Consider the following 56403-nt stretch of genomic DNA (forward strand, 5'->3'; position numbering starts at 1 on the left):
GATGACGACGGCTTCCTGGCCGATATAAAGGTGGCAGAAGCCGCCGATCAGGCCCATGCCGTACATCTGGCCGGCCTTCTCCTCGAAACGCCGGATCAGCAGCATCTCGCGATAGGCGTGGAGGTCTTCGTCCTTGGTGAAGGTCGGGGCGTTGCTGAGGGCCCCCGCAGCCTTGGCGGCGCCGTCCTTGCCGGCTCTGGCCTTCGCCGGCTTCGCGGCGGCTTTGGGTTGAGCGGGAGCTTTCGACTTACGCGCAGCAACAGCCATAGGCGGTCCTCCAAGGTCATTTGCCCAAGTTGTAGAGGATCAAAAAAACCTTGGCGAGCACGCTATCTCGCAATGCAGCATCGCTCAACTCTTTGAAAAGAAAGAGTCTTGTTGAATTAACCTGATTCAGGTTGATCGATACGTCCGGAACTAAGAATGGCGGCTTCCGGAACGTCCGGGCCGAAAGGTGGAACGCTTACTTTGCCGAAGATCCGCGCGAGCTTGCTGAGCCGAATGGTCGCCCGGAGCCGCTCAGCGGCCCATGATGACGACGTCGTTCTTGTGCGCCCGGCCGAGGATCGCGCGGGCGTTCTCTTCAAGAAGGTCGCGATCGACGGCCTCGCTGCGCACCAGCGCGAGCTTCTGCTCCCAGGACTTGCGTTCGGTCGTCAGCGCGGCGAGCTCGCTCTCCATGTCGCGCAGCGACTCCCGGATCGCGCCGCGTGCCTCGAGGCCACGCGCGCCGTGCTGCGCATGGAACATGAAATAGGCCACCGCCGCTCCCGACACGAGGTAGAGAGCCAATGTCACGAAAATGGACCGGAGGCCGCGGCGGATAACCATGGCGCAAAAGCTAGGGCGGTTTGGTTTCCGCCGGGTTAACGAAGCTTAAGAAGATCGGCCGGTTTCCAGCCTTCAGCGATCGAAGGCAATGCCGAGATAGGTCCGGTCATCGGTCCAGCTGTCGGCGCCCGAGCCCTTCACGCTGGCATAGGGGCCGATCTTGTCGGGGTCGATCCGCTCGACTTCGGCGAAACTGGCTTCCCAGGCCGCGACCCCGAAGGCGCCCGGCTCGGCGAAATAACCATCGCTGAACAGTTCGAGGCGCGCGACCTCGGCTGCAGGATAGTCAGCAGCAAAGACGTGCCGCTCGGCAATGGCGAAGCCGTCGAGCACGCCATAGCCGAGATCGCTCGTGGGATGGTTGGAGAAGGCGCGCTGGCCGCTGATGCCGCTATCGACGAGCCGTTCGATCTCGGCGCGATCAATCCGCGGCATCTCCTCCTCGCAGAGCCGCAGCACATGCGCCCGGATCGTGGCGCAGGCCTCCGCCCCCAGCCCGGCCGGCGGCTCGCGCAGGCCGTTCCAGACGGCGTCGTCGGAGATCGCGCGTTGAGGCAGCGGATCGGCGCGCACCCTGCCGAGATGCGCCCAGCATTCGCGCCGGATCAGCGCCGTCACGCGATCGAGCGGCTTCTCCTCGACATGACGGATCGTGCCCAGCGCTTTCCCGCTGAGCCGAATGCCGGAATCGCCGATCGAGACCAGTTGCAGCGCCGGGCCGTCATGATAGCCCAGCGCCAGCGTGCAGCCGATCCGGGCAGCGGGATCGGCCGAGGCCTTGTCCAGCAGGCCGTGCGCCGCGTAGCCCCCGCGCAGCGCCTCGCCCAAGGCCTGAACCAGCCTGTGCACGCGCTCCGGTCCGCCACTGACGCTGAGATCCTCGTCGAGCAGGAAACGCGAGACCGCCGCTGCCACAAGGCCGGAGGCGAAGCGCCCTGCCCGCATGGCGCCGAAGCGGCGGCCGCTGCGGTCGGTCACCCCGTCGATCACGGCATAGCCGCGGCCGGGCAGGATGACGACGCTGTCCTCGTTCTCCTCGGGATTGGCGAAGCGCTTGCCGAGGCTGAAGCATTCGATCTGCATGGTCGTCGTCGTATCCGGCGGTCAGCGTCGTCCGTCGCCTGTATCAGTTGCCGGTCACCTGCCGCCACTTCTCGATCAGCGCCTTGGTGCCACCGAGTTCCTCGACGGACTTGAGCTTGACCAGCGTCAGTTCGGAAAGCGGCTTCACGTCGCCCGGCGCGGCGACGTCCTTGCGCACGGAGCGGCGGCCGGCTTCCTTGACCAGTGCCTCCTGCGTCTTCTTCGACAGGGCCCAGTCGATGAAGCGCTTTGCGGGCTCCGGATTGGGCGCGCCCTTGAGCATCGCGACGCCATCTGGCGAGGTCGTGGTGCCGTCCTCGATATAGGCGATCTTCACCGGCGCTCCACCGGCGACATATTCGAGCGCGTTGTCCTCGAGCGTCAGGCCGAGCGGCGCCTCGCCATCGGCGACGAAGCGGGGCACGGCGCCGGAGCTGTCCGAGAAGACGAAGTTCTTGGCGAGCTTGCCGTAATTCTCCCAGCCCTTGTCGCCGCCCGAGGTAAGCACCGTCGTCATCTGCTGGAAGGCCGAGCCGGAATTGTCGACGCGGGCCGAGGCGACCTTGCCCTTCCATTTCGGGTCGGAGAGCGCGGCCCAGGTCTTCGGGATATCGCCGTCCTTGACCATGCGGTTATTGACCATCAGCACGTAGATGACGGTCGTGTAGGGCGTCCAAGCCGGGCTGCTGACGAAGCGCTCGTCGATGGCGCCCTGGTCTTTCGGCGCATAGGGGGAGAGCAGATCGGCATTCTCGCCCAGAAGCGAGCCGGTGACGCTCCAGATCACGTCGGCCTTCGGCGCGGCGGCCTCGGCGCGGGCGCGCCGGAAGACATCGCCGGAACCGAGCTGCACCACCTCGGCCTTGATGCCCGTCTCCGCCTCGAAAAGTGGGATCATCTTCTGCACGATCGAGGACTTATGGGCGGTGTAGAGCACGACCTTGTTGTCGGCGGCGTGGGCCGCTCCCGCAACGCCCAGAAGCCCCGCCGCCAGCAGGACGCCCCCAACCCAATTGCTGTTCGACGTCATGATCCGCTCCCCAATCTCTTCAAAAGCGCCGATCTGTGCCGGCGATGATCAGCCATCTTGCCGTCCAATCGTGGCCGTGCGCAACTAGGCGCAAGCGGAGATTCTTTGCCGGCATGGCATATTTGACTGTCGATGGCGCGATCAAGCGCTACGGGGCCACGACGGCGCTGAATGGCGTCTCCTTCACCGTCGCGCAGGGGGAGTTCTTCACGCTGCTCGGCCCGTCCGGCTGCGGCAAGACGACCTTGTTGCGCTCGATTGCGGGCTTCTCGCAATTGTCGGAGGGCAAGGTCACGCTCGACGGGGCAGATCTGCTCGCGGTGCCGCCGCACAAGCGCGATATCGGCATGGTCTTCCAGGACTATGCGATCTTCCCGCACCTGACGGTCGCCGAGAACGTTGCCTTCGGCCTCAAGGCGCGCAAGGTCGCCGCCTCTGTGATCCGGGACCGCGTCGCCGAGGCGCTAGCGACCGTCCGCCTCTCGGCTCTCGCCGAGCGCCTGCCGGCAGCGCTTTCCGGCGGGCAGCAGCAGCGCATCGGCATCGCCCGAGCCATGGTGGTGAAACCGCGCCTGCTCCTGATGGACGAGCCGCTCTCCAATCTCGACGCCAAGCTCCGGCTCGACCTGCGCGACGAGATCCGCGACATCCAGCGGACGATCGGCATCGCGGCGATCTATGTCACTCACGATCAGGAGGAGGCGCTCGCCATTTCCGATCGGATCTGCGTGATGGATGGCGGTTCGATCGAGCAGATCGGCACGCCGCAGCAGATTTATGGCCGGCCGGCGACGCGCTTCGTCGCCTCCTTCGTCGGGACCATGAACCTGCTCCAGCCCTCCGCCTTCGGCCTGCCCGAGGTGCCGGGCGTGGCGCAATGGGCCTTGCGGCCGGAGCGCCTGCGCCTTGCCGATACCGGAGCGACCGAGCACGGAGGTACCGCTATCACCGGCGTGGTCGAGCATTTCACCTATCTCGGCCGCGAGGCGCATCTCACCGTCCGGGCCCAGGGAAATCGCCTCGTCGCGCAGATCGCCGCCCCTCCTCCTGACCTCGTCATAGAGGCCGGCCGCGAGATCCGCCTGAGCTTCGACCGGGCCGACCTGCACGCCTTCGATGCGGCCGGACAGCGTGTTCCGACGGAGCTTGCGGCGTGAGCGCGGTCGCCGCCCCGGCAAGGCGCAACGGCTGGCGCCCGGATTTCTGGACGCTCGTCGCGGTGGCGGCCTGGGCGATCCTGATCGTGCTGCTGCTGATCCCGCTCGGCCTCGTCCTGGTCTCCAGCTTTCGCGACGAGAGCGGTCAGCTGACGCTTGCCAACTGGCAGAGGCTGTTCACCAGCACGCGCTATCTCAACGCGCTGATCAACACGCTGATCGTCGGCTTCGGCGGGCTGGCGGGTGCGCTCCTGCTCGGCTCGGTCATGGCGTTCTGCATGGCCCGCCTGCGCATCGCGGGCGGCCGCTTCGTCTCGATGATGGCGATCCTGGCGCTGGTCTCGCCGCCCTTCATCGGCGCCTATTCCTGGATCGTGCTGTTCGGCTCGGGCGGCATCATCCGGCAGACGCTGATGGGCTGGGGCATCTTCATGCCGCCGATCTACGGCGTCTGGGGCATCCTCATCGTCTTCGCCTTCAAGTTCTACCCTTACGTCTACCTGCTGACCTCGGGCGCGCTCGCCAATATCAATCGCTCGCTGGAAGAGGCGGCGGAGAATCTTGGCCTGACGCCGTTCCAGCGCGTGCTGAAGATCTCGTTCCCGCTGGTCCTGCCGGCGCTCTCGGCCGGCGGCCTGCTCGCGCTGATCCATGCGATCGCAGATTTCGGCACGCCGCGCCTTCTGGGACGCGGCTTCAACGTGCTCGCGACCGAGGCCTACACCGCCTATTCCGCCGAGATCGGCTCCAATCTCGGCATGGCGACCACGCTGAGCCTCGTGCTGATCCTGATGTCGATGATCTTCGTCTTCATCCAGCGCTACATGTCGCGGCGCAACGTCTATCACAGCAACCTGATCAACCGGCCGGAGAAGATTCAGCTAAGGGGCTTCGCCAATGTCGCGGCCCATGCGGCGGTCTATTTCATCGCGTTGGGCGGCGCGATGCCGGCGATCATCGCGGCGATCTACTCGATCCGGAAGACGAACGGGCCGGTCTTCCAGCCCGGGTTCGGACTGGAAAGCTACAGCCGCATCATCGCCACGCTCGGCGACGTCGTGCGCAACTCGCTCGTCTTCTCCGGCGTCTCCGTGCTGCTGATCGTGGTGATCGGCACGCTGATCGGCTGCCTCGTGGCCCGGCGCAACACCGCGCAGAGTTCGCTGCTCGATGCGACCCTGATGGTGCCCTATGTGATGCCGGGCATCGTGGTCGGCGTCGCCTTCATCGCGGCCTTCAACACCCCGCCCCTGGCGATGACCGGCACCGCCGCGATCATCATTCTCTCCGTCTTCATCCGCCGCCTGCCCTATGCCGTGCGCTCCTCGGCGGCGGCGCTGCGGCAGGTCGGCCCGAGCATGGAGGAAGCGGCGATCTCGCTCGGCTACAGCCCTGTACAGGCTTTCCTGAAGGTCACGATCCCGCTGATCCTGCCCGGAATCGTCGCCGGCGCGATGCTGTCCTTCGTGACCGCGGTCAACGAGCTTTCCTCGTCGCTGGTGCTCTATGTCGGCGGAACGATCACGATGCCGGTCAAGATCTACATCGCGATCAATGACGGCGACTACGGTACGGCCGCCTCGCTCTCGACGATCCTGCTCGTGCTCAGCGGCACCGCGATCTATCTCGCCTTCCGCCTGCTGGGACGCGACGAGCGCGCCCTGCTCTAGGCGCGGCAGACGCTGCCGGCCTCAGCGGGATGATGGCCGCCCGAGATTCGGCGAGAACGCCGATCAGGCTGCCGGCCGGAACGCCGGGCTAGAAAGCCGTCTCTAACGTTTTGATCTTGTTGGTGAGCGGGGTGGGGATCGAACCCACGACCACATGATTAAAAGTCACGTGCTCTACCACTGAGCTACCCGCCCTCACCGGGCCGCTGACATACGGAGCCGAACGGCGCCGGTCAACTCGTTACATGTCGTTTGGCGGCGATCGTCCTGCTTCCTCACATCTTTCAGCCGAGCCGACGGGTCACGCCGCCGCCCTTGTTGTAGCCTCGCCCATGCCGGGCGGAAGGCGCGGGCATGAGATATGCGCCGCCGCCAGCGCCAAGCGTAGGCCAGCCCGGATCGGCATAGGCGTTCAGCTCCCAGCAACGCAGGCGCTGGCGTTCCGCATCCGTCGTGGCGTCCGAGCAGGCCGAAACCTGCGAACGCTGCCAGAACGCGGATGCCGGCCCGCTCGCCGCGGCCAGCATTGCCGCCGTCAGGCAGGCCGGTATCAGAAAACCTCGCATTGCCTGCCCTTTTCGGCGCCTTGCATCGAGTTGGAGAGCAGTCATCATGCCGGTCTCGCCTTGCCGAAGGCTTAAGTTGCGCAGGAGAAATCTAAGGCGGGAGGCGTTGTGAAAGCGCCGCCGGCTCCCGATATGCGTGAAACGGGCCTGTGCTGAAGGGAACCTGCCGCGCCTGGGCTGCGTTCGGTTCGGCGCCCGGGCCGCTCGATCGTGGCAAGCCGGCGCCACAGCGCACCGACGTCTCGCTTCGTTGTCAGGAGATCAGCACCGTGAAGCTGCCCATCGTGATCCATACCGAGGAAGACTACGACCGCGCGCAGCAGCGGGTGGAAGAACTGAATGCGATGCCTGATGGTGCCGACAAGGAGCGCGAGCTCCATGCCCTTGCCGAGGCCATGCTCGCTTTCGAACTGCGCCGCGACGACGCCGACGACTGACGGGCAGTCTTCGTCCGATCTCAGGAATCGTTGGTGGCGTTGAGTTCGTCGGGGCGCAGCCCTTCGTCAGGCTCCGCGGCATGCTCCGGGCTTGCGGCCCAGGCTACCAGGATTTCCGCGATGATGTCGGCGCGCGAGTGTCCCTGCCGATGAAGCTCGATATGCCGGTCGAGCGCGGCGAGCGTGCGTTCATCCAGAGATAGCGCGATCGGGGTTGTCGGCATCGGCTCACCTCTCGGCCCGGGGCCTGGAACAGTGTCGCATCCGCGACGTTCCTCAGAATGCGGCATTCGATCACAGGTTCGGACGCCAAGCAAATGCGCCGCTCATTCAGGTCGTTGCGCAAGCCTGTCAGGTTGTTTGATAGTCATGACCTCGCCCAAGGCGCATCTCTTCAAATCGCGAAAATCATTCATCGTCGATCCGAACCAAATTGCCTCTCGTTTGTTGTCGATATAACCCGCTTCACCGCGGAAACACTCTGGAGGACGACATGATCAAGAATCATCGTTTCATGCTCTCGACCGTCGGCGTCGCGATGCTTGCCACCGCGGCGATGGCCCAGACCAGCGCGCCGACGCCGCCCTCTTCGGCTCCGGCGGCCCCTGCGGCGACGCAGTCGAGCGTCAGCGCGCCGGCTGAAACCAATCTCGCCGGCCAGGGCAAGTGGCGCACCAGCAAGCTGATCGGCGTCGATGTCTACGGCCCGGACGACAAGAAGGTCGGCGACGTCACCGAGGTGATCGTCGACAAGGCCGGCAAGGTCGAGATGGTGACGATCGGCGTCGGCGGCTTCCTCGGCATCGGCTCGAAGGATGTCGCGATCCCCTTCGACCAGGTGACCTGGAGCGATCAGCCGATCGCCCCGCCGGCTCCTGCCCCGGCGCCGGCCTCGTCCGGTAGCGCTGGTGGTGCCGGTAGCGCGGGTGGCGGCATGGCCTCTCCGCCGGCTGCTGCGGCGGCTCCCAAGGCCCCGGCCATGTATCCGGATCACGGCAAGATCACGCTGACCAAGGATCAGCTGAAGTCCGCGCCGAGCGTGACCTATTCCGGCACCTGACCCGACATATGAATGAAAAGGCCCGCCTCGTGAAAACGGGGCGGGCCTTTTCATGAGCCGGCTTAGCCGGCAACAAGGTCCTGCAGCAGCGGTGGTATCGCCTCAGGGAGATCGTCCGCGATCAGGCCGAGGCCTAGCCTCTCGCCGGCGAGGCCATGCAGCCAGACGGCCGCGCAGCTCGCCTCGAACGCCGGCATGCCTTGCGCCAGGAGGCCGGCGATCAGCCCGCCCAGAACGTCGCCTGAACCTGCCGTCGCCAGAGCCGCAGAGCCTGTGACATTGATCGCGGCCTGCCCATCCGGCGCCGCGATGACCGTGTCGGCGCCCTTGTAGACGATGACGGCGCCGCAAGCCGCGGCCGCCTTCCGCGCGCGTTCCAGTTTCGAAGGCTCTCCGGTGACGAGGGCGTCCTTGCCGAACAGACGCTGGAACTCGCCCTCATGTGGCGTCAGCACTGTCTCGCGGGCGTCTTTGCGGCCCCGGAGATTGCGCGCGCCGCCATCGGAGAGGCCGGCGAGCAAGGTCAATGCGTCGGCGTCGAAGACAGCCGGACGGTCCCAATCGATCGAAGCCCGGATCAGATCCTCCGCGCGCCGGCCGAGACCGAGCGCGGGGCCGGCCAGAACCGCCGCGATCCGGCGGTCGTCGAGAAACGCCTCCAATGCGAGGCGATCCGCGACGGCGCGCTGCATCAGGGCATCGGGGCCTCGCGCGGCGTGGGCGGCCAAGGCTTCCGGCTCGCAGAGGATCGTCGCAAGCCCGGCGCCCACCCGAAGCGCCGCACGCGCACCGAGCCGCGGCGCGCCGACACCCGCCACACCGCCAGCGAGGGCAGCGACCGCGCCACGCCGGAACTTGTGGGTATCGGCGCCATGGCGCGGCAAGGCCTGCCGCCACAACGCGAGATCGTTGCGGAAAGCCGCAGGCCCGATCGCGGCGAGGGCCGCATCGGCGGGAATGCCGATGTCGGCGAGCCTCAGCCGGCCGCAAAGCGCCCTGCCCGGCTGGAGCAGATGCCCCGGTTTCAGCCGGAAGAAGGTGACGGTCTCATCCGCCCTGACCGCGACACCTTCGGCAAGGCCGGTATCGCCTGACACGCCGCTGGGGATATCGACCGCGATGACGGGGCAAGCGGCCTCGTTGATGAGCTTCGTCGCCTCGGCGAAGGCGCCGGCGAGCGGGCGCTTCAGGCCGGCGCCAAACATCGCATCGACGAGGACGTCGCCCAGCCCGTCACGAAGCGTATTCATCGGCTCGATCGGACCCGCCCAGCGCCCCAGCGCAATGGCTGCATCGCCGGCGAAGCCATCCGCGCCGCCCGGCAGCACCACGCGAACCGTCAGGCCCTGCTCGCGCAGGAGGCGCGCCGCGACGAAGCCGTCGCCGCCATTGTTTCCGGGCCCGCACACGAGCGTCACGACGCGACCGGCTCCGGCCCGGTCGAGCACGGCGTCGGCTACCACGCGGCCCGCGCGCTCCATCAATGCGATGCCCGGCGTGCCCTGCGCAATCGCGATGCGATCGGCCGTCGCCATCTGCTGCGTGGTCAGCAGGGCTAGCTCCGCCTTGCCCCTGATATTGTCGCCGGTATCGTCCATGCCGCATCTTCCGGTGGGGCTGGCCATCCCGCAAGTTGCGGCGGAATGCCGCTTATGATCAACGGATATGCAGATGCTCATTTTTTGTGCTGTTTATTGCCTTTCCACGAGGCGCGTTCGCGTGCGGTGCCGCATGGCGGGGCGTCGGCGCCAATGCTATGAGCAGAAGCAAGGTTGCATTCGTTCGACAGCGTGGGGGCCATCCCCGCCCCTGAGGACGCTGCCAGCCACGTTCCGGCCCAAGCCGGAGCCCGAGATGCAAAGGAGGCCGGTCGGCGCATGAAGAAGATCGAAGCGATCATCAAGCCCTTCAAGCTGGACGAGGTGAAGGAGGCGCTCCAGGAGGTTGGGCTGCAGGGCATCACGGTGCTGGAAGCCAAGGGCTTCGGCCGCCAGAAGGGCCATACCGAGCTTTATCGCGGCGCCGAATATGTCGTCGACTTCCTGCCGAAGGTGAAGATCGAGATCGTGCTCGCCGACGAGATGCTGGACCGCGCCATCGAGGCCATCATGAAGGCCGCCCAGACCGGCCGGATCGGAGATGGCAAGATTTTTGTATCGACCATCGAGGGGGTGATCCGCATCCGTACCGGCGAGACCGGCGCGGACGCGATCTGAGGACTTCCCCCCGATCATTGGATAACGAGCCGCTGGCCGGATTGGAGCCGGTCGCGGCAGCGTGAAATTGAATAACTGCTGGCAAGAGGAATGCTGAAATGAAAAGCGCCAAGGATGTCCTGAAGGCGATCAAGGACAACGACGTCAAGTATGTCGACTTCCGCTTCACCGACCCGCGCGGCAAGTGGCAGCACGTGACTTTCGACGTCGGCATGATCGACGAGGACATCTTCGCCGAGGGCACGATGTTCGACGGCTCCTCGATCGCCGGCTGGAAGGCCATCAACGAGTCCGACATGCTGCTGATGCCGGATCCGACGACCGCCACGATGGACCCGTTCTTCTCGGCTCCGACCATGGTCATCAACTGCGACGTGCTCGAGCCCGGCACCGGCGAGCCCTATGGCCGCGACCCGCGTGGCATCGCCAAGAAGGCCGAGGCCTATCTGAAGTCGACCGGCATCGGCGACACCGTCTATGTCGGACCCGAGGCCGAGTTCTTCGTCTTCGACGACGTCAAGATCGCCGCCGACCCGTACCACACCGCCTTCAAGCTCGATAACGTCGAGCTGCCGACCAACGGCTATTCCGACTACGAGGGCGGCAATCTCGGCCACCGCATCGCCACCAAGGGCGGCTACTTCCCCGTTCCGCCGCAGGATTCGGCGCAGGACATGCGCGGCGAGATGCTGGCCGCGATGCAGTCCATGGGCGTGGTTGTCGAGAAGCACCACCACGAGGTCGCCTCGGCCCAGCACGAGCTCGGCATGAAGTTCGACACGCTCGTGCACACCGCCGACCTGATGCAGATCTACAAGTACGCGATCCACAACGTGGCCCAGAGCTACGGCAAGACCGCGACCTTCATGCCGAAGCCGATCTATGGCGATAACGGCTCGGGCATGCATGTCCATCAGTCGATCTGGAAGAACGGCAAGCCGGTCTTCGCGGGCAACAAGTATGCCGACCTGTCGCAGGAGTGCCTCTGGTACATCGGCGGCATCATCAAGCACGCCAAGTCGCTGAACGCCTTCACCAACCCGTCGACCAACTCCTACAAGCGCCTCGTCCCGGGCTATGAGGCCCCGGTGCTGCTCGCCTATTCGGCGCGCAACCGCTCGGCTTCCTGCCGTATTCCGTGGACGACCTCGCCGAAGGCCAAGCGCGTCGAGGTCCGCTTCCCCGATCCGATGGCGAACCCCTATCTCGCCTTCGCGGCCATGCTGATGGCCGGCCTCGACGGCATCGTGAACAAGATCGATCCGGGCCCGGCCATGGACAAGGATCTCTACGACCTGCCGCCGCGCGAGCTGAAGAAGATCCCGACGGTCTGCGGCTCACTGCGCGAGGCGCTGGAAGCGCTCAAGAAGGACAACGCCTATCTCAAGGCCGGCGGCGTCTTCAACGACGACTTCATCGACAGCTATATCGAGCTCAAGATGCAGGACGTGGCACGCTTCGAGATGACGCCGCACCCGGTCGAGTTTGCGATGTACTACTCGTACTGAGCAGGGTTCCGCCCGGACAGGATTTCCTCCTGACTGCGGCGCCTATCAGTCCAATTTCCAGCCGGGGCGGAAACGCCCCGGTTTTTTGTTGGGCTGCGCCCTACATCCAATCCCTGCCAAGGTATGCTCACGCAAGCTTAGGAAAGCTGTGCGATAGACGGCGCCTCGTCCTCCGCACGGCCCGCAGGCTTATGCACTCTTCCTCTCCCGCCCCCTCCGTCGTCATCTTCGGCTCGGCCCGGCCCGTCACCTGCGCGGTGATGGACTACGCCTATCGGCTCGCAGGCGCCGTCAATGCGCTGCGTCCGGGTCTCATCGCGGTCCGAACGATCGAGCCGGAACGGCCAGCGGCCTTCGTCGGCGCCATCGCTGAGGAATTGCGCCGCGACCGTATCGTGCATTTCCAGATGCCGATCGAGGGCTGGGGCAACAGCGTCGTGCCGGGCTCGGCGCTGATGGCGGCGCGATTGCTGACGCGCAAGGGGCGTATCGCCATCACCCTGCACGAATGGGCCTCGCTCAACCGTCTGCGCTATCTCTCGATGGTGCCGGACATCCTGGCCTGCGACGGCTTCGTCTTCGTCTCGCCGCAGCAGCGCGAGAGCTTCCTGAAGACGCCATTGGTTGGTGCTACGAAGAAGCAGGCGGCGCCGGTCATCCCGATCGGCCCCAACATCATGCCGGCGCGCATCGATCCAGACCGGGTCGCGGCAGAACGGGCGAAGCTGCGTGGCAGCGGCGCCAGCGAAGCCGATGTCGTGATCGGCTATTTCGGCGTGCTCTATGCCAGCAAGCGGCCCGACGTCCTGCTGCGCACGACGCGGGCGCTGCATGAGCGCGGCGTCAAGGCGCGTCTGCTGATCTGCGGCGATTTCCTCTGGGACAAACCCGGGGATCGCGAGGCCTTCCTGGCGCTGGCCGGCGAGCTCGGGGTGGCCGACTGGCTCGATTTCCGCGGCCGGATCGACGACGAAGGCGAGCTGATGGCGACGCTCTCGGCCGCCGACGTCTTCCTGCTGCCCTTCACCGACGGGATCAGCACGCGGCGCGGCAGCTTCCAGGCCGTCAGCCAGCTGGCGATCCCGCTGGTCTCGACGGAAGCCGAGCGGCAGGACGAGTTCGCGCTCGCTCCGGCGCTCAAGGCGAAGATCGAGAATCCGGCAACGGTGCTCTGCCCGGTCGATGCCACGCCCGAACGTTTCGCCGATGCCGTGCTCGCCGCGCAGGCGCGCAAGACCGAGGCGATCGGCGTCGATCTCGCGCGGCTATGGGACGAGGCTGCCCTTGCCCATGTCAGCTTCTACGAGCGGCTGCAGAAGACCTGACCCGACGCAGCCGGGTTCAGGCGCTCAATCGAGCGACAGGATGCGCTGCGGGTCGAGGCGTCCGCGCGCCAGATCCCACAGCGCGAGCAGATTGCCCTTCAACCGGCCCCGCCGATCGATCAGGCTTTGCGGCAGCAGGCTGCAGACCACGTTGGCGATGACGGGCGGAGCTGACAGGCGCCAGGCACGGGCCGGGCGCATCGTTCCCTTGCGCGCCAGATACACGGTATTCGCGACCTGCGAGTAGCCGAAGCGCACCCCTGAGGTGCGGCCGCGTTTGACGGCGCGGTGCACGCCGCGCAACGCCGTGGCATGTACGATCCTGCCGCTGGCCGCGAGCAGGGCGCAGAAGTCGACATCTTCCTGCCAGCCGTAGAGCGGCAGCTTCTCGTCGAAGCGCGCCCCGACCTGCCGGATGGTCGCCATGCGGAACGCCATGTTGCAGCCATAGGTGTTCTCGACGGGCCAGATACGCGTCTCCCGCGGAGGCCGGTCGCCGGCCAGGACCGCCAAGGCCTCGTCCAGCTCGATGCCCGGACCATGGACGCTGTCGGCGAGGACGTGGCCGGTCGCGGCGATGATGTCCGGGTTCTGCCGGAACAGCCGTTCCGTCTCGGCGAGGAAGCTATCGGCCGGTAGATAGTCGTCGTCGAAGAACACGATCAGGTCCGGATCGCCCGCCGCGTCGAGGATGGCGTTGCGTTGCGCTGTCAGCCCCCTCGGTCCGTCGATACGCTCTGCCGCGATAGTCAGGCTTGCGGCGTGCTCCCAATCGACGTCGTCGTCTGCGGAGGGGCAGATCAGGATGCGCTGCGGGCGCAATTCCTGCCGATCGAGCTGGATCAGCGTCTCCCGCAAGGCTTCGCGGCGGCCGGAGGTGGCGATGCCGACGACGATGTTTGATGGCGTGGCGGTCATGAAACCTCAGCGTGCTATCCAGCGGACGAGGGTGAATAGGGGAGCTGCACCGAGGGCGAGCGCGCAGGCGAGCGCCACGCTGGTCGACAGCAGCAGGTCGCCCGCGAACCAGCTTGCGCTGAGCCAGGACAGCGCGAGGGCCGCCCCCGACAGCAGCACCGGCTGCCAGGGCATGACGAAGGGTTGCCGACGCAGCATGAACGCGCCGAAGCCTGCCGCCATCGCCGCACCACCGGCAGCGCCGGCGGCGATGGCCGCACCGCTGCCCGGGAAGACCGCCGCCGCCAGCAGCGCCCCGGCGCAGGTCAGGATGCAGTCGAGCACGGCCAGCCCGACGATGGCGGGCAACCGGCGCTGCAGATGCGCCGGCGTCGACAGCAGCGTATGCGTGAGGGCGCGCAGGAGGGCCACCAGCATGATCGCCGGTGCCGTCTCCAGGAAGGAATGCTGCAAGGCGAGCGGGACGACAGCCCGGGTCGCGCCATCGAGCAGAGCGATCATCCCTGCGGCGCCGATCAGGGCGAAGCCGGTCAGCAGGGCATAATATCGGCCGAGCTCCATCCGGATGGCTCCGGAATCACCCTCCTGGTCGAACCGCGCCACCAGCTCGGGATAACGCACCGCCTGCAGCGACGTAATGATCATGCCGAACGGCCGCTGCAGCAGGTCGAGCGCCAGCAGTGGCCCGGCCGCGGTCGCCGGACCGAGCACGCTCACGAAGATGCTCTTGAGGCCGAGCGGCGCGAGCACGCCGGCGACCGACGCACCGGCCGAGACGCCGCCATAGACCAGATTGCGCCTGGCGGCCGTGCCGTCCCAGGCGCGAGACCAGGGCAGGATGTGGCGGGACAGGACGCAGGCCGAAATGAAGTAGATCAGGTTGCCCGCCAGGACTCCCGCCACCGTATGCGTGAGATCGCCGCCGATCGCGGCGCCGGCGAGCGTCGCAGCCGCCAGGATCGAGGCGCGGGCGCCCTGGAGCCAGGAGAACAGGCTGAACTGCTGCCGGAAGCGGAGCATGGTCAGGTGCAGTTCTCCGCTACCTTGCAGGATCGCCGTGGCAGCACCCGCCAGCGCGAGCCAGAGCGGCACATCGAAGAGCGTCGCGGCCACCACGCCCAGGACGCACAGGACAGCACTGCCGATGAACTGGGTGACGATGAGGCCGCGCTCCCGCTCTTCGCTCTCGCCGTCCGGGCCGGGATAGAAGCGGCTGCAGGCAGCACGTATCCATTGGAAGCAGGCGATATCGGCGAACTGGGCGATCGAGACGAACAGCGAATAGGCGACATAGTCCGGCGCCGGAAGCAGATTGGAGACGGCAATGAGCAGGCCGAGGGCCAGCAGCGCCTGATAGACATAGGCGCCCAAGGCGGCGATCTTGGCCATCAGACCACCGTCTCGCCGGAAGCGAAACCGCGAGCCCTGCGTTCAAGGGCGCGAAAACCGATGCCGGGATGCATGAACCTTTCCCCTTCGGCCACAGGCCTTAAGGCAAAAAGGTTGATACTTCCCCGCTATGCGAGGGCGGCTTTCAGGAGAAGTGCAGAACCGCGAGGCCGACCGATGCCGCGGCCGCAGCGAGCCACCAGAGCCAGCGCGAAGCATGCGGATCGGAGGCAGAAAGAGGCCTGCCGATGACATCCTCGTGACCGAAGGATTCGCCGGCGAGGCGTGCAGTACGCTGCAAACCCGCGATACCCGCAACCGGCACAGACTGACGCGACGCCACGGCCTTCTCCCCTTTAGGCCGATCATAGCGCATTGCGGAAATCCGCATAGGCCTGACCGTATTCATCATCCTCGGCGCCGATGGTTAACGTGGGCTGAACAGGTCTGTTCCACCTCGCTCTTGCCCATGCCGACGACAGGGTTGTGACGGGAGCGCGAGCTGCGGCGGCGTAGCGGTTTCGATCTGCGGATGAGGTGTCTATAAGCGGTTCCTGACAGGGCGTTGCGCAGCGTGATGCGCTAGAGTTCACAGTCACGAATCAGGAACAATCGGTTGGCAATGGCGGATAACGGCGATCTTTTCGGCTCGGAGCCGGAGCGGCCCGACGCGGCAAGCCCGCGGCCGGAAGCGCGCCCGCCCGCCGCAAGCCCCAAGGCCGCGCCGGCGCCCGTCGCCCCGGCCCGCAACGGCACGCTGTCCGAGGCCGGCTACGATGCCTCCGCCATCGAGGTTCTCGAAGGGCTGGAACCAGTCCGTCGCCGGCCGGGCATGTATATCGGCGGCACCGATGAGCGCGCCCTGCACCATCTCTTCGCCGAGGTGATCGACAACGCCATGGACGAGGCGGTGGCGGGCCACGCCACCTTCATCGATGTCGAACTATTCGAGGACGGCTCGCTTGCCGTGACGGATAACGGCCGCGGCATCCCGGTCGATCCGCACCCGAAATTCCCGGGCAAGTCGGCGCTCGAAGTCATCATGACGACGCTGCATGCCGGCGGAAAATTCGACTCGAAGGCCTATGAGACCTCGGGCGGCCTGCACGGCGTCGGCGTCTCCGTGGTCAACGCGCTGTCGGACCGGCTTGAGGTCGAGGTCGCGCGCGGCAAGACGCTCTACCGCCAGATCTTCTCGCGCGGCCTGCCGCAGGGGCCGCTGGAGACGGTCGGCGCCGTCGCCAACCGACGCGGCACCAGGGTGCGCTTCCATCCGGATGCGCAGATCTTCGGCGAGGGCGCGCATTTCTCCCCGGCCCGCCTGTTCAGGATGGCGCGCTCCAAGGCCTATCTCTTCGGCGGCGTCGAGATCCGCTGGACCTGCGCGCCATCGCTGCTGAAGCCCGAGGGCGATGTCGCGGCCGAGGCCGTGTTCCGCTTCCCCGGCGGCTTGCGCGACTATCTCGGCCGCGAGATCGAGGGCAAGGACCTCGTCGCCGAGCCGATCTTCTCCGGCAAGATCACCAAGGACGGCAGCCACGGCTCGCTCGAATGGGCGGTGGCCTGGCTCGCGACCGGCGAGGACGGCTTCTCGTCCTCGTACTGCAACACGATTCCGACGCCCGAGGGCGGCACGCATGAGCAGGGCCTGCGCATCGCGCTGCTGCGTGGCCTGCGCGACCATGCCGAGCGCATCGGCCAATCGAAGCGCATGGCGCAGGTCACTTCCGACGATGTCATGGCCACTTGCGCCGCCATGCTCTCGGTCTTCATCCGCGAGCCGGAATTCCAGGGCCAGACCAAGGACAAGCTCGCGACGCAGGAGGCGCATCGCATCGTCGAGAGCGCGGTGCGCGACGCTTTCGATCATTGGCTCGCGGCGGCCCCGCAGCAGGCCTTGCGCCTGCTCGACTGGTCGGTGGACCGGGCCGAGGAGCGCCTGCGCCGGCGCCTCGAAAAGGAAGTCTCGCGCAAGACCGCGACCCGGAAGCTGCGCCTGCCCGGCAAGCTCGCCGATTGCTCGAATGCTGGCGCGGCCGGCTCCGAGCTCTTCATCGTCGAGGGCGACTCGGCCGGCGGTTCGGCCAAGCAGGCGCGCAACCGCGCGAACCAGGCGATCCTGCCTTTGCGCGGCAAGATCCTCAACGTCGCCAATGCGACGCGCGAGAAGCTGAACCAGAACCAGCAGCTCGCCGATCTCATCCTGGCCCTGGGTTGCGGCATCGGCACGCAGTTCCGGGAGGACGACCTGCGCTACGAGAAGGTCATCGTGATGACCGACGCCGATGTCGACGGCGCCCATATCGCCTCGCTGCTGGTCACCTTCTTCTGGCGCCAGATGCCGCGTCTGATCGAGAAGGGGCATCTCTATCTCGCCGTGCCGCCGCTCTTCCGGCTCCAGCACGGCGGCAAGAGTGTCTATGCCCGCAACGATGCCCATAAGGACGAGCTGATCGAGACCGTCTTCAAGGGCAAGAAGCCAGAGATTTCGCGCTTCAAGGGCCTTGGCGAAATGATGCCAGCGCAGCTCAAGGAAACCACGATGGACCCGAGCAAGCGCATCCTGCTCAAGGTTATGGTGGACCACGAGGCCAAGGAGGAAACCTCCGACACGGTCGAGCGGCTGATGGGCAACAAGCCGGAAGCGCGCTTCGTCTTCATCCAGGAACGCGCCGCCTTTGCCGGCGAACTGATCGACCTGTGAGAGCTGAGCCCTGCATGTTTGCAGGGCTGGGGTCCAAGCCCGGCGGGCTGCCCGGCGCAATGTTTCCCGGCAGGGTTCGCGCATGTCGAACCCTCCCCACGCTCCGGACCGCCATGACCGCCGACACCACTCCAACTGGGACTGGCCACTGACGGCATGGGCGAGCCTGCTTCCCCTCCATCTGGACGCGACGGTGAACTGGCATCGCCAGCCGGACAGGCGTCCTGGGACGACATCCGGATCTTCAACGCCATCGCCGTCGGCGGGTCGATGGCCGTGGCGGCGGCGCAGCTAGGCCTGAGCGAGGCCACCGTCGCGCGCCGGCTCAAGGGCTTCGAAACCGAGCTTGGCCTGCAGCTCTTCACCCGCGAGGCCAACCGGCTGGTGCCGACCGTGATCGGCAGGGAGCTGGCCAGCGAGGCCGCCCTGGTCGAGGCCGCCGCCAAGCGTTTCGCGATCCGCGCCGATGCCGCCCGCCCGCGCGCCGACGCACCGGTCCGGATCACCGCCACCACCTCGATCAGCCTGCTGCTGACCATGAACGCGACCGCGATCTCGCAGGCGGCCGGCGGGGTCGAGATCGTGATCATCAGCACGCGCGACCGGCTCGACCTGGCGCGCGGCGAGGCCGATATCGCATTGCGGATGACGCGGGTTCCGGGCGAGCCCGGTCATTACGCCCAGAAGGTCGGGCGCCTGATGCAGACGCTCTATGTGCGCCGCGACGTCGACCCCGCGACGGCTCCGATCATCTCGGTCAATCGCGAGACCTCCTCGCGGATCGACGATCACATCATGGCCTATGCGGCAGGCCGCCCGATCGCGGCCCGCGTCGGCGATTCCGCGGCGCGCTACGAGAGCATCCGTTCGGCCGGGGCGCTGTCGATGGCGCCCTGTTTCATGGGCGATTCCGACCCGACGCTGCGCCGCCTCCAGTCGCCGCCCGAGGAAACCGGCGACGACATCTTTCTGGTCTCGCACGAGGTCTCGCGCCGCAGGCCTGGCGTCGCAGCCGTGCTGGCGGCCCTGCGCAAGCTCTTTAGGGATCATCAAGCTCGGCTTGCCGGCAGGGAGGTCCGCTCGGAGGGCGATTCCTAAAGGTCTCCGCAATCGGGCAAGACTTGGCTAACCATCCTTTTACTGCTCCGGGCGCATGGTGACGCAACGCTCGTGCTGTCACGGGCCACGGAGAGTGCGCCATGCGCCTGATCGAGATGTTCTGGAAGGACAACCGCGGCACGCTTGCCGCCGATATCGCCAAGGCCGGCGCGGCCATCGCCTTCCTGTCGGTCATCGCCGCCAATTTCCTGTCGAGCCAGACCGCTTCCCTCGACAAGGACCGGATGGCCGCCGTCAGCCTTGCCGCTTCGAAGCGCCAGCCCACCGACCCGATGATCACCGGCTCGATCGGCCAGACCGCCAACGCGACGAAGCTCGACCCCTGCGCCCTGCCCCGCTGACGGCGCTTAGCCGAGCCAGCGCAGCAGGTCCGCCGTCACGGCCTCCGGCGCCTCCAGTGTCGAGAGGTGACCGCAGCCCGGCACGACCGCGAGCCGTGCCGCCCCGCCGGCAAGGCCGGCCATTTCCTGCGCCTCGGCGACGGGCGTGATCTCATCCTCCTGCCCGACCAGAACCAGCGTCGGAATTGAGAGGTTCGCCAGCAAAGGCCGCGAATCCGGCCGCTTCATGATCGCTTTTTGCTGGCGCAAGAAACCTTCGGCCCCGATCTCGTCGGCCATCCGGCGCACCAGCAGGCGCAAGGGCTCGTCGGTCAGGCGCCCCGGCGCCACCAGCCTCTGCCAGAGCAGCGTCGTCACGTTGTCGAAGGCGCCCTTCTCGGCGAGCGCGATCATCTGCTGGCGCGGCTCGTTCGTCTCGGGCGTCGCCGGCTTGGCGCTGGTATCGAGCAAGGCAAGCCGCGTCACGCGCTCGGGCGCCTGCCGCAGGACCTCGAACGCGACATAGCCGCCCATCGACAGGCCACAGAGCGCGAAACGCGGCGGCGCGGCCGCAAGCAGGCGTTGCGCGATGGCGGGCAGCGTGTCGTCGCGGGCGTGATCGGCAACCAGGATCGGGCGTCCATCGGCGAGCGCGGGCCATTGCGGAGCATAGAGCGCGGCGTTGCAACTCAGGCCGGGAACGAGAACGAGCGGCTCCTTCATGAGGTTCAAGCAGTCCTTTCGAGGCTAGATGATTGACTTTGCCGCGTTTTCTTTGCATTCCACACGGGTCCGAAGGCGCGCAGGAACTGTCGTCGCGCCAACGTGGTGGTTGAGCAGGTCATCCCGCCGCGTTTCACCGACCCAGAAGAAGCACGATACGCGATGTCATTTGCCGAACTCGGCTTGAGCGAAAAGGTTCTGACGGCCGTCACGGCCGCAGGCTATAACACGCCGACCCCCATCCAGGCCCAGGCCATTCCGCATGTTCTTGCCCGCAAGGACGTTCTGGGCATCGCCCAGACCGGCACCGGCAAGACCGCGGCCTTCACGCTGCCGATGCTCACCATCCTGGAGACCGGCCGCGCCCGGGCCCGGATGCCGCGCACCCTGATCCTGGAGCCGACGCGCGAGCTTGCGGCACAGGTCGAGGAAAACTTCACCCGCTACGGCGTCAACCAGAAGCTCTCGGTCGCGCTCCTGATCGGCGGCGTCTCCTTCGGCGACCAGGACGCCAAGATCACCCGCGGCGTCGACGTGCTGATCGCGACGCCCGGCCGCCTGCTCGATCATGTCGAGCGCGGCAAGCTCCTGCTGACCGGCGTCGAGCTGCTCGTCATCGACGAGGCCGACCGGATGCTCGACATGGGCTTCATCCCGGACATCGAGCGGATCTGCAAGCTCGTGCCCTTCACGCGCCAGACGCTGTTCTTCACCGCGACCATGCCGCCGGAGATCACCCGCATCTCTGAGCAGTTCCTGCACAATCCGGTGCGTGTCGAGGTTTCCCGTCCTGCGACCGCCGCCGCGACGATCACCCAGCGCCTCATCGCCTCGAACGCGCAGGATTTCGAGAAGCGCGAGACGCTGCGCAAGCTGATCAAGGGTGCGGTCGACCTCCAGAACGCGATCGTCTTCTGCAACCGCAAGCGCGATGTCGCGACGCTGCACAAGTCGCTGCAGCGCCATGGCTTCCCGGCCGTCGCGCTCCATGGCGACATGGACCAGTATGCCCGTATGGCGGCGCTGGAATCCTTCCGCACCGGCGAGAACCCGATTCTCGTCGCTTCGGACGTCGCGGCACGCGGCCTCGATATCCCGGCCGTCAGCCATGTCTTCAATTTCGACGTGCCGACCCATGCCGAGGATTATGTCCACCGCATCGGCCGCACCGGCCGCGCCGGCCGCTTGGGCTCTGCCTTCACGATCGTCACGCGCCATGACGACAAGCTCGTCTCCGCCGTCGAGAAGCTGACCGGCCAGACCATCGCCTTCGAAGGCCCCGGCCTCGACGCCCTGCCTCCGGGCCAGCCGCGCGAGGAACGCCGTGGCGGGCGCCGGGACGACAAGCGCTCATCGTCGCGCGATGGCCGCGGGCGGCCGGAGCGTGGCGCGCGCGCAGAGTCCAGGCCTGCGCGGCTGGACGAACCCGAGAGCGAGGCCGATGCGCCGCGCAAGCCTCGCCGCGTGCCGATCCGGCCCGATTCCGAAACGGCAGCCCCACCGCCGGCTGCGCGCACTCATGACGAGCACCGTCGCGGGCGCGGCTCGCGTGGCCGCGACGACGATGACGGCCCGCAGGTGAAGGGGCTGGGCGATCACGTCCCGGCGTTCCTGCTGCGCCCGACACGTGTCGGATAACGTTACGGCATCAACCCGTTTTTAACGACATCGCCCTAGATTGCGTTTCGTCGCGGCGGGATGACCTTCGCGACGGACGGGCGCATGCCGCCGTATATGCGGACAGGATGTCCCGCTTCGATTGTTTGATCGAAGCTGACGTGGCCGAAGGCCGCGACCCGGCTTCATACCGGATGGCGAAGGCATGGACGACCTGGTTTCGGTTCCCGCCCGCACTGATGATCTCGCCGAGCGCGTCGTCGCGGCGATGCGAGAGCATGGCTCGCCGAGTTATCCGCGCGCCTTCGAGGTCTGGTACGCTCATCTGAGCGGCGAGATTCCGGCTGTCAGCATCGCGATGAACGCGATCATCACCGGCAGCGACGGCAAGGTCTCCGCCGCCGATATCGACAGCCTCTATGAGCGCTTCATCAGCACCGAGCGTTTCTCGCGCCAGGCGGAGCGCACGAGCCTGCAGGTACTCAGCGAGATCGACTCGATGATGGGCCTCGTCGACAAGGCGCTTGGCTCCAGCGAGCTCTATCACGGCCGTCTCTGCGCCATGTCCGAGGATGTGCCGCCGGCGACCGATCGCCACAAGCTGCGCGAATGGGTCGAGGCGCTGGTGATGTCGACCCGCGAGGAAGTCACGCGCAAAGCCCAGCTCGAGGCGGAACTGCGCAACAGCTCGAACGAGATCCGCAATCTGCGCGAGGCGCTGGAATCGACGCGCGCCGAAGCCCTCACCGACCCGCTGACCGGGCTCGCCAACCGCCGCCATTTCGAGGAGATGCTGCAGAAGTCGATCGATCAGGCGACGCTGCGCCGCGAGCCCTTCGCGCTGGTCATGGCCGATATCGACTTCTTCAAGCGCTTCAACGATGCCCATGGCCACCTCACGGGCGACCAGGTGCTGCGCCTCGTCGCGCGCACGATGAAGGACAAGTTCAAGGACAAGGCGATCATCACCCGCTTCGGCGGCGAGGAATTCGCCATCATCCTGCCGGAGGCCGACCTGATCGCCGGCAAGTTCGGCGCCGAGACGGTGCGCCAGGCGCTGCTGACGCGCGAGCTGATCAAGCGCTCGACCAACGTGAATCTCGGCCGCATCACCATCTCGCTCGGCGTCGCCAGCTATCGCCGCGGCGACACGGCCGGCTCCTTGGTGGACCGGGCCGACCAGTCGCTGATGCAGGCCAAGCGCGACGGCCGCAACCGCACCGTGACCGAGGACGCGCTGGAAACGACGCCCCGCGTCGCCTGAGCCGGTTCAGGGCGCCGTCAGGGCGCTCTCGCTGCGCGGCTTGATCTCGACGGATTCGCCGCAGCCGCAGGCCGAGACCTGATTGGGGTTGTTGAAGACGAAGGTCGAGGAGAATCGATCCGTCTTGAAGTCGAGCTCGGTGCCGAGCAGGAACAGCACGGCCTTGGCATCGACGACCACCGTCGCGTCCTTGTCGCTCACGAGCTCGTCGCCCTTGTTGACCGCGCGTGCGATCTCGAAGGTGTACTCCATGCCGGCGCAGCCGCCCTTCTTGACGCCGACCTTGAGGCCGAGCGCCGGAGCATCCCCACCGGAGGATTGCGCCATGATCTCGCGGATGCGGGCCGCCGCGGCGTCGGTCAGCGAAATGACCTTCAGGCCCGGTATCGAAAACATCTGTTTCCCTCCTCGACCGGGTTCAAGGCCCGGTGAAGCAAGATTGTTCCCGACAACATAGGGATCGGCAGGGCTTTCGTCGAGATGCGGATGGCGCGCCATGCGCCCGCGATCCAGCCCCTGCCCGCCTCACGCATTGCGGAACCGCCCGGCTCATGCACTCTGGCGCCTGAGAACCCCCGAGGCTCCAAGACCTCTTCCGACAAGATCTCTTCCAAACGGCAGGAACACCATGGCGCATCGTCTGCATCGCCCCGAATCGCTGCATGCCCTCGTCCGCGACATGGTCGTAAAGGCCGGCTGGACCGAGGCCGAGGCGCAGGAGACGGCCGATCATCTGGTTCTCGCCAATCTCAGCGGCCATGACAGCCACGGCGTCGGCATGCTGCCGCTCTATTTCCAGTCGCTGGCGGACGGCAATCTCAGCCCGGCTTCGCAACCGCAGACGCGCGTCGACGCGGCGCCCTTCCTGATCATCGACGGCAAGATCGCGCTCGGCCAGCCGAACGCGCGCAATGCCGTCGACCGGGCCATCACGATGGCGCAAGCGGGCGGCGTCGCCATCGTCAACCTGCTCGATTCCCATCACATCGGCCGCATCGGCCATTATGCCGAGGTCGCCGCCGAAGCCGGGCTGATCTCGTTCTTCTGGGTCAATGTCGCCGGCCGGCCGCCGATCGTCGCGCCCTATGCCGCCAAGGAGGCCCGCTTCGGCACCAATCCCCATGCGATCGGCGTCCCGGTGCCCGGCGGCGATCCGCTGATCCTCGACTTCGCCACCAGCCGCATGGCCCATGGCAAGGCCCGCGTCGCTCTCAACAAGGGCGAGCAGGTGGCGCCCGGCTACATCATCGACGGCGAGGGCCGCCCGACGACGGACCCGGCCCATGTCTTCGCCAGCCCCGACCACCCGCTCGGAGCGCTCCTGCCCTTCGGCGACCACAAGGGCGCCGGCCTCTCGCTGATCGCGGAACTGCTCTCGGCCGGATTGATGGGTGCGGCGCGCATCGACCAGAAGCCGCAGAAGACCTGGGTGATCAACTCGCTCTTCGGCGTCATCATCGATCCAGCCCGGCTGGAGCCCAATGCGGAGCTGCGCCGCAGCCGCACCGAGAGCTATCTCGCCTTCGTTCGGGCGGCGAAGCCGATGGATCCGGCCAATCCGGTGCTGGCGCCCGGCGATAAGGAGCGCAAGGTCAGGACCGAGCGGCAGGTCGCGGGAATCCCCCTCGACGACGAGACCTGGTCGCAGATCGTGGCCGCCGCGAAGCAGCACGGCATCGATGCCGAGAGCTACTGAGCATGTCGCCCGAAGCCTATAACGCCTTCTGCGCCTCGCTGCCCGCCACCAGCCATGTCGTGCAATGGGGCGGTGCCGATGTCTGGAAGGTCGGCGGCAAGGTCTTCGCCATCGGCCGGCAGCAGGAGGATGGCGAGATGGCCGTCTCCTTCAAATGCTCGCCGATGGCCTTCGATATCCTCGGCGAGCAGCCGGGCCTCAGGCCCGCGCCTTATCTCGCCTCGCGCGGCATGAAATGGATCCAGTGGCTTACCGACGAGAGCATGCCGGACGATGCCCTGCGCGACTATCTTGCCGAGAGTTACCGCCTCGCCGCCGCCGGGCTGACGAAGCGGGTGCGAGCCGAGCTCGGGCTGGGTTAGGCAGCAGGGGCCGTTGCAGGTCTAGAACGCCCCTTGTCATTCCGGGGCTTCGCAGAGCGAAGAACCCGGAACCCACGACCGGGCGAGCCCTTGCGATCTGCTTGTCGAAGCGTTGCACCCCGTCGTGGGTTCCGGGTTCGCGCCTGCTGCGCGCCCCGGAATGACAAAGGTAGCGCCTATAGCAGCGCTTCGCCGCGGAACATCGGCACGCAACCACCGCCGACCCGCGAGCGGAACCCGTCCGCCGCGCGGCGCGACGTGACGTTCAGCCGGCTCGGGCGGCCCATCTCGACGCCCTGCGTGATGGTGTAGGCAGCCTCGTCGACGCCATCGAGCGACAGGAGCAGCGCGCCCAGCGTGGCGCTGGCGCTGCCGGTGGCGGGGTCCTCCCAGGTACCGGCCAGCGGCGCGAACATCCGGGCGCGGATGGCATTGCCGTCACGAGCATAGAGGAACAACGACAGCCGGCCCTGCAATTCCGGATTCTGCCCTTCGAGCTTGCGGAAAGCGGGAATGTCGGGCGTCGCGCCTGCAAGCGCGGCCGGCGCGATTTGCGCCAGCACGAATTTCACGCCGAGCGAGGCCTGGACCGGCTTATGGCCGCTGGTGACGATGTCGGATGCCGCAACGCCAGCGCAAGCAGCGATCCCATCGACGGGCAATTCGATGCCGAGCGACAAAGCCTGTGGCGCGGCTATGACCGCACCCGTCACAGATCCGGCCGCATCGCGCTCGACGGCGATCTCGACCGGCCCGGCCATCTGCTCGAAGCGCAGCACGCCGTTGCGATCACGGCCATGGCGCGCCAGCACGCAGGCCGTGCCGACATTGGGATGGCCGGCGAAGGGCATCTCGGCTGTGCGATGGAAGATGCGCACACGCGCATCATTGGCCGGATCGTCCGGCGGCAGGACGAAGGTCGTCTCGCTATAGTTCATCTCCGCCGCGAGCGACTGCATCTGAGCATCCGAGAGCCCGTTTGCATCGGTGAAGACGGCAAGCTGGTTGCCGCCGAAGGGGCGGTCGGTGAAGACGTCGACGGTCTCGTAGGGAAAGCTCGGCATGGCAGGCTCCGATGGCGACAGGCGCGCGTCCGGTCTTGATGCCATTCTTCGCCAGCCGGGAATAATGAAGGTCGATCATGCGATCGATCACGCAGACGCGCGATCGGCGCTCGCCGTCACAGCAGGAAATGGAAGCCGAAGCCGAATATGACGAAACCGGCTGCGACGACCTGCGCGATGAAGAGCGGTTTCAGCCGGAACGACTGCGCGGCCTGAAATTCCGCGCGCTCGGCGCGTGACATCCGCTCGCGGGCCTTGAACTGCTCGGCCAAGGCGGACGGATCGCTGCTCGCCCCGTCGCGCTCGAGGTCCATTCGCACGGCGATGAAACCGATGATGAGGCCGAGCACGCCGAGGCCGAAGAAACCGACCAGCCGCAACGAGGCGTAGAAAACCCCGATCAGCAAAGCTGCCAGGAAGGGAAAGACCAGATAGTCCCACTTCGTCGCGCGCATGCTGCATCATGCGCGACAGCCACGCAGCGGTCCAGAGTATCGGGCTGAATAGCGCATTCAGCCCGATACTCTTGTTCTTTCATTTTGAATCGGCTTGCCCGAAAACCGCATTCCACTTTTCGGGCCGATGCCGAGGCCTCACCACATGTCGAGCGCGACGCGAGCCTCATCCGACATGCGCGACTGATCCCAGGGCGGATCGAAGGTCATGTTGACGGTGACGCCGGCAACGCCCGGAACGGCGCCGACCGCGTTCTCGACCCAGCCGGGCATTTCGCCGGCCACCGGACAGCCCGGCGCGGTCAGCGTCATGTCGATCGTGATCTGCCGGTCGTCGGCGATGTCGACGCGGTAGATCAGGCCAAGCTCGTAGATGTCCGAGGGAATCTCGGGGTCGTAGACCGTCTTCAGCGCGGCCACGATATCGTCGGTCAGCCGGTCGATCTCCTCGGGCGGCAACGCGGTGCCCTTGCCCATGGCGGGGGCGTTCGGCTTCAGGTCTTCAGCGACGCTGTCGGTCATCTCTTCAAATCCCGGTCAGGCGAACAGGCTCTCGGCCTTCCGCAGGGCATCGACCAGCTTGTCCACCTCTTCGAGCGTGTTGTAGAGCCCGAAGGAGGCACGGCAGGTCGATGTCACCCCATATCGTGCCAAAAGCGGCATGGCGCAATGGGTGCCGGCACGCACTGCGACACCGGCACGGTCGATCACGGTCGCGACGTCATGGGCATGGGCGCCCTTCATCTCGAAGGCGACGATCGCACCCTTCTCCCGCGCCTTGCCGAAGATGCGGATCGAGTTCATCTCGCCGAGCCGCTCCATCGCATAGGCGCCGAGCTTGGCCTCGTGAGCGGCGATGTTCTCGCGGCCGAGCGCCATCATGTAGTCGAGCGCGGCGCCGAGGCCGACCGCCTCGACGATCGCCGGCGTACCGGACTCGAAGCGATGCGGCGGGTCGTTATAGGTGACGCTGTCTTCACTGACGGTGACGATCATCTCGCCGCCCCCCTCGTAAGGCGGCAGCTTGTCGAGCCATTCCTTCTTACCCCACAGGATGCCGGAGCCGGTCGGGCCATAGGTCTTGTGGCCGGTGAAGGCGTAGAAATCACAGCCCAGCGCCTGCACGTCGACCGGCAGGTGCACTGCGCCCTGGCTGCCGTCGACCACCAGCGGAATGCCGTAGGACCGGCAGATCGCGGCGACCTCGGCGATCGGGATGATCGTGCCGATCGCATTCGACATCTGGGTCAGCGATACCACCTTGGTGCGCGGCGAGATCAGCTTCTCGAATTCCTCGATGAGGAAATTGCCGTCCTCGTCGATGGGCGCCCATTTGATCACGGCGCCATGGCGCTCGCGCCAGTAGTGCCAGGGCACGATGTTGGAATGGTGCTCCAGGATCGAGAGAATGATCTCGTCGCCTTCCTGGATCTGCAGGTGACGCCCGAGCGACGACGCCACCGTGTTCAGCGCGCCGGTGGAGGAGCGCGTGAACACGATCTCCTCCAGATGCGCCGCGTTCAGGAAACGGCGCGCGCTTTCGCGCGCCGCCTCATAGGCTTCCGTCGACGCGTTGGCGAGATAGTGCAGGCCGCGATGGACATTGGCGTAGTCCTCCCGCATCAGCCGCGTCATCGCCTCGATCACCGCTTCCGGCTTCTGGGCCGAGGCGGCGTTGTCGAGATAGACCAGCGGCTTGCCATAGACCTCCCGGCTCAGGATCGCGAAATCCTTGCGGATGGCCTGGACATCGTAGGGCTTCGCCAGCGCGTTCATCGGTTCAGGCCTTTCCGGGCGTTGCCGGAGCCTTGTCGGCGACGAGTTCGCCGCCATGGCCCCAATCCTCGCGCTCGATCTCCTGGATCACGATATGGGTGTTCTGCGGGTTCTTGCCGAGCACCTTGACCAGCGTTTCCGTGAATTCCTTCACGATCTGCGCCTTCTGCTGGCGCGACGCGCCCTTGGTGATCTGGAGATTGATGTAGGGCATCAGACGGTGCTCACCTCGGAAGCGGCCTCGCGGGCCTTCAGCCACGACTCGACCTCGCCGATCACGAGATCGCGCACATCTTCATCCGTGATGAACTCGACCGCCTCGCCGGCGAAGGCCTGCAGCACCAGCGCCTCGGCCTGCGGCCGCGGCAGACCGCGCGCCATCAGGTAGAAGAGCTGCTCGCCATCGATCTGGGCGACCGTCGCGCCATGGCCGCAGACCACGTCGTCGGCGAAGATCTCCAGCTCGGGCTTATTGTACATCGAGGCGCCGTCGTTGAGCAGCAGCGCGTTGCTCTTCATGCCGCCATCGGTCTTCTGCGCGTATTTGCGCACGATGACCTTGCCCTGGAACACGCCGGTGGCCTCGCCGCCCGCGATCGTCTTGAACAATTCGCGGCTGGTGCCGTGCGGCACCTCGTGGTCGACGATCAGTGTGACGTCGGAATGCTGGGCCTTGTTGATCAGGTTGACGCCGCGCAGGCCGATCTCGGTATGCTCGCCGGCATAGCGGACGAAATGCTGCTGGCGCACGGTGCCGGCATTGCAGATCAGCGCGAAGGAATCGAACTTCGCCTGCGCCCCGACCGTGGCGAGCAGGCTCTGCACCTCGACCGTCGCCGCCTGCTGGCGGGTGACGATGCGGATATGCTGGACCTCGCTCTCGTCGCCGGTCTCGAAGACGATGGCGCCGTTGATCTGCTGCGCAGCCTTGCCGGCTGCCTCGCTGACCTCGACGATCGTGCCCTTGACGCCCTTGCCGGCCAGCACGACCGAGCGGTGGAACACCGCCCGCTCTTCCTCGCCGGAAGCCAGCGCGACGATCACGATCCGCTGCTCCAGCTCGACGCCCTCAGCGATCTCGACGAAGACGCCGTCGCGCATCAGCGCGGTGTTGAGCGCGAGGCCCATGTCGTCATGGCCGACCGAGGGACCGGCCAAGATGCGGGTCAGGTCCTCGCGCGGCGACACCAGCGCCTCGGCGAGCGACTGCACCGAGACGCCCTCGGGGATCGCATCGAGAGTCGAGAGTTCCGGCGCGAAGATGCCGTCGACCAGCACGAGGCGCAGGCCGTCGAGTTTCAACGCGGCAAGGCGAGCCTTGACCGCCGCCGTGACGGCCGCGCCGCCGGCAAGCGGGCGCGCCTCGCGCAGCAGCGTGCGCAGGTCGGTATAGCGCCAGGATTCGAGCCGGCGATGCGGCAGGCCCTTGGCCTCGAAGCCGGCGAAGGCGTCCTCGCGCAGCTTGCGCACGGCCGGACCGCCCGGCAGCTCGGCCTTGCTGTCAGCGTATTGCTGGACGAGCTGCTGTTCGGCAGCCGTCTTCAGCGGGGTGACGATGGCCATTACGCCGCCTCCCCATAGGCCGCGTAGCCCGACTTCTCGAGTTCCAGAGCCAGCTCCTTGCCGCCGGTCTTCACGATCCTGCCCTTCGACATGACGTGGACGGTGTCCGGCACGATATGGTCGAGCAGGCGCTGATAGTGGGTGATGACGAGGAAGCCGCGGTTCTTGTCGCGGAGCGCATTGACGCCCTCGGCGACGATGCGCAGCGCGTCGATATCGAGGCCGGAATCGGTCTCGTCGAGGATGCACATGGACGGCGAAAGCAGAGCCATCTGAAGGATTTCCATGCGCTTCTTCTCACCGCCGGAGAAGCCGACATTGAGCGGGCGGCGCAGCATGTCCTTGGCGATGCCGAGCTTGTCGGCGGCGGCGTTGACCTGCTTGATGAAGTCCGGCGTCAGCAGCTCGTCCTGCCCGCGCGCCTTGCGCTGCGCGTTCATGGCCGCCTTCAGGAAGGTCATGGTGGCGACGCCGGGGATCTCCAGCGGATACTGGAAGGCGAGGAAGATGCCGGCGGCGGCGCGGGCATCGGCCTCCATCTCCAGCACGTTCTCGCCGTTGAGGAGGATCTCGCCGTCGAGGACCTCATAGTCCTCCTTGCCGGCGATGACATAGCTCAGCGTCGACTTGCCGGAGCCGTTCGGCCCCATGATGGCGGCGACCTCGCCGTCGTTCACGGTGAGGTTCAGGCCGTTGAGGATCTGCTTGTCCTCGTCGGCGATCTTGACGACCAGATTGCGAATTTCGAGCATTGTTTCGTTCCTGTGTCATCCCGTGCGCGGTGCTGCGCGAAGCAGTGCGCCGCTGGTGCGGGATCGTTTTGTCCAGTGATTATTCCAATGACGGTGCCGCATCTGCGTCACAGCACCATGTGCCGCGGCGCGTGCGGGAAGACCGCCGTTATCCAACCGAGCCTTCGAGCGAGATCGTGATCAGCTTCTGCGCCTCGACGGCGAATTCCATCGGGAGCTGCTGCAGCACCTCCTTGACGAAGCCGTTGACGATCAGCGCCACCGCCTCCTCCTCGGAGAGGCCGCGCTGCTGGCAGTAGAACATCTGGTCCTCGCCGATCTTCGACGTGGTCGCCTCATGCTCGAAGATCGCGGTCGCGGTCTTGGCCTCGATATAGGGGATGGTGTGCGCGCCGCACTGGTCGCCGATCAGCAGCGAGTCGCAGTTGGTGAAGTTGCGCGCGCCCGTCGCCTTGCGATGGGCCGAGACGATGCCACGATAGGTCGAGTCCGACTTGCCGGCGGCAATGCCCTTGGCGATGATCTTCGAGGTCGTGTTCTTGCCGAGATGCAGCATCTTGGTGCCGCTATCGACCTGCTGCATGCCGTTCGACACCGCGATCGAGTAGAACTCGCCGCGCGAGCCGTCGCCGCGCAGGATGCAGGACGGATACTTCCAGGTGATCGCCGAGCCGGTCTCGACCTGCGTCCACGAGATCTTCGAGTTCTTGCCGCGGCAATCGCCGCGCTTGGTCACGAAGTTGTAGATGCCGCCCTTGCCCTCGGCATCGCCGGGGAACCAGTTCTGCACGGTCGAGTACTTGATCTCGGCATCGTCGAGCGCGATCAGCTCGACCACCGCGGCGTGGAGCTGGTTCTCGTCGCGCTTCGGCGCCGTGCAACCTTCGAGATAGCTGACATAGGCGCCCTCGTCGGCGATGATCAGCGTGCGCTCGAACTGGCCGGTATTCTGCTCGTTGATGCGGAAATAGGTCGACAGCTCCATCGGGCAACGCACGCCCTTGGGGATGTAGACGAAGGAGCCGTCGGTGAAGACCGCGCTGTTCAGTGTCGCGAAATAGTTGTCCGTCACCGGAACGACCGTCGCGAGGTACTTCTTCACCAGCTCGGGATACTCCTGGATTGCTTCGGAGATCGAGCAGAAGATCACGCCGGCCGCAGCCAACTCCTTCTTGAAGGTCGTGACCACCGAGACGGAATCGAACACCGCATCGACCGCGACGCGGTTCTCAGGGGCGACGCCGGCCAGGATTTCCTGCTCGCGCAGCGGGATGCCGAGCTTCTTGTAGGTCTCCAGAATCGCCGGATCGACCTCGTCGAGCGATTTCGGCGAGGCGCCCTTCTTCGGCGCGGCGTAGTAATAGAGGTCCTGGTAGTCGATCGGCGGGTAGTTCACGCGCGACCAGGTCGGCTCGGTCATGGTCTTCCAGCGGCGGAAGGCGTCGAGACGCCATTCCAGCATCCATTCCGGCTCGTTCTTGCGCGCCGAGATATAGCGGACCGTGTCCTCGGTGAGGCCCTTGGCCGGCTTCTCGACCTCCAGCTCCGTGACGAAGCCGTATTTATACTCGGTCACGTCGATCGACTTGACCTGATCGATGGTCTCCTGGACCGCTGCCATTTCTCAGTCTCCAGTGCGGGTTCAAGGCCCGCCGGTGTGGTCTTCGTTTTGCGGAACGCGTCAGGCGGCAGCCCGGGCGCTCCGATCGGGGTGCGCGGCCACGAGCTTTTCGTAGGCCGCGAGAAAGAGATCGATATCCGCCTCGCAGGTGGTCCATCCGAGCGATGCCCGCAAGGCCCCTGCGCTCATGGCGGGGTCGATTTTCATCGCATCGAGCACATGCGAGCGCTTGACCTTGCCGGACGAGCAGGCCGAGCCGGACGAGAGCGCCGCGCCGGCGAGGTCGAGCTTGATCAGCACGGTCTCGGCCTTGAAGCCCGGGGTCGCGAAGGCGCTGGTATTGGGCAGGCGTGGCGCAGCCTGAGCGAAGATCGCCGTCTCCGGCGACCGCGCTGCAAGACCCGCCTCCAGGCGATCGCGCAGGCCGGCAAGCCGCGCGGCCTCCTCGGCCAGAAGCTTGCCGGCGATCTCCGCCGCCGCGCCGAAGCCGATGATCCCCGGCAGGTTTTCGGTCCCGGCGCGCCAGCCACGCTCCTGCCCGCCGCCACGCATGGGCTTGTCGGCCAACTCGAGCGCGCCTGTGCGGAAAACGATCGCGCCGACGCCCTTCGGGCCGCCGATCTTGTGGGCCGAGAGCGTCAGCACGTCGGCGCCGAGCGCCATGATGTCGATGGCGATCTTGCCGGCGGCCTGCACGGCATCGCTGTGTAGCAGGCCGCCATGGCGATGGACGATGTCGGCCGCCTCGGCGACAGGCTGGATCACGCCGGTCTCGTTATTGGCGAGATGGATCGAGACGAGCGCGCGGGCGCCGGAGTTCTCGGCGACGAAGCGCGTCAGCCGCCCATCGAGCCAGGCGAGGTCGATGAGGCCATGGCCGTCGACCGGGATCGCCTCGACGGCGTTGGCCAGAAAGCGATGCCCATCGCGCACGCAGGCATGTTCGGTCGCGCCGTGAAGGAGAAGCGTCGCAGGCGTCCGCACGCAATCGCGCCCGCCGTCGCAATCCATCAGGCCGGGCGAGAGCACCGCGACATTCGCTTCGGTGCCGCCGCTGGTGAAGACGACGTTCGAGGCCTTGGCCCCGACGAGCCTGGCAACCTGCTCGCGTGCCCGCTCCATGGCGGCGCGCGCGGCACGTCCCTCGCCATGGACGGAGGACGGATTGCCCGGCAGCGTCAGCGCATGCGCGACCGCTTCCACCACCTCCGGGCGCACCGGGGTCGTGGCATTATGGTCGAGATAGGCGCGTCCCGCCGTCACGATCCTGCCTGCTCCATCATCATCCGCTCGGCCCGTCGATACGAAATGCTTGAAATCGCACCTGTGCGCCGTGCTATAGCCGCCCATCCGAACCGGCCGGAACGGTCGAAACGCGGCTCGCTTGAGCGATCCACCGTTTTGTTCTCGACTTGTTCACGGCTGTTAGAACTATTCTAAGCGCTCTTCATCTAGGGCGCGCATGGTGGCGCCGTCAAGGGCGGCCGGGTTTCGAGCAGGCATGCGCCCGCTTTCTGCCCGCCCGCGCCGGCACTGCCGCAAGAAGCGGTGAGACGATGCCAGAGGTTATCTTCAACGGGCCCGCAGGCCGGATCGAGGGTCGCTACCAGCCCGCCAAGAAGCGGGGTGCGCCGCTCGCGATCATCCTGCACCCGCACCCGCAATTCGGCGGGACGATGAACAACCAGATCGTCTACAACCTGTTCTACACCTTCGTGAACCGTGGGTTCTCGGCGCTACGCTTCAATTTCCGCGGCGTCGGCCGCAGCCAGGGCCATTTCGACCATGGCGCGGGCGAGCTTTCGGACGCGGCCGCCGCGCTCGACTGGATGCAGGCGCTCAATCCCGAGGCCAAGAGCTGCTGGATCTCCGGCGTCTCCTTCGGCGCCTGGATCGGCATGCAGCTGCTGATGCGCCGCCCGGAGATCGAGGGCTTCCTCTCGATCGCGGCGATGGCCAACCGCTACGACTTCTCGTTCCTGGCGCCCTGCCCGTCCTCCGGCCTGTTCGTCCACGGTTCGGAAGATCGCGTCGCGCCGGTCAAGGAAGTCATGGCGGTGATCGAGAAGGTGAAGACCCAGAAGGGCATCCAGATCGAGCATACGGTCGTGGACGGCGCCAACCACTTCTTCGACGGCAAGGTCGATGTGCTGATGAGCCAGGTCGGCGCCTATCTCGACGCCAAGGTCGGCCCCGAAATCCTCAAGACCGAGCAGGAACAGGCCTGAGCCTTCGGCTCGACGCCATGACGGGCAGCGTCATCTGCGCTGCCCGCGCCTCCGCCATGATCCAGTCGCGAAACAGCCGTATCTTGCGCTCGCGCTGACGCTCCGTCGGATAGACGATCCAATAGGCCCATTCGTCGGGGACCGCGTGCTCGACGGCGAAGACGAGCCGCCCGGCCGCGATGTCGTAAGCAAAGAGTTCCGGCACGGCCATCGCGACGCCATGCCCGCGCATCGCCGCCTGCACGCTCATCGCCTGCATCTCGAGCGACATCGAGCGCCCGCCCTGCCGGGGCATGTCGAGGCCGAGATCGGCGAACCAGTCCTTCCACGCTTCCTCGTCAGCGCTCAGCAGCGGCGCCCGCAGCAGGTCGGCGGGCTCGCGCAATTGCAGCCGTTCGCGCAGCTCCGGCGAACAGAGCGGCGCGTAATGGCAATCGAACAGCTTCTCCGCCGTGACGCCCGGCCATGAGCCCGGCCCGTAGCGCACGGCGAGATCGACGGCCTCGGTGGTGAAATCAACGAGATGCTGCGAGGTCCTGACCCTCACGGCGAATTGGGGGTTCTCGATCTGGAACTGCGCCAGCCGTGGTGACAGCCAGGTGATCGCCATCGTCTGCAGCGAGGAGATCGTCAGAACCGTCTGGTTCTCCTCGCAGATGTCGCGGAACACCGTCCCGATATCGTTCAGCGCCTTGCCTACGGGGCCGGCCAAGCGCTGGCCGATCGCCGTCAGCACGACCTGGCGCGGCTGTCGCACGAAGAGTGGCGCCCCGACACGGTCCTCCAGCAGCCTGATCTGATAGCTCACCGCCGCCTGCGTCATGCCGAGCTCCTCGGCAGCGCGGGTGAAGTTCTGGTGCCGCGCCGCTGCCTCGAAGACGCGGACCGCGGCAAGGGGCGGAAGCTTGGGTGGCGGCGGATGCGAAGGCATGCCGAAGCATAAGCCTGCTTTATGGCAGGTGACAATCTTCCGCTTTGTGCCCGCGCCCCGTCTGGCCCAGATTCACCTCACAAAGCAGGCGGTAGCACCTGCGCCCCAGAGGATCACATCATGGCTTGCGCTTCCCATGCGGGGCCGCTGGACACGTCCGGCGGCTCATCCCTCCTGCACGGCCTGTTCACGGCCTGGCAGCGTCATGCGGTCATCATCTGCACGCAGCACCGACTCGCGTCGCTGGACGATCGCGCGCTCTGCGATCTCGGCCTGCCGCGCGATGCGGTGCGGCCTCCGCGCCCTCGTGATTGTACCGATTTATGGCTCAACCGCCTTTCCGGAGGAGGTTGAGAGCGCTCTCGGCGCAAAAAGCGGTTTCCCCTTTGCGGCCCGATGCTCTAGACGACGGCGGAACGACATCCAGCAGATCGCAAGCCGCCATGACCACCTACAAGTCCGATTTCCTGCGCGTGCTCGACGAGCGCGGCCTCATCCATCAGGTCTCCGATGCGGAGGGCCTCGATGCCCTGTGCCGGCAGGGAACGCAGACGGCCTATGTCGGCTATGACGCGACGGCGACGTCGATCCATATCGGCAACCTGATCTCGTTGACGATGCTCTACTGGTTCCAGGAGACCGGCCACCGCCCGATCACGCTGATGGGCGGTGGCACCTCCATGGTGGGCGACCCCTCCTTCCGCGACGACCAGCGCAAGCTGCTCACGGTCGAGGAGATCGCGACCAATATCGAGAGCATCAAGCGGGTCTTCGGCCGTATCCTGCGCTATGGCGACGGGCCGACCGACGCGATGATGGCGAACAATGCCGACTGGCTGCTGAAGCTGAACTATGTCGAGTTCTTGCGCGATGTCGGCCGGCATTTCTCGGTCAACCGCATGCTCTCCTTCGATTCGGTGAAGCTCAGGCTCGACCGCGAGCAGTCGTTGTCCTTCCTCGAATTCAACTACATGATCATGCAGGGCTACGACTTCACGGAGCTCAACCGGCGCTATGGCTGCCGTCTGCAGATGGGCGGCTCCGACCAGTGGGGCAACATCATCAACGGCGTCGACCTCTCGCACCGGATGGGCGGGCCGCAGCTCTACTGCCTGACGACGCCGCTTTTGACGACCTCTTCCGGCGCCAAGATGGGCAAGACCGCCAATGGCGCGGTCTGGCTCAATGCCGACGTCTTCAGCCCCTATGATTTCTGGCAGTATTTCCGCAACACCGAGGACGCCGATGTCGGCCGCTTCCTCAAGGTGTTCACGCGCCTGCCGCTGGACGAGATCGCCCGGCTCGCCGCGCTCGGCGGTGCCGAGCTGAACGAGGCGAAGAAGATCCTCGCGACCGAGATCACGGCGATCGTCCATGGCCGCGACGCGGCCGAGGCCGCCGCCGAGACGGCGCGCAAAACCTTCGAGGAAGGCGCCCTCGCCGCCGACCTGCCGAGCGTCGCGATCGCGCGGGCCGAGATCGAGCCCGGCGTCGGCGTGCTCACCGCTTTCGTCAAGGCGGGGCTCGTGCCCTCGACCGGTGAGGCCCGCCGTCAGGTCAAGGCCGGGGGCCTGCGCGTCAACGATGTGGTCGTGACGGACGAGCGCGCCTCGCTCGGCCTCGGCGACCTTACCGCGGAGGGCGTGATCAAGCTCTCCTTCGGCAAGAAGAAGCACATCCTGCTACGGCCGGAATAAGCTCTCCGCCTGTCATCCCGTGCGCGGTGCAGCGCGAAGCGATGCGCCGCAGACACGGGACCGTATGACAAGAAGGCGCCCTCTCCGGATGACGGTCCCGCATCTGCGCAGCAGCACTTCGTGCTGCAGCGCGTGCGGGATGACGCGCTCTTCAGCGCGGCTGCGCGGGCCGCGCCTGAACCGGCTTCTGCGCCGGCGTGCCGCCGAGCGGGTCGACGAAGCGGCGCAGGATGCCGGGCGCCAGCGCCGAAAGCGGGTTGATCGACATGGTCGGCGCGCTGGCGGCGCCCGAAATCCGGAAATTCACCGCGAAGAGCCCGCCATACTGGCTGCCGCCGCCGAGCAGCGCGCCGACGACGGGAACCTGCGCGAAAGCGTTGTTGAAGGCATAGCCCGGCACGAAGGTGCCGCCGATATCGACGCGGTCGCGGCCGTAATCGACATGACCCTGCAGCGTGAAGCCGACCTGCTGGCCCCAGATCACCATGTCGGAGACGTCGAGCCGGCTGGCGGAGCGGGTGAACTCGGCCTTGAGCTTGGTGAAGGCGACCTCGCTGACATCGATGCGCTGCTCGGCGGAGGCATCGCCCGCGAAAGCGTTGGACGATTGCGAGGCGACCACACGGCGCAGCGCCGGCTCATCCCGCACCATGAAGTTGCGGAACAGCAGATCGCCGCTCTGGTTCTCGCCCTGCCCGAGCGTCAGCAGCAGATCACCGCCATGAGCCCGGTTGTAGAGGTCGAGGAAGCGCAGCAGCGAGCCGCCATTCTCCGACTGGATGACGAGCTGCCCGCCCTCGCCTCGACCACCCTGGCGCGCGGAGACATCGGCCCGGCCGATCCGCCCCTGGAAATTGACTGAGCGGATTTCGCCGCCGCGCTTGGCGAATTTCAGCGTGCCGTTGGTGATCGCCTCGTTGTTGAAGCCGGTCAGGATCGGCACGTCGAGATCGACATCGTAATCGCCGCCCTTCCCGCCGGACTTGTCGCCCTTGCCGGGCGATCCCGGGCTCTGCAGGTCCTTGATGAAGGGGCGCAGGTCCGCGACCGCGCCGCGCACGGTCAGCTTGACGATGTTGCCGTCCCGCTTGGCATCGATCTTCAGGTTGTCGCCGGGCGAGAGGCGGAATTGCGAGAAGCTCGCGCTGTCCAGGCCGTTCTGCTTGGTCAGCTCGATGCGCCCCTTGATCAAGGCGGAACCGGCCTCGAATGTGAAATCCTCGAGATCGGGCCCTTCGGGATCGGCGACATAGGCAAACGAGACCTTGCCGGGCCGCCCGGACGGCTTGTTCAAGCCGGGGACGACGCCGTCGAGCGCGACCTTGGACAGATCGACCTCGACCCTTGGCGGCTGTTCGACGCCTTTGCCGAGCGGCTTCGTCACCTTCACCGGCAATGTCCCGGAAATGCCGGTATCGGTGCCGAAACCACGCCGCTGCCGTGCGGCCGCATCGAGCGCGAGCTGGAGCGTCGCCTCGCCCTGGCCCTTCCCGTTCTGCTTGAGCTCGACCTGCGCCTTGTCGCCGCCGACGCGCGCATCGCCGCGCAACAGCAGTCCGTTGCGGTCGACATTGACCGAGAAGGTGCTGGCTTCGAGCTTCTCCGTGCCCAGAAGCGTGTCGGAGGCGACATTCGCAAGCGTGCCCGTGCCGGTCACCGCGACCTCGTCCGGCTTCAGGTCGTCGGCGAGCGGCAGGGTGATGCCGACCTTGAGATCGCTGGTCCCCTTGATCGCGGCGGGATCGATCTTGCCGGGGCTGAAATCCTTGAGCGACGGGAAGGCGAACAAGGCTGCCAGCGCATCCATCGAGCCGACCGCGCGGAAGCCGATCCGGGCCTGCGCGCGGTGCTGATGATAATCGGGCATGGCGAAGCTGCCCTCGCTCAGCTGGAGCTGGCGGCTGCCGCCAAGCTCGGCCGTCGCCTTGCCGATCGCCAGCTGGACGGTGCGCCCGCCGACACGTCCGGTCACAGTCGCATCCGCGAGCGGCGGCAGGCCGGGGTCGGGGAGATAGCGGACGCGGTCGGCATCGATCATCACGGAAAGCGAACCGTCCGGCATACCCTCGCCCTTGACCAGGCGGGCATGATCCTCCGGCGCCAGGTCGAGATCGACCGAAAGGGACTTGAGGCGCCCTGCCGCCAGCTGGCGTCGCAGCGTACCGTGTACTTCCGGCGAGGTGAAGCTCGGCCAGATCGCGAGCAGCGCGCGCGCATCGGAATTGGAGGCCTTGATGGCGAAGCGCTGGAGCGGCGAGCCGTTAATGCGCTGGACCAGCGCCGACATGTCGACCGAAGCCAGCGGCCCGCGCAGCGAGGCTGAATCGATGGTTACGGTATTGTTGGCGGGATCGAGCTTCAGCGCGGCCTTCACGCTGTCGATCTGGACCGGCGGGTCGGAATCGATCCCGGCAAGCTGGCCCTTGCCATCGAGCGCGATCCGCCAGCCGCCACCATCCTCGCGCAGCGAGCCCGTCGCCGAGAACTGCGTCGCGCCGGCCTTGATCTCGCCGCGGGTGATATTGAGTTCGGAAAGGTCGGCGCCGCTCGCCAGTTCGAGATCGGCCGAATCCACGGCGAAGGACGAGATCGGGGCATCGGGAAAGCGCAGCGTACCGGACCGAACGCCGATCCGCGCTGTGATCGATTTCTTGCCGTCCGGGGTCTGCCGCAGGGTAGCGCGGCCCTGAAGCGGCAGGCCCTCGACCATGAGGCCGCCGGTGCCGAAGGCGAGCGCGACGACCTCGGCCGGCTCGAAGCGCTGGATGTCGATATCGGCACGCTGCGTGCCATCGGCCTCGGTGGACAGATCGACGGACATCTCTTTCCAGCGCTGGCCGGTCCGCCCCTTCATCGTCATCCGCGTGCCGCGATCAGCGATGCGGGTCAGCTTGATCTCGACATCCTCGAACCCGGCCTTCTGGCGCCCGTCGGGATCGACCAGGGACAGCCGCGCACCGTTCATGCCGGCTTCCTCAAGCGCGCCGAGAAGGCCGTCGCCACGGGCCAGGGTCGAGATAGCGCCCATGATGCCGGTGAAGGCGTTCCACTGCGCCGAATCCGCATTGACGACCAGCGCGCCGTCCTTGTTGACCCCGAGGCGGACATTGACGCCACGCAGATCAACCGAAACCAGCCTGATGTCGCCGGCAAGCAGCGCCATCGGCGCATAGCCGAGAACGGCTTCGGGCGCCCGGATCACGGCGCCACTGGTATGCTGGAACGAGACCTGCCGCACCCTGAGCTGGGAACGCCCGTCGATGCGGCCAAGCTCCGCGGAGGCCGCCGTGACCTTCCAGTCCGGCCCGAGCCGTTCTTCAATCGCGGCCGTGATACGCCCCTCGAAGCCCGAGAGCGGGATGATACCGGTGACGAGCAATGTCGCCGCCGCGCCGGCCAGAACCGTAAGCGCGACCGTGACGGCGACGCAGATGAAGCCCAGGCCGGCCTTGGCCCGCCGCTTCACGATCTCGACATCGCAGGCTTCGCCGGCAGGCAAGACATCTCCTTGCCCCGCAGCCGCAGCCTTTGCATCCTGGTCCGCCAAAATCCGCGTGGTCCTTATCTGCGCCTGCGCCGGCCACAATCAGGGTGCGGCCGATCGCCCCTTGCCGCAATGCCGGAAGGCAGCATGCATGTCGATGCGGTCAGGCGAAGCGATTCGGCAATCCGGAAACGGAAACGTCCGACGATTCGCCGGCCCTTGCCGTGAGCCGGCTCGCCAAGCCGGATCGCGGGCTCCATGCAGCGAGAAGGCGACGAAAGGAAGGCAGCGGCTATGGCATTGCAGGAAGGTGATCAGGCCCCCGGCTTCACGCTGCCCCGCGACGGCGGCGGCGAGATCAGCCTCGCGGCGCTGCGCGGGCGCAAGATCGTGCTGTACGCGTATCCCAAGGACAACACTCCGGCCTGCACCGAGGAGGCGATCGCCTTCAATCGCCTGCGCCAGGACTTCGCCGCCTGCGGCACCGAGATCATCGGTGTTTCCCCGGATTCGGCCAAGAAACATGTGAATTTCAAGAAGAAGTATGAACTCGACTTCCCGCTGATGGCCGACGAGGAGCAGGCTCTGGCGAATGCCTATGGCATCTGGGTCGAGAAGAGCATGTATGGCCGCTCCTATATGGGGGTCGAGCGCTCGACCTTCCTGATCGATGCGGAGGGGCGCCTCGCCCGGATCTGGCGCAAGGTGAAGGTCGCCGGACATGCCGAGGAGGTGCTGGCGGCGGCGCAGGCGCTCTGAAGCATTGCGTGGGCGTTGCGCGGGCTGGGATTTGCGAAAGATTAACCCTAACAATGTCTGATGACGGTATCGGCAGCGTGATTATCGGTACTGCGTATGCATCATCAGTCCCAGACCTCCCCCGCCCTCTCGACCGTCGGCCTGGTCTCCCACAAGACCTATACTCTGCGCCGCTCCACCATGCTCGCGGGGCTCGCCTGGCTGGCCCTGAGCACGGCCTGCAGCGGCGGAGCCGGCTGGTACATCCTCAGCCGCGACGACCTCGCGGCCCGGATGATCGCCCGCGAGACGACTCGCCAATACGCCTATGAGGACCGGATCTCGGCGCTGCGGGCCGATATCGACCGCTATGCCAGCCGCGCCCTGCTCGACCAGGACGGCGTCGAATCCCGCGTCGACGAACTTGCCAGCCGCCAGGCCGAACTCGAATCGCGCCAGTCCCTGGTCTCGGCGCTCACCGATACGCTGCAGTCCAGCGGCCTGATCCCGGCCGCGAAGCTGCCGCTGCGTTCGCAGGTCATCAAGCCCGGCGAGCCGATCCGTGCCTCCGGCGTGACCAGCTTCGCCCCGATTCTGCCGAACAAGCCGACGCCGGCTCCCGAGACGCCGCCATTGCGCGGCGCCGATAGCGGCGGCTGGCAGTCGGGCGAGGCGACGCCGGCCGAGCCCCCGGCCAAGCGGGTCGAAGCGGCGCTGACCCGGCTCGACGGCGCCATGCTGAGGAGCTCCGACGCTCAGCTCGCCGCGCTCAAGGAGATGGACGAGACCCTCGCCACGACCCAGAAGCGTCTGCGCAGCGCGCTCGCCGAAACCGGGCTCGATGCCGAGAAGCTGTCGGCGCCGACCGCCTCCGCAGGAGGCATGGGCGGGCCCTTCGTGCCGGTCAAGCTCGACGCGTCTTCGGGGGCGTTCGAAGCGACGCTCAACGCGCTCCAGCCGCGCGTGGCATCGGTCATGCGCCTGCGCGGCGTGATCGAGCAATTGCCCCTCGGCCGGCCGATGGCTGGTGACCACGACTTCACCTCGAATTACGGCTACCGCACCGATCCGTTCACGCGCGGCCTCGCGATGCATACCGGCGTCGATTTCAGGGCCGAAACCGGCTCCTCGATCATGGCGACCGCGCCGGGCAAGGTCGTGATCGCCGAATACAATGGCGGCTACGGCAACATGGTCGAGGTCGAGCATGCCAATGGGCTGACGACCCGCTACGCCCATATGTCGGCGATCTCGGTCACGACCGGACAGATGGTGAAAGCCGGCACGGTCGTCGGCCGCGTCGGCACCACCGGCCGCTCGACCGGGCCGCACCTGCATTACGAAACCCGCATCAACGACGAGCCGGTCGATCCGACCCGCTTCTTGCGCGCCGGCAGCAAGCTGCTCGCCAACGCGCTCTGAGCCACGAGCCAGAAACGATAAAGGCCGCGCTTCGAGCGCGGCCTTTTTTGTTTGCGGTTCGGCGTGAAGCCCGGGATCAGTCGATATCCTCGACCTCGACCTGCGTGCCATAGACGCGCTGGGCCAGCGACGCTTCCATGAAGGGATCGAGCGCGCCGTCGAGCACCTCGGAGGGGGCCGTCGAGCTCACGCCCGTGCGCAGATCCTTCACCAGCTGGTAGGGCTGCAGCACATAGGAGCGGATCTGGTGGCCCCAGCCGATATCGGTCTTGGAGGCCTGCTCGGCATTGGCCTTCTCTTCCCGCTTCTTCAGCTCGACCTCGTAGAGGCGGGCTCGCAGCATGTCCCAGGCCTTGGCCCGGTTCTTGTGCTGGGAACGCTCCTGCTGGCAGGCCACCGCGATGCCGGACGGGATATGCGTGATGCGCACCGCCGAATCCGTGGTGTTGATGTGCTGCCCGCCCGCGCCTTGCGCGCGATAGGTGTCGATGCGGCAATCCGATTCCTTGACATCGATGACGATGCGATCGTCGACGACGGGATAGACCCAGATCGAAGCAAACGAGGTCTGGCGTCTCGCATTGGAGTCGAAGGGCGAGATGCGCACTAGGCGGTGCACGCCCGACTCGGTCTTCAGCCAGCCATAGGCATTGTGCCCCTTGAACTGGAGCGTCGCCGACTTGATGCCCGCGGTGTCGCCGTCCTGGTATTCGAGCGTCTCGACCTTGAACTTCCGCCGCTCACCCCAGCGCCGGTACATGCGCAGGAGCATCTCGGCCCAGTCCTGGCTTTCGGTGCCGCCGGCGCCCGGATGGATCTCGACATAGGTGTCGAGCATGTCGGCCTCGCCGGAGAGCAAGGTCTCGACCTGGAGGCGCGCCGCCTCGTCCTGCACGGCCTTGATCGCCTGCTCGCCCTCGGTGACGGTGGCGTCGTCGCCCTCCATCTCGCCGAGTTCGATCAGCGTCAGAGCGTCGTCGAGTTCGCGCTCAAGCTTGGTGATGCCCTCGATCTGGGTCTCCAGCGAGGTGCGCTCGCGCATCAGCTTCTGCGCGGCTTCGGCATCGTTCCAGAAATCGGGGCCCTCGGAGAGGGCGTTGAGTTCCGCTAGGCGGCGCTGGGCTTGATCCCAGTCAAAGATGCCTCCTCAGCAGTCCAATCGACTGCTTGGCGTTATCGAGCTGCGTCTGGATTTCGGGGCGCATGATTCCGTCTGGACGTCCTTGTGAGCAAAACGTGAGGGCTGAGATAGGGGCGAAAGGCCCGACTGTAAACGCCGGAGGCAACATCCCCTGCCCGTCGAGGCGGAATGAGCCGCCCGGGCTTAAAACGGAAACGCCCGGAGTGACCTCCGGGCGCTGCAATTCTCCTGCTGTCGACTCAGTAGAGCCCGCCGGTCCCTGAGCCGACGGCGCGGCCGCCGCCCGGACCCGCGCCGAGCGGCATGCTGCCGTCGCCGGCCGCGCCGATCACCGAATAGCTGTCCGGCGGCGCCGTGCCCGGCTTGAAGGCCTCGAGAATGCCGCCCTCGCCGCCTGCGCGCATGCCGCTCTTCGGATCGACGCGGATCAGCTTGATGCCGGCCGGGACGCGGAACGGCGTCGAGGGCTTTTCCTTCAGCGCGACGCTCATGAAGTCGCGGAAGATCGGCGCGGCGTACTGGCCGGCGGTGGCCGAGGTGCCAAGCGACTTCGGCTTGTCGAAGCCCATGTAGACGCCGACGGCGAGGTCGGGCGAGAAGCCGACGAACCAGACGTCCTTGGCATCGTTGGTCGTGCCGGTCTTGCCGGCGAGCGGCTTGCCGACCGACTTGACCACCGTCGCGGTGCCGGCATTGACCACGCCTTCGAGGATCGAGACCATCTGGTAGGCGGTCAGCGGGTCGAGCACCTGCTCGCGGTTGTCGACCAGGCGCGGCTCAGGCTGGTTCGCCCATTTCTCGGCGTTGCAGCCTTCGCAGACGCGCTGGTCATGCCGGAAGATCGTCGAGCCCGAACGGTCCTGAATACGGTCGATCAGGGTCGGCCGGATGCGCTTGCCGCCATTGACCAGCATCGAATAGGCCGCGGTCATGCGCATCACCGTCGTCTCGCCGGCGCCGAGCGACATCGACAGCACCGGCTGGAGGTCGTCATAGATGCCGAAGCGCCGCGAATACTCGGCGATCAGCGGCATGCCGACATCCTTGGCGAGCCGGACCGTCATCAGGTTCTTGGAGAACTGGATGCCGTAACGCAGCGTGCGCGGGCCGGTCGACTTGCCGTCGTAGTTCTCCGGCCGCCACATGCCGAGGCCCGCGCCCTGGTCGATCTCAATCGGGGCGTCGAGGACGATGCTCGACGGCGTATAGCCGTTGTCGAGCGCCGTCGCGTAGACGAAGGGCTTGAACGAGGAGCCGGGCTGGCGCAGCGCCTGCGTCGCGCGGTTGAACTCCGACTGATCGTGGCTGAAGCCGCCGACCATCGCCAGCACGCGGCCCGAGAACGGGTCCATCGCGACGATGGCGCCGTTGACCTCCGGCAGCTGGCGCAGGCGCGCGAAGCCCGGCCGGCTGTCCATCGGCTCGACATAGACGACGTCACCGACCGAGACGGCCTGCGAAACACGGGCGCGGCGGGTCCATTTGATGCCGTCGGCGGCGAGCGTCAGGATCTGGCGCTCCTTGTTGAGATGGCCGGCATTGTCGCGCAGCGGGTGCAGGCCGAGACGGGCGCTGTCGCCGTTGACCTCCAGCACGACGGCGAGCCGCCACGGCGCGACGTCGCCGAGCACGGGCAGTTCGCCGACGACGGCACCCCATTCCTTGCCGCCGATATCGAGTTTCTGGATGGCGCCGCGCCAGCCGCGCGCCTCGTCGAAGCGCACGAGACCGTCGACCAGCGCCTTGCGCGCCATCAACTGGGTCTTGGGATCGACGGTGGAACGGACGGAAAGGCCGCCTTCGAGCAGCTTCTTCTCGCCGTAGCGATCCTGCAATTCGCGGCGGATTTCCTCGGCGAAATAGCCGGCGGCGATCTGGTTCGGCGAGACGGTGCGCGGATTGACGCCGAGCGGCTGCTTCTTGGCGGTTTCGCCCGCTTCGCGCTTGACGTAGCCGTTCTCAACCATGCGATCGATGACGTAGTTGCGGCGTTCGATCGCGCGGTCGCGGTTGCGGAAGGGGTGAAGATCGGTCGGCGCCTTCGGCAGGGCGGCGAGATAGGCGGCCTCCTGCAGGTTCAGCTCATGCACCGACTTGCCGAAATAGTTCAGCGCCGCCGCGGCGATGCCGTAGCTGCCCTGCCCCGGTGCCGGCGCGCCGAGATAGATCTCGTTCAGGTAGAGCTCGAGGATCTTGTCCTTCGAATAGGTCGACTCGAGCTTCAGCGCGACGAGCGCCTCGCGAATCTTGCGCTCGATCGACTGCTCCGGGCTCAGGAAGAAGTTCTTCGCGACCTGCTGGGTGATGGTCGAGGCGCCCTGCGGCCGGCGGTTGGCGCCGCGGTTGCGGAAGTTCGAGATCGCCGCGCGAACCAGGCCTTCCGGATCGACGCCGACATGCTTGTAGAAATTCTTGTCCTCGGCCGAGAGATAGGCATCGACGACGAGCTTCGGCACGGCCTGAATCGGCAGATAGAGGCGCCGTTCGCGCGCATATTCGGCGATCAGGCTGCCGTCGCCGGCATGGACGCGGGTCATGACCGGCGGCTCATAGTTCCGCAGCTGCGCGTAATCGGGCAGATCACGCGAATAATGCCAGATCAGGCCGCCCGCGATGGCGGCGCCGATCACGAAAGCGATTGCGCCGGCGGCGAACAACCATCCGAAGATTCGCAGAACAAACCGCATCTCAGGCCCCGGACCCCGTAATTGCCATCGGCTGCGCCAAATCAGGGCGCTTCGCAAATCATAGCTATAACATGACGGAGATGGCGGAACCGTGGCCTTGCAACCACATTCCGCATCATCCGGCCGCCCTGACGTTACCAAAGGGCAGGCACCGACGATTCGGCCCTCCGCCCATCCCTGCCGCCGATGCGCCCCCAGCGCAACCGAGACGGCTAGTTCCGGCTTTCAGCTGCCTTGCCCACCGAAGCCCGCTCGCGGGCGAAATAATCCTCGATCGCCGCGGAGACGGCCGTCACCGCCTTGCCGCGCCATTCCGGCGAGTTCAGCAGTTCGGCATCCTTGGGGCTCGACATATAGCCGAGTTCGATTAGCACGGAGGGAACGTCCGGCGCGCTCAGCACCCAGAACCGCGCCGAACGCAGCGGGATCTTGTGCATCTTGATGGAGCCGCCGAGCTTCTCGACGAGATTGCGGGCGAAGACCCCGGTGAAGGTGCGCGTCTCGCGCCGGGCAAGGTCCATCAGGATGCCGGCGACGTCCTGCACCTCCTCGCTGGTCTCCAGGCCCGCGACGGCGTCGGCCTCGTTCTCCTTGGCCGCAAGGCGGGCAGCCTCGGCGTCGGTCGCCCGTTCCGAGCGGGTATAGACCGTCGCGCCGCGAACCTCCTGTGCCTGCGTCAGCGAATCGGCGTGGATCGAGATGAACAGGTCGGCCTGCTCGTTGCGGCCGAGCTGCACGCGATCGCCGAGCGAGACGAAGCGGTCATCGTCGCGGGTCATGACGATGCGATAGCGGCCATTGGCTTCGAGCTGTTCCTTCAGCGCCTTGCCGAAGGCGAGCACCACCGCCTTCTCGGCGATGGAGGCGACTGTCGCGCCCGGATCGATGCCGCCATGGCCGGGATCGATGACGATGGTGCGGCGGGTCTCGCCGGCGGTCTTGGCCGGCGATGGCACCGGAGCGGGAATCGCGGGTGCGGGTTTCAGCACCTTGCCGGCCTCGGCCAGAAAATCCGCCCGCGCCGTCTTCTTCAGTTCGATCGTCAGCTCGCCGAAGCCGCCGCGCACCGTCTTCACCTCGGCTTTGGCGATCACGGCGGGCTGGGCGAGGTCGATGATGATTCGGGCCTTGTCGGCCGTGAACAGGCCAAAGCGATAGCCGCTGACGAAGCCGGCGCTGCGCTTGGCCGAGGCTTGAATCTGAAAATTGGTCGAGGGCAGTTCGACGATGACCCGGTCCGGCGCCGCCTGCACCCAGGCATCGACCGCAACCGTCGAGGACAGCATCATCGTCAGGCGCACGGTCTCGCCGCTCTGCTCGATGCGGGCGTCGGTCGCGACCGGGTATTCGTTCTGCGGCCGGGGCTCCGGCTTCGGCTGCGCCTGTGTCAGGCCAGCCAGCGGAAGGCTCGCCAGCAGGCAGACGGCAGCCAGCGCGCACCGCAGCGCCCGGAATCGCCACGGCGCATCGCAACGGCTCGGATCGGCACGGCGGATGCACGAGAACAGTTGAACAATCCCGGTATTTATTACGAGGGTTTAACCATAACGGGGCTGAAATCCTAACAGCCCGTTACCATCTCTTCCCGAGACCGGGAACCGCCCTGCCGGAGGCGGGGTGAGATGCGCCCGTCATGTGACTTGCAAATCACCATCACCTGTCTGTAATGGAACAGGTTGCTTGTCAGCCTGCCTGAGGGACACATCCGGATCGTGCGATCCGTCGGCGTCCGAAGCAGACTGGGCTGCTGCTCCCCAGCGGAGTGGCGGCAACAAGACGACCGCAACGGATCGTCCGCAGACGGTTGGCATCGGGATTGCGTGTTTTCTGCGCCCTGCCCTGTCTTGCGAGCGTGCAAACGCGATGCGCCTGGCTGCCTGGCCGGAGCATCGCAGGTCAGGACAGATGACGGGGCATAAGACGCCGCTAGCACCATCGGTGAACCGTCCGAACCTGCGGAACCGCGCCGGGCTTTGCGCCCGGGTTGCTGTTCCGAGCCGCCTTCCTGTCTCGACCGCTTCCTCCTCCCTCCTGCAACATGCCGGCTCGCTCCGGCCTTTTCGCGGCGCCCCTGCCCGCGGCGGCGGATTCGCATCCGTAGCCGCGCGGCCCCGGTCGGCGGCCGCGCCAATGGAAATGTCTTATGGCCAACAAGATGCTTATCGATGCCACCCACCCGGAGGAGACCCGGGTCGTGGTGGTCCGCGGATCCCGCGTCGAAGAGTTTGATTTCGAATCCGCCAGCCGAAAGCCGCTCCGCGGCAATATCTATCTCGCCAAGGTGACCCGCGTGGAGCCCTCGCTCCAGGCGGCCTTCGTCGAGTATGGCGGCAACCGCCACGGCTTCCTCGCCTTTTCCGAGATCCATCCCGACTATTACCAGATTCCGGTCGCCGACCGGCAGGCGCTGCTCGAGGACGAGGCCCGCGCCGAGCGTGACGAGGAGCGCGACGAGGAGCGCCGCGAGAAGCGCGGCCGCCGCGACCGTGGCCGCCGCGGCGATCGCGACAACCGCGCCAAGAAGGCTGCCGCCGACGAGACCGTCTCGGCCGAGGTCGAGCAGAACGGCGAGGAGCGCGTCGAGACCGACGGCAAGGAAGCCGCCATGGTCAACGAGGGCGGTCCGGCCTTCGGCGAGTTCTTCGCCCCGGACGTCGCCGAATCGACCACCGAGGACTCCGCCCCGAATGCCGCGCCGCTGACCTTCGAGACCGTCGAGACGAGCGTCTCGGTCGAGGAGACCGTCGTTTCGGTCGAAACCTCGGATAGCGCCGAGACCGAGGCGCGCAAGCCGTCCGAGGACGACAGCGACGACGAGAACGGTGACGAGGATGCCGAGGAGGCTCCCGAGCAACTCGGCGGCGGCGACGCCCTCGACGACATGCCGGAGCGGCCGGTGCGCCATTCGCGCCGCCAGTACAAGATCCAGGAGGTGATCAAGCGCCGCCAGATCATCCTGGTCCAGGTCGTCAAGGAAGAGCGCGGCAACAAGGGCGCGGCGCTGACCACCTATCTCTCGCTCGCCGGCCGCTATTCGGTGCTGATGCCGAACACCGGCAAGGGCGGTGGCATCTCGCGCAAGATCACCAATGCCGAGGACCGCAAGCGCCTGAAGGAAATCGCCCAGGAGCTGGAGGTCCCGGAGGGGATGGGCCTGATCCTGCGCACGGCCGGCGCCTCGCGCACCAAGGTCGAGATCCGGCGCGACTACGAATACCTGATGCGGATGTGGGAGAGCGTGCGCGAGCTGACGCTGGCCTCCGTCGCTCCGTCGCTGGTCTATGAGGAGGGCAACCTCGTCAAGCGCTCGATCCGCGACCTCTACAACAAGGATATCGACGAGGTTCACGTCGCCGGCGAGAGCGCCTATCGCGAGGCAAAGGACTTCATGCGCATGCTCATGCCGAGCCATGCCAAGAGCGTGAAGCCCTATCGCGAGCAGACGCCGCTCTTCGCGAGCTTCGGCGTCGAGAGCCAGCTCGACGCGATGTTCTCGAACACGGTGACGCTGAAATCCGGCGGCTATCTCGTCATCAACCAGACCGAAGCGCTGGTCGCGATCGACATCAACTCGGGCCGCTCGACCCGCGAGCACAATATCGAGGACACCGCCCTCAAGACCAATCTCGAAGCGGCGGAGGAAATCTCCCGCCAGCTGCGCCTGCGCGACCTCGCCGGCCTCATCGTGATCGATTTCATCGACATGGAGGAGAACCGGAACAACCGCGCCGTCGAGAAGAAGCTGAAGGAGTGCCTGAAGGACGACCGCGCCCGCATCCAGGTCGGCCGCATCTCGGCCTTCGGCCTGCTGGAGATGTCGCGTCAGCGCATCCGCACCGGCGTGCTCGAATCGTCCTCGGTGCCCTGCCCGCATTGCGCCGGCGCCGGCATGATCCGCTCGACCCCGTCGGTGGCGCTGCAGATCCTGCGCGCGCTGGAGGAGACGCTGATCAAGAGCGCCTCGCACAACCTCACCGTCCGCACCCGGCCGGAGGTCGCGCTCTACGTCCTCAACCAGAAGCGCGCCCATCTCGCCGATCTCGAGACCCGCTTCAACATCGCCATCACCGTCTCGACCGACGCGAACCTGCTGGGCACGCGCTATTTCGAGGTCGAGCGCGGCGAGTTCGTCGGCAATGAGGGTCGGATCGTCCCGACCAGCTTCAAGGCCGAGGCGATCGCGTCCGACGTCGACGACGAGGCGCTCGACGCTGCCGCCGAAGCGGCCGCCCTCGACGCCGAGACCGGCGGCAATGAGGCGACCGCCGAAGAGGCGCAGGGCCAGTCCGAGCGTGGCGAGGGCGAGAATGGTCGCCGCCGTCGTCGCCGCCGTCGTCGCCGGCGTGGTGGCGAGCGTGACGAGCAGGGCCAGCAGCTCGATGGCGCGCAGGGTGACGACGAAGGTGACGATGGCGAGGAAGACGGCGACGAGGCCGTGACGCCGGCCGCCGCCGAGCCGGTCGCAGAAGCCGTGGCCGAGGCCGCTCCCGAGCCGGTCGCCGAGGAACCTGCGGCCGAGCCCGCCAAGCCGAAGCGCAGCCGCGCCCGCAAGCCTAAGGCCGAAGCCGCCAAGGAGACCGAGGCCACGGCCGAGACCGTCGCGGCAGAGGCTGCTCCCGCCGAGGCCGAGAAGCCGAAGCGCAGCCGCTCGCGCAAGAAGGTAGTTCCGATCACCGAGGGCGGCGAGGCCGCCGCTGAGGCCGTTCCGGCCCCTGCCGAGGCGAAGGTCGAGGCTCCGGCTGCCGCTCCCGAGGCCGTCGCGGCTCCGGCCGAACCGGCCCCGGCGCCCGAGCCCGCCCCGGTCAAGGCACCGGCGGAAGAGCCCGTCGCGGTCGTGCTGACGGAGCCGGACCCGAACCGGCCCAAGCGCGGCGGCTGGTGGAACAGGCTCGCCGGCCGTTCCTGATCGCGCCGACCAGATCCGCTGAATGACGAAGCCCGCTGCATCCCGCAGCGGGCTTTCTCTTTTCACGGGCCGGCAAACCGGTCAGGATCGCTAACCGGAGACCGCTCGACAGAGGCAGGAGCCGATGCCGCCGCCACGCAATCGCGAGCGCATGGTCATGATCGCGCTGGCTGGGACAGGCCTGACCGGCCTCGCCTATCTCGCCTGGAGCGCGATCGGCTGGTTTGGGGTTGGACTGCTCGGGCTGCTGGTCCTGTTCATCGCCATCCGCGTGGAGCTCGAAGACAATCGCCCCGTCGGCCATCAGATGACGCCCGGTCTCTATGCCGGGCAGTATCACAACGAGGCCGGACAGGGGCATGCCGAACGCGCCGGGCGCAGCTCGGAGAGGCTGGCTTTGACCAGCTCCGCCCGCCTCGCCAGCCTTTTCGGCGCCGTGCTGACGGCGGCCGGATTCGGCCTGTTCTTGCTGCTGTAGCGGCCAGCTTCAGCTCGCAGTCGGCGCAAGCGGGCTCGGCGGCGGCACGGTCGAGATCGCGGCGGCTGCGTGGCTATGCTGCGAACCGCCTTCGCCGCCGCGCACCGTGACGGCGTTCGAGGCGAAGGGCACATGCGCATCGTTCAGCGCGCGATAGACTCGCTTCAGCGACTCACGCTGCAGCATCGAGGCCTGGCTCGGCTTGGCGGTGAATTTCAGCCTGATGACGATGGCGCTGTCGGTGATGTCGGCGACGCCCTGCATCTTCAGCGGGGCGATGAAATGCGGCCCGTATTCAGGGTCCTCCAGCAGGGCGATGCCGGTCTTCTTGATCGCCTTGCGGGCCTGCTCGATATCGGCGGAATGGTCGAGGCGGACGTTGAACTTGATCGTCGCCCAGTCGCGGCTGGCATTGGTCAGCGACTGGACCTGGCCGAAGGGCACCGTGTGGATCTGGCCGCTCTGGTGGCGCAATTGCATCGAGCGCAGCGAAATCTTCTCGACCGTGCCCTTGAGCCGGCCGGTATCGACATATTCGCCGACGCGGAAGGCGTCCTCCAGCATGAAGAACACGCCGGAGACGATATCGCGCACCAGGGCCTGCGAGCCGAAGGAGAGCGCGAGGCCGAGGATGCCGAAGCCTGCAAGCAGCGGCCCGATATCGACGCCCAGCCGCGACAGCACGATGAGAATGGTGAGGCCGAGCACGGCTCCGAGCACGACGCCTCGCAGAACCGGCAGCACCGTCGCCAGCCGGCTCGGGACGCCTTCCTCGTGTGCGGCATCCTCATCGGCGGGCCCGACGACGCGTCGCTTGGGCGTATAGGCTTCGAAGAAGGCATGCAGGAAGACGAGCGCCACCCAGCCGACAAAAGCGAAGATCGCGACGCCGGCGGTCTGGCGCATCACGGCGCCGAACTGCGCCGAACTGACACCGAGCAGGAGTCCGGCCCAGAGGCGGGCCAGCACGAAGAATCCGGCCGCCCATAGCGCCCCCACCGCCGCCGCGCGCAGGGCCGCGCCGCCGGCACGCCGCATCGGAATGGCGCCGTGCTCCTCCTCGTGCCGCATCGCATGGCAACGCATCAAGCTGGCGATGCCGACGGCCAGGATCGGAATGATGACGATCGCCACCTGCGTCGTCGCCGCGGCCTCGGCCCAGCGCCCGCCATTCGACATCATCGCCGCGGCGCTGCTGACCATCCAGAGCAGCACCGTCGTGGCGATGTAGAACCAGGCGGTTCCGTTCGCGATCAGCCGCCGGATCGGGCCGGGCTCGGACGAGCCGGAGAGGACGAGCGCGGCCAGATCGTGCCTTCCGTCATGGAACCACCAGATCTTGAAGAGCGTAATGGCCAGCCCGGTCAGCGCGATCAGCCCCGTCACCGGCCGCGGGCCGGCGCTGACATGATGCGCGAGCAGGATTCCGGTCACGATCAGCGGCGTCAGGATCGCGTAGGCGACCAGCCGCCGGAAATGCACCTCGGCGCGCGGCAGCGGCATGATCCGTCGGTCCGGCGCCCCCGGCGCGATCAGGAAGCGGCCGACGGCGATGTAGAGCGCGCCGATCGCCGCGCCGTTGGCGCCCGTCGTGAGCGCGATATAGGCGAGGTCGTTCTCCGGCAGCCAGGCATTGCGGGCGCCCCTCGCCACGGCCAGGGCCAGCAGGATCGTGGCGACGTCCTGGAGCAGCCCCCAGGCCGACGCGGTGAGGCGCGGCGTGAATTCCGGCCCGGCAGACTGCATCCTGCGCGTGAACCAACGGGCAGAGGCGATCCGGAAGGCGAAAGCGGCGGCGAGCGCAAGACAGATGATCCAGAAGATGCGCCAGCCGGCGGACAGGCCTTCGCGGCCGTTGAGATTGCGCAACCAGGCCCGGCCCCAATTGTCAGGCAGTTCGGCGATCGCGGGGATCGAGGTGCCGCCATATTCGACGCCGTCGATGAAACGGTCGACGAGCGCGTTGACCTCGGCCTGGAAGCCGTCCTCGTCGGCCATCGACGGGGCGGGCGCAGGCTGAGCCGCAGCAGGCTTCGCCTTGCCGGCAGGCTCGGCCGGGGTTGCCGCAGCGGGGGCTGCAGCCGTTGCGCCGCCGACCCTGATCTCGACCTGCCGCCCCGGTGCGGACAGGGCATCGACCATCTTGCGGATAGCCTCCGGCGTCTCGTCGCCGCGCAGGTTGAGAACCACGGAGGATTGGCCCTCGGCCATCGCCGGAGCAGTCGAAGAGAGACATGCGAAAGCGAACGCCAGCCAGCCGAAGAGCACGGCCAGTCGGGCAACGTTTCGCCGCGGGACGGATGCGCCCGGTGCAGCGACGTTCATGGCAGGTCTCCGTGCTATCCCACGGCTACAGAATGCTGAGATTCCGCGAATTCTGGCAAGCCATTCGCGACGCAGAGAAAACCGCTTCTCAGCGCTTCTTCATCCAGGCGCCGATCCGCGTCACCGCCTCCTCGCATTCGCCGAGCGAGCCGGCGAAGGAGAGCCTGATCGTACGGGCACCTCGCGCCTCGTCGAAATCGAGCCCGGGCGTGATCGCGACGCTGGCTTCCTCGAGGACGCTGCGGCAGAAGGCCATCGAGTCGTTCGAGTACCGGCCGATGTCGAGATAGATATAGAATGCGCCGTCGACGGGCAGGAAATCGCCCAGCCCGATCTCCGGCAGGGCCTTGAGCAGGAAGGCGCGGTTCTGAGCATAGCCCGCCTTGATCGCCTCGCATTCCTCCGTCGCATCGAAGGCAGCCTCGCCCGCCACCTGGCTGAGATAGGGCACCGAGATCGAGAAATTCTGCTGCAGGCGCTCGATCGTACGCACCAGCCGCTGCGGCACGACGAGCCAGCCGACGCGCCAGCCGGTCATGCAGTAGTACTTGGAGAAGGAGTTGACGATGATCGCGTCCGGATCGGCCGCCAGCGCCGTCGTCGCCGGGGTTTCGTAGGTCAGGCCGTGATAGATCTCGTCGGAGATGTACCAGAGCCCGAGCCTGCGGCAGCAGGCGGCGACATCGGTGATGGCCTCCGGCGCCATCACCACGCCGGTCGGGTTCGCCGGGCTCATCGTCAGCACGCCGGCGAGTGGCTTCTCGCGATGGGCACGCTCGATCAGGTCCGGCGTCAGCGCGAAACGCGTCTCGGGGCCGACCTCGATCGCGACCGGCTCCAGCCCGAGCGCGATCAGGATATTGCGATAGGCCGGATAGCCCGGCGCCGTGATCGCGATGCGCGAACCCGGCTGGAAACAGGCGAGGAAGGCGAGGATGAAGCCGCCGGACGAGCCTGTCGTGACGACGACGCGCTCGGCCGCCACCTCCACGCCATAAGCGTCACGATAATGACGCGCGATGCGATCCCTCAGCGAATCCGTGCCGAGCGCCTGCGTGTACCCGATCCTGCCGTGCTCCAGTGCGCGGGCTGCCGCGGCGCGGATCGAGGCGGGCGTCGGCGCCGAGGGCTGGCCGACCTCCATATGCACGACCGAGCCGCCGCGGCGCTCGATGGCCGCCGCCTGGTTCATCACGTCCATGACGATGAAGGGCGCGACGCGCTCGGCACGCTCGGCCAGAGCGGGCAAGGCGGCGGGCGCAATCAAGGGCTTCTGCATCGGCTTGTCCGGTTTCGCGAAGAGGCCCGTTCGCGTAGCCGAGCCTGTGGCGGCCTGCAACCATCGGCCGCATCCGTTGGCAGAGCTGTGATTTGACCTTCGCCCCCCGAACACCCACAAGCTCGCGGCTGGAAGCGCTGCTTCGGTCGCGGTTTGCCGCCCGGCGGCTTTGAAAAGGATGACGAGATGGCTTTCCCGACCCTCACCAGCCTGGCGCGTGCCTGCCTGCGGCCTGCCGCCGTTGCGCTCGGCCTGTGGCTCGCGGCCTCCGCCGCGCCGGCCCTGGCGCAGGGCCAGCCGCTCTCGCCGGAGCAGCGCAAGGCGGTGACCGACCTGATCCGCGAGACGATCCTGAAGAACCCCGAGATCATCCAGGACGCCCTGATCGAGCTGGAGCGCCGCAACACGGTCGCCCAGGCCGATGCCCAGCGCAACGCGGTCGCCGCCGAGAAGGCCCGCATCACCGATCCCGCGACCTCGGTCATCATCGGCAACCCCGATGGCGACATCACCCTCGTCGAGTTCATGGATTACAATTGCGGCTACTGCAAAAGGGCGATGGAGGACGTGACCGCGCTCTCCAAGGCCGACCCGAAGCTGCGCGTCGTGCTCAAGGACTTCCCGATCCTCGGGCCTGATTCGGTCGAGGCCAGCCGCGTCGCCGTCGCCGCCAAGAACCAGCTGCAGGGCGCGAAATATTTCGAGTTCCACAACAAGCTGATGGCCGTGAAGGGCAAGGTCAACGCCGCCAAGGCGCTCGACATCGCCAAGGAAGCCGGCGCCGACATCGCCCAGCTGAAGAAGGACATGGAGGCCCCGGCCACCAAGGCCGCGATCGAGGACACCGTCGCGCTCGGCGAC

At 66.7% G+C, this 56403-nt stretch carries 50 protein-coding genes and 1 tRNA gene (2 of these 51 only partly in view); 22 read left to right on the forward strand and 29 right to left on the reverse strand.

All coding sequences use genetic code 11. From position 1 onward, the window contains the following. The 4 genes from pdhA to WFK61_RS17865 all read right to left on the reverse strand — a co-directional run. A protein-coding gene (gene pdhA, locus WFK61_RS17850; RefSeq protein WP_336813431.1) for a pyruvate dehydrogenase (acetyl-transferring) E1 component subunit alpha crosses the window boundary here: on the reverse strand, positions 1 to 267 show its start. Its footprint begins 831 nt before the window's first position; the window shows 267 of its 1098 coding nt (coding positions 1-267); the start codon lies at positions 265 to 267; its stop codon lies beyond the left edge, outside the window. A gap of 252 nt (positions 268 to 519) precedes the next feature. Further along, entirely contained in the window at positions 520 to 831 is a 312-nt protein-coding gene (locus WFK61_RS17855) for an FtsB family cell division protein (RefSeq protein WP_336813432.1), read from the reverse strand. A 72-nt stretch (positions 832 to 903) separates the two neighbouring features. Beyond that, on the reverse strand, positions 904 to 1914 hold the full coding sequence (locus WFK61_RS17860; protein ID WP_336813433.1) for a hypothetical protein: 1011 nt from the start codon (positions 1912 to 1914) through the stop codon (positions 904 to 906). Between the two features lie 43 nt (positions 1915 to 1957). After that, positions 1958 to 2944 (reverse strand): extracellular solute-binding protein, encoded by a 987-nt coding sequence (locus tag WFK61_RS17865; RefSeq protein ID WP_336813434.1) that lies wholly within the window; start codon positions 2942 to 2944, stop codon positions 1958 to 1960. A 113-nt stretch (positions 2945 to 3057) separates the two neighbouring features. Here WFK61_RS17865 and WFK61_RS17870 point away from each other — a divergent pair, with 113 nt between their 5' ends. Both WFK61_RS17870 and WFK61_RS17875 read left to right on the forward strand, forming a co-directional pair. Further along, on the forward strand, positions 3058 to 4101 hold the full coding sequence (locus WFK61_RS17870) for an ABC transporter ATP-binding protein (RefSeq protein ID WP_336813435.1): 1044 nt from the start codon (positions 3058 to 3060) through the stop codon (positions 4099 to 4101). Beyond that, entirely contained in the window at positions 4098 to 5771 is a 1674-nt protein-coding gene (locus WFK61_RS17875) for an ABC transporter permease (RefSeq protein WP_336813436.1), read from the forward strand. Before WFK61_RS17870 ends, WFK61_RS17875 begins: the two co-directional genes overlap by 4 nt. A gap of 120 nt (positions 5772 to 5891) precedes the next feature. On the opposite strand, the gene WFK61_RS17880 is transcribed toward WFK61_RS17875, so the two are convergent. Both WFK61_RS17880 and WFK61_RS17885 read right to left on the reverse strand, forming a co-directional pair. Continuing rightward, positions 5892 to 5966 (reverse strand) — tRNA-Lys (locus WFK61_RS17880). Between the two features lie 89 nt (positions 5967 to 6055). Then, positions 6056 to 6337, reverse strand: coding sequence for a hypothetical protein (locus WFK61_RS17885; protein ID WP_336813437.1), 282 nt, complete (start codon positions 6335 to 6337; stop codon positions 6056 to 6058). A gap of 149 nt (positions 6338 to 6486) precedes the next feature. Between WFK61_RS17885 and WFK61_RS17890 the strand changes: the two genes are divergently transcribed. Then, positions 6487 to 6774, forward strand: coding sequence for a hypothetical protein (locus tag WFK61_RS17890; RefSeq protein ID WP_336813438.1), 288 nt, complete (start codon positions 6487 to 6489; stop codon positions 6772 to 6774). 20 nt (positions 6775 to 6794) lie between these two features. Here WFK61_RS17890 and WFK61_RS17895 read toward each other — a convergent pair whose 3' ends face one another. Then, positions 6795 to 6998 carry a hypothetical protein gene (locus tag WFK61_RS17895; RefSeq protein ID WP_336813439.1) on the reverse strand — a complete coding sequence of 68 codons (204 nt, stop codon included), beginning with the start codon at positions 6996 to 6998 and terminating at the stop codon, positions 6795 to 6797. A gap of 269 nt (positions 6999 to 7267) precedes the next feature. Between WFK61_RS17895 and WFK61_RS17900 the strand changes: the two genes are divergently transcribed. Continuing rightward, positions 7268 to 7834, forward strand: coding sequence for a PRC-barrel domain-containing protein (locus WFK61_RS17900; protein WP_336813440.1), 567 nt, complete (start codon positions 7268 to 7270; stop codon positions 7832 to 7834). Positions 7835 to 7896: 62 nt separating this feature from the next. On the opposite strand, the gene WFK61_RS17905 is transcribed toward WFK61_RS17900, so the two are convergent. Further along, on the reverse strand, positions 7897 to 9432 hold the full coding sequence (locus WFK61_RS17905) for an NAD(P)H-hydrate dehydratase (RefSeq protein WP_336813441.1): 1536 nt from the start codon (positions 9430 to 9432) through the stop codon (positions 7897 to 7899). Between the two features lie 279 nt (positions 9433 to 9711). Here WFK61_RS17905 and WFK61_RS17910 point away from each other — a divergent pair, with 279 nt between their 5' ends. From WFK61_RS17910 to WFK61_RS17920, 3 genes are all read left to right on the forward strand, one after another. Continuing rightward, on the forward strand, positions 9712 to 10050 hold the full coding sequence (locus tag WFK61_RS17910) for a P-II family nitrogen regulator (protein WP_257734831.1): 339 nt from the start codon (positions 9712 to 9714) through the stop codon (positions 10048 to 10050). Between the two features lie 98 nt (positions 10051 to 10148). Further along, complete coding sequence (gene glnA / locus WFK61_RS17915; RefSeq protein WP_257734830.1) at positions 10149 to 11558, forward strand: type I glutamate--ammonia ligase; 1410 nt, start codon at positions 10149 to 10151, stop codon at positions 11556 to 11558. A 191-nt stretch (positions 11559 to 11749) separates the two neighbouring features. After that, positions 11750 to 12883, forward strand: a complete 1134-nt coding sequence (locus WFK61_RS17920; RefSeq protein ID WP_336813442.1) for a glycosyltransferase — start codon at positions 11750 to 11752, stop codon at positions 12881 to 12883. A 24-nt stretch (positions 12884 to 12907) separates the two neighbouring features. On the opposite strand, the gene WFK61_RS17925 is transcribed toward WFK61_RS17920, so the two are convergent. The 3 genes from WFK61_RS17925 to WFK61_RS17935 all read right to left on the reverse strand — a co-directional run bounded on the left by WFK61_RS17925 (position 12908) and on the right by WFK61_RS17935 (position 15602). Further along, complete coding sequence (locus tag WFK61_RS17925; protein ID WP_336813443.1) at positions 12908 to 13801, reverse strand: glycosyltransferase family 2 protein; 894 nt, start codon at positions 13799 to 13801, stop codon at positions 12908 to 12910. Between the two features lie 6 nt (positions 13802 to 13807). Next, positions 13808 to 15190 carry a hypothetical protein gene (locus WFK61_RS17930; RefSeq protein ID WP_336813444.1) on the reverse strand — a complete coding sequence of 461 codons (1383 nt, stop codon included), beginning with the start codon at positions 15188 to 15190 and terminating at the stop codon, positions 13808 to 13810. Between the two features lie 145 nt (positions 15191 to 15335). After that, positions 15336 to 15602, reverse strand: coding sequence for a hypothetical protein (locus tag WFK61_RS17935; protein ID WP_336813445.1), 267 nt, complete (start codon positions 15600 to 15602; stop codon positions 15336 to 15338). 210 nt (positions 15603 to 15812) lie between these two features. Here WFK61_RS17935 and parE point away from each other — a divergent pair, with 210 nt between their 5' ends. The 3 genes from parE to WFK61_RS17950 all read left to right on the forward strand — a co-directional run bounded on the left by parE (position 15813) and on the right by WFK61_RS17950 (position 19354). Beyond that, on the forward strand, positions 15813 to 17894 hold the full coding sequence (gene parE / locus WFK61_RS17940; protein ID WP_336813446.1) for a DNA topoisomerase IV subunit B: 2082 nt from the start codon (positions 15813 to 15815) through the stop codon (positions 17892 to 17894). Between the two features lie 156 nt (positions 17895 to 18050). Continuing rightward, positions 18051 to 18992, forward strand: a complete 942-nt coding sequence (locus tag WFK61_RS17945) for a LysR family transcriptional regulator (RefSeq protein WP_336813447.1) — start codon at positions 18051 to 18053, stop codon at positions 18990 to 18992. Positions 18993 to 19093: 101 nt separating this feature from the next. Continuing rightward, positions 19094 to 19354, forward strand: a complete 261-nt coding sequence (locus tag WFK61_RS17950) for a hypothetical protein (protein WP_336813448.1) — start codon at positions 19094 to 19096, stop codon at positions 19352 to 19354. Positions 19355 to 19360: 6 nt separating this feature from the next. On the opposite strand, the gene WFK61_RS17955 is transcribed toward WFK61_RS17950, so the two are convergent. After that, entirely contained in the window at positions 19361 to 20056 is a 696-nt protein-coding gene (locus tag WFK61_RS17955; RefSeq protein ID WP_336813449.1) for an alpha/beta fold hydrolase, read from the reverse strand. 162 nt (positions 20057 to 20218) lie between these two features. On the opposite strand from WFK61_RS17955, the gene WFK61_RS17960 reads away from it, so the two are divergent. Together WFK61_RS17960 and WFK61_RS17965 are read left to right on the forward strand one after the other, a co-directional pair. Continuing rightward, the gene (locus tag WFK61_RS17960) at positions 20219 to 21694 is read left to right on the forward strand and encodes a DEAD/DEAH box helicase (RefSeq protein WP_336813450.1); all 1476 of its coding nucleotides are present in this window, start codon (positions 20219 to 20221) and stop codon (positions 21692 to 21694) included. A 184-nt stretch (positions 21695 to 21878) separates the two neighbouring features. After that, positions 21879 to 22937: a GGDEF domain-containing protein gene (locus tag WFK61_RS17965; RefSeq protein WP_336813451.1), complete on the forward strand. Its 1059-nt coding sequence runs from the start codon at positions 21879 to 21881 to the stop codon at positions 22935 to 22937. A gap of 6 nt (positions 22938 to 22943) precedes the next feature. Here WFK61_RS17965 and WFK61_RS17970 read toward each other — a convergent pair whose 3' ends face one another. Then, positions 22944 to 23333 (reverse strand): HesB/IscA family protein, encoded by a 390-nt coding sequence (locus WFK61_RS17970; protein ID WP_336813452.1) that lies wholly within the window; start codon positions 23331 to 23333, stop codon positions 22944 to 22946. A 232-nt stretch (positions 23334 to 23565) separates the two neighbouring features. Between WFK61_RS17970 and WFK61_RS17975 the strand changes: the two genes are divergently transcribed. Then, positions 23566 to 24633 carry a malate/lactate/ureidoglycolate dehydrogenase gene (locus tag WFK61_RS17975; RefSeq protein ID WP_336813453.1) on the forward strand — a complete coding sequence of 356 codons (1068 nt, stop codon included), beginning with the start codon at positions 23566 to 23568 and terminating at the stop codon, positions 24631 to 24633. Between the two features lie 2 nt (positions 24634 to 24635). Beyond that, the gene (locus WFK61_RS17980; protein ID WP_336813454.1) at positions 24636 to 24995 is read left to right on the forward strand and encodes an MmcQ/YjbR family DNA-binding protein; all 360 of its coding nucleotides are present in this window, start codon (positions 24636 to 24638) and stop codon (positions 24993 to 24995) included. A 176-nt stretch (positions 24996 to 25171) separates the two neighbouring features. On the opposite strand, the gene WFK61_RS17985 is transcribed toward WFK61_RS17980, so the two are convergent. The 9 genes from WFK61_RS17985 to WFK61_RS18025 form a co-directional block, all read right to left on the reverse strand. Continuing rightward, positions 25172 to 26059: a PhzF family phenazine biosynthesis protein gene (locus tag WFK61_RS17985; RefSeq protein WP_336813455.1), complete on the reverse strand. Its 888-nt coding sequence runs from the start codon at positions 26057 to 26059 to the stop codon at positions 25172 to 25174. Between the two features lie 116 nt (positions 26060 to 26175). After that, positions 26176 to 26514: a hypothetical protein gene (locus WFK61_RS17990; protein WP_336813456.1), complete on the reverse strand. Its 339-nt coding sequence runs from the start codon at positions 26512 to 26514 to the stop codon at positions 26176 to 26178. Between the two features lie 138 nt (positions 26515 to 26652). Then, positions 26653 to 27036, reverse strand: coding sequence for an SUF system Fe-S cluster assembly protein (locus WFK61_RS17995; protein ID WP_293809717.1), 384 nt, complete (start codon positions 27034 to 27036; stop codon positions 26653 to 26655). Positions 27037 to 27051: 15 nt separating this feature from the next. Continuing rightward, positions 27052 to 28290 carry a cysteine desulfurase gene (locus WFK61_RS18000; RefSeq protein ID WP_336813457.1) on the reverse strand — a complete coding sequence of 413 codons (1239 nt, stop codon included), beginning with the start codon at positions 28288 to 28290 and terminating at the stop codon, positions 27052 to 27054. A 4-nt stretch (positions 28291 to 28294) separates the two neighbouring features. Continuing rightward, positions 28295 to 28504, reverse strand: coding sequence for a tautomerase family protein (locus tag WFK61_RS18005; protein WP_336813458.1), 210 nt, complete (start codon positions 28502 to 28504; stop codon positions 28295 to 28297). Next, complete coding sequence (sufD, locus tag WFK61_RS18010) at positions 28504 to 29853, reverse strand: Fe-S cluster assembly protein SufD (protein WP_336813459.1); 1350 nt, start codon at positions 29851 to 29853, stop codon at positions 28504 to 28506. The genes WFK61_RS18005 and sufD overlap by 1 nt, the downstream gene beginning before the upstream one ends. Continuing rightward, the gene (gene sufC, locus WFK61_RS18015; RefSeq protein WP_061967769.1) at positions 29853 to 30605 is read right to left on the reverse strand and encodes a Fe-S cluster assembly ATPase SufC; all 753 of its coding nucleotides are present in this window, start codon (positions 30603 to 30605) and stop codon (positions 29853 to 29855) included. Before sufC ends, sufD begins: the two co-directional genes overlap by 1 nt. A 148-nt stretch (positions 30606 to 30753) precedes the next feature. Beyond that, positions 30754 to 32226: a Fe-S cluster assembly protein SufB gene (gene sufB, locus WFK61_RS18020; RefSeq protein ID WP_336813460.1), complete on the reverse strand. Its 1473-nt coding sequence runs from the start codon at positions 32224 to 32226 to the stop codon at positions 30754 to 30756. Positions 32227 to 32286: 60 nt separating this feature from the next. Then, the gene (locus tag WFK61_RS18025; protein WP_336813549.1) at positions 32287 to 33492 is read right to left on the reverse strand and encodes a cysteine desulfurase family protein; all 1206 of its coding nucleotides are present in this window, start codon (positions 33490 to 33492) and stop codon (positions 32287 to 32289) included. Between the two features lie 290 nt (positions 33493 to 33782). Between WFK61_RS18025 and WFK61_RS18030 the strand changes: the two genes are divergently transcribed. Further along, positions 33783 to 34454 carry an alpha/beta hydrolase gene (locus WFK61_RS18030; RefSeq protein ID WP_047577045.1) on the forward strand — a complete coding sequence of 224 codons (672 nt, stop codon included), beginning with the start codon at positions 33783 to 33785 and terminating at the stop codon, positions 34452 to 34454. On the opposite strand, the gene gcvA is transcribed toward WFK61_RS18030, so the two are convergent. After that, positions 34429 to 35385: a transcriptional regulator GcvA gene (gene gcvA / locus WFK61_RS18035; protein WP_336813461.1), complete on the reverse strand. Its 957-nt coding sequence runs from the start codon at positions 35383 to 35385 to the stop codon at positions 34429 to 34431. The genes WFK61_RS18030 and gcvA overlap by 26 nt on opposite strands. A gap of 120 nt (positions 35386 to 35505) precedes the next feature. Between gcvA and WFK61_RS18040 the strand changes: the two genes are divergently transcribed. Both WFK61_RS18040 and tyrS read left to right on the forward strand, forming a co-directional pair. Then, a complete protein-coding gene (locus tag WFK61_RS18040; protein ID WP_336813462.1) occupies positions 35506 to 35739 on the forward strand; it encodes a YjiS-like domain-containing protein in 234 nt (77 codons plus the stop codon). 89 nt (positions 35740 to 35828) lie between these two features. Then, a complete protein-coding gene (tyrS, locus tag WFK61_RS18045) occupies positions 35829 to 37082 on the forward strand; it encodes a tyrosine--tRNA ligase (RefSeq protein WP_336813463.1) in 1254 nt (417 codons plus the stop codon). A 151-nt stretch (positions 37083 to 37233) separates the two neighbouring features. On the opposite strand, the gene WFK61_RS18050 is transcribed toward tyrS, so the two are convergent. Beyond that, entirely contained in the window at positions 37234 to 40581 is a 3348-nt protein-coding gene (locus tag WFK61_RS18050) for a YhdP family protein (RefSeq protein WP_336813464.1), read from the reverse strand. Between the two features lie 279 nt (positions 40582 to 40860). Here WFK61_RS18050 and WFK61_RS18055 point away from each other — a divergent pair, with 279 nt between their 5' ends. Further along, positions 40861 to 41325: a peroxiredoxin gene (locus WFK61_RS18055; protein WP_336813465.1), complete on the forward strand. Its 465-nt coding sequence runs from the start codon at positions 40861 to 40863 to the stop codon at positions 41323 to 41325. A 96-nt stretch (positions 41326 to 41421) separates the two neighbouring features. Then, positions 41422 to 42726 (forward strand): peptidoglycan DD-metalloendopeptidase family protein, encoded by a 1305-nt coding sequence (locus WFK61_RS18060; protein WP_336813466.1) that lies wholly within the window; start codon positions 41422 to 41424, stop codon positions 42724 to 42726. A gap of 76 nt (positions 42727 to 42802) precedes the next feature. Here the strand turns inward: WFK61_RS18060 and prfB are convergent. From prfB to WFK61_RS18075, 3 genes are all read right to left on the reverse strand, one after another. Further along, positions 42803 to 43931, reverse strand: a protein-coding gene (gene prfB / locus WFK61_RS18065; RefSeq protein ID WP_336813467.1) for a peptide chain release factor 2 whose coding sequence is annotated in 2 segments (ribosomal slippage) — positions 42803 to 43861 and positions 43863 to 43931 — 1128 coding nt in all. Because the reading frame shifts where the segments join, the coding sequence is not laid out codon by codon here. 175 nt (positions 43932 to 44106) lie between these two features. Continuing rightward, complete coding sequence (locus WFK61_RS18070) at positions 44107 to 46554, reverse strand: penicillin-binding protein 1A (RefSeq protein ID WP_336813468.1); 2448 nt, start codon at positions 46552 to 46554, stop codon at positions 44107 to 44109. Positions 46555 to 46766: 212 nt separating this feature from the next. Further along, positions 46767 to 48083 (reverse strand): N-acetylmuramoyl-L-alanine amidase, encoded by a 1317-nt coding sequence (locus WFK61_RS18075; protein WP_336813550.1) that lies wholly within the window; start codon positions 48081 to 48083, stop codon positions 46767 to 46769. 614 nt (positions 48084 to 48697) lie between these two features. Between WFK61_RS18075 and WFK61_RS18080 the strand changes: the two genes are divergently transcribed. After that, positions 48698 to 51460, forward strand: coding sequence for an Rne/Rng family ribonuclease (locus WFK61_RS18080; protein WP_336813469.1), 2763 nt, complete (start codon positions 48698 to 48700; stop codon positions 51458 to 51460). A gap of 124 nt (positions 51461 to 51584) precedes the next feature. Continuing rightward, the gene (locus WFK61_RS18085; RefSeq protein WP_336813470.1) at positions 51585 to 51938 is read left to right on the forward strand and encodes a hypothetical protein; all 354 of its coding nucleotides are present in this window, start codon (positions 51585 to 51587) and stop codon (positions 51936 to 51938) included. A gap of 9 nt (positions 51939 to 51947) precedes the next feature. Here WFK61_RS18085 and WFK61_RS18090 read toward each other — a convergent pair whose 3' ends face one another. Both WFK61_RS18090 and WFK61_RS18095 read right to left on the reverse strand, forming a co-directional pair. Beyond that, positions 51948 to 54263 carry a mechanosensitive ion channel family protein gene (locus tag WFK61_RS18090; RefSeq protein WP_336813471.1) on the reverse strand — a complete coding sequence of 772 codons (2316 nt, stop codon included), beginning with the start codon at positions 54261 to 54263 and terminating at the stop codon, positions 51948 to 51950. 88 nt (positions 54264 to 54351) lie between these two features. Continuing rightward, on the reverse strand, positions 54352 to 55542 hold the full coding sequence (locus WFK61_RS18095; RefSeq protein ID WP_336813472.1) for a pyridoxal phosphate-dependent aminotransferase: 1191 nt from the start codon (positions 55540 to 55542) through the stop codon (positions 54352 to 54354). A gap of 186 nt (positions 55543 to 55728) precedes the next feature. Between WFK61_RS18095 and WFK61_RS18100 the strand changes: the two genes are divergently transcribed. Continuing rightward, a protein-coding gene (locus WFK61_RS18100; protein ID WP_336813473.1) for a DsbA family protein crosses the window boundary here: on the forward strand, positions 55729 to 56403 show its 5' portion. It continues 132 nt past the right edge of the window; the window shows 675 of its 807 coding nt (coding positions 1-675); the start codon lies at positions 55729 to 55731; its stop codon lies off the right edge, out of view.

Origin of the sequence: Allobosea sp. MMO-172 (assembly GCF_037147855.1) — a bacterium.
Lineage (GTDB): Bacteria > Pseudomonadota > Alphaproteobacteria > Rhizobiales > Beijerinckiaceae > Allobosea.

Excerpts from the sequence above, each read along its gene's own strand:
- WFK61_RS17855 (WP_336813432.1), bottom strand. The coding sequence starts at position 831 with ATGGTTATCCGCCGCGGCCTCCGGTCCATTTTCGTGACATTGGCTCTC.
- WFK61_RS17860 (WP_336813433.1), bottom strand. The coding sequence starts at position 1,914 with ATGCAGATCGAATGCTTCAGCCTCGGCAAGCGCTTCGCCAATCCCGAG.
- WFK61_RS17865 (WP_336813434.1), bottom strand. The coding sequence starts at position 2,944 with ATGACGTCGAACAGCAATTGGGTTGGGGGCGTCCTGCTGGCGGCGGGG.
- WFK61_RS17870 (WP_336813435.1), top strand. The coding sequence starts at position 3,058 with ATGGCATATTTGACTGTCGATGGCGCGATCAAGCGCTACGGGGCCACG.
- WFK61_RS17885 (WP_336813437.1), bottom strand. The coding sequence starts at position 6,337 with ATGCGAGGTTTTCTGATACCGGCCTGCCTGACGGCGGCAATGCTGGCC.
- WFK61_RS17895 (WP_336813439.1), bottom strand. The coding sequence starts at position 6,998 with ATGCCGACAACCCCGATCGCGCTATCTCTGGATGAACGCACGCTCGCC.
- WFK61_RS17900 (WP_336813440.1), top strand. The coding sequence starts at position 7,268 with ATGATCAAGAATCATCGTTTCATGCTCTCGACCGTCGGCGTCGCGATG.
- WFK61_RS17905 (WP_336813441.1), bottom strand. The coding sequence starts at position 9,432 with ATGGACGATACCGGCGACAATATCAGGGGCAAGGCGGAGCTAGCCCTG.
- WFK61_RS17910 (WP_257734831.1), top strand. The coding sequence starts at position 9,712 with ATGAAGAAGATCGAAGCGATCATCAAGCCCTTCAAGCTGGACGAGGTG.
- glnA (WP_257734830.1), top strand. The coding sequence starts at position 10,149 with ATGAAAAGCGCCAAGGATGTCCTGAAGGCGATCAAGGACAACGACGTC.
- WFK61_RS17920 (WP_336813442.1), top strand. The coding sequence starts at position 11,750 with ATGCACTCTTCCTCTCCCGCCCCCTCCGTCGTCATCTTCGGCTCGGCC.
- WFK61_RS17925 (WP_336813443.1), bottom strand. The coding sequence starts at position 13,801 with ATGACCGCCACGCCATCAAACATCGTCGTCGGCATCGCCACCTCCGGC.
- WFK61_RS17930 (WP_336813444.1), bottom strand. The coding sequence starts at position 15,190 with ATGGCCAAGATCGCCGCCTTGGGCGCCTATGTCTATCAGGCGCTGCTG.
- WFK61_RS17935 (WP_336813445.1), bottom strand. The coding sequence starts at position 15,602 with ATGATGAATACGGTCAGGCCTATGCGGATTTCCGCAATGCGCTATGAT.
- parE (WP_336813446.1), top strand. The coding sequence starts at position 15,813 with ATGGCGGATAACGGCGATCTTTTCGGCTCGGAGCCGGAGCGGCCCGAC.
- WFK61_RS17945 (WP_336813447.1), top strand. The coding sequence starts at position 18,051 with ATGGGCGAGCCTGCTTCCCCTCCATCTGGACGCGACGGTGAACTGGCA.
- WFK61_RS17950 (WP_336813448.1), top strand. The coding sequence starts at position 19,094 with ATGCGCCTGATCGAGATGTTCTGGAAGGACAACCGCGGCACGCTTGCC.
- WFK61_RS17955 (WP_336813449.1), bottom strand. The coding sequence starts at position 20,056 with ATGAAGGAGCCGCTCGTTCTCGTTCCCGGCCTGAGTTGCAACGCCGCG.
- WFK61_RS17960 (WP_336813450.1), top strand. The coding sequence starts at position 20,219 with ATGTCATTTGCCGAACTCGGCTTGAGCGAAAAGGTTCTGACGGCCGTC.
- WFK61_RS17965 (WP_336813451.1), top strand. The coding sequence starts at position 21,879 with ATGGACGACCTGGTTTCGGTTCCCGCCCGCACTGATGATCTCGCCGAG.
- WFK61_RS17970 (WP_336813452.1), bottom strand. The coding sequence starts at position 23,333 with ATGTTTTCGATACCGGGCCTGAAGGTCATTTCGCTGACCGACGCCGCG.
- WFK61_RS17975 (WP_336813453.1), top strand. The coding sequence starts at position 23,566 with ATGGCGCATCGTCTGCATCGCCCCGAATCGCTGCATGCCCTCGTCCGC.
- WFK61_RS17980 (WP_336813454.1), top strand. The coding sequence starts at position 24,636 with ATGTCGCCCGAAGCCTATAACGCCTTCTGCGCCTCGCTGCCCGCCACC.
- WFK61_RS17985 (WP_336813455.1), bottom strand. The coding sequence starts at position 26,059 with ATGCCGAGCTTTCCCTACGAGACCGTCGACGTCTTCACCGACCGCCCC.
- WFK61_RS17990 (WP_336813456.1), bottom strand. The coding sequence starts at position 26,514 with ATGCGCGCGACGAAGTGGGACTATCTGGTCTTTCCCTTCCTGGCAGCT.
- WFK61_RS17995 (WP_293809717.1), bottom strand. The coding sequence starts at position 27,036 with ATGACCGACAGCGTCGCTGAAGACCTGAAGCCGAACGCCCCCGCCATG.
- WFK61_RS18000 (WP_336813457.1), bottom strand. The coding sequence starts at position 28,290 with ATGAACGCGCTGGCGAAGCCCTACGATGTCCAGGCCATCCGCAAGGAT.
- WFK61_RS18005 (WP_336813458.1), bottom strand. The coding sequence starts at position 28,504 with ATGCCCTACATCAATCTCCAGATCACCAAGGGCGCGTCGCGCCAGCAG.
- sufD (WP_336813459.1), bottom strand. The coding sequence starts at position 29,853 with ATGGCCATCGTCACCCCGCTGAAGACGGCTGCCGAACAGCAGCTCGTC.
- sufC (WP_061967769.1), bottom strand. The coding sequence starts at position 30,605 with ATGCTCGAAATTCGCAATCTGGTCGTCAAGATCGCCGACGAGGACAAG.
- sufB (WP_336813460.1), bottom strand. The coding sequence starts at position 32,226 with ATGGCAGCGGTCCAGGAGACCATCGATCAGGTCAAGTCGATCGACGTG.
- WFK61_RS18030 (WP_047577045.1), top strand. The coding sequence starts at position 33,783 with ATGCCAGAGGTTATCTTCAACGGGCCCGCAGGCCGGATCGAGGGTCGC.
- gcvA (WP_336813461.1), bottom strand. The coding sequence starts at position 35,385 with ATGCCTTCGCATCCGCCGCCACCCAAGCTTCCGCCCCTTGCCGCGGTC.
- WFK61_RS18040 (WP_336813462.1), top strand. The coding sequence starts at position 35,506 with ATGGCTTGCGCTTCCCATGCGGGGCCGCTGGACACGTCCGGCGGCTCA.
- tyrS (WP_336813463.1), top strand. The coding sequence starts at position 35,829 with ATGACCACCTACAAGTCCGATTTCCTGCGCGTGCTCGACGAGCGCGGC.
- WFK61_RS18055 (WP_336813465.1), top strand. The coding sequence starts at position 40,861 with ATGGCATTGCAGGAAGGTGATCAGGCCCCCGGCTTCACGCTGCCCCGC.
- WFK61_RS18060 (WP_336813466.1), top strand. The coding sequence starts at position 41,422 with ATGCATCATCAGTCCCAGACCTCCCCCGCCCTCTCGACCGTCGGCCTG.
- WFK61_RS18070 (WP_336813468.1), bottom strand. The coding sequence starts at position 46,554 with ATGCGGTTTGTTCTGCGAATCTTCGGATGGTTGTTCGCCGCCGGCGCA.
- WFK61_RS18080 (WP_336813469.1), top strand. The coding sequence starts at position 48,698 with ATGGCCAACAAGATGCTTATCGATGCCACCCACCCGGAGGAGACCCGG.
- WFK61_RS18085 (WP_336813470.1), top strand. The coding sequence starts at position 51,585 with ATGCCGCCGCCACGCAATCGCGAGCGCATGGTCATGATCGCGCTGGCT.
- WFK61_RS18090 (WP_336813471.1), bottom strand. The coding sequence starts at position 54,263 with ATGAACGTCGCTGCACCGGGCGCATCCGTCCCGCGGCGAAACGTTGCC.
- WFK61_RS18095 (WP_336813472.1), bottom strand. The coding sequence starts at position 55,542 with ATGCAGAAGCCCTTGATTGCGCCCGCCGCCTTGCCCGCTCTGGCCGAG.